This is a genomic window from Umezawaea sp. (assembly GCF_036375055.1).
Taxonomy (GTDB): Bacteria; Actinomycetota; Actinomycetes; order Mycobacteriales; family Pseudonocardiaceae; genus Umezawaea.
The window spans coordinates 55,995-97,092 of sequence record NZ_DASUSQ010000007.1; the positions used below are offsets into that span (position 1 = coordinate 55,995).

Annotated in this window: 44 protein-coding genes (1 of these 44 running past the window's edge); 26 read left to right on the plus strand and 18 right to left on the minus strand. The window is 72.3% G+C overall.

Translation table 11 applies throughout. The features are described from left to right. The 4 genes from VFZ92_RS02550 to VFZ92_RS02565 all read left to right on the plus strand — a co-directional run. A protein-coding gene (locus VFZ92_RS02550; protein ID WP_330874022.1) for a hypothetical protein crosses the window boundary here: on the plus strand, window positions 1-701 show its end. The gene continues 1,471 nt to the left of window position 1, outside the view; 701 of the gene's 2,172 nt are visible here — the last part of the coding sequence; the start codon falls outside the window, past its left edge; the stop codon is at window positions 699-701. Between the two features lies 1 nt (window position 702). Beyond that, window positions 703-1,737 carry a hypothetical protein gene (locus tag VFZ92_RS02555; protein ID WP_330874023.1) on the plus strand — a complete coding sequence of 345 codons (1,035 nt, stop codon included), beginning with the start codon at window positions 703-705 and terminating at the stop codon, window positions 1,735-1,737. Then, window positions 1,730-2,275, plus strand: coding sequence for a hypothetical protein (locus VFZ92_RS02560; protein WP_330874024.1), 546 nt, complete (start codon window positions 1,730-1,732; stop codon window positions 2,273-2,275). Before VFZ92_RS02555 ends, VFZ92_RS02560 begins: the two co-directional genes overlap by 8 nt. Before the next feature lie 64 nt (window positions 2,276-2,339). After that, complete coding sequence (locus VFZ92_RS02565; protein WP_330874025.1) at window positions 2,340-3,488, plus strand: serine hydrolase domain-containing protein; 1,149 nt, start codon at window positions 2,340-2,342, stop codon at window positions 3,486-3,488. 171 nt (window positions 3,489-3,659) lie between these two features. Here VFZ92_RS02565 and VFZ92_RS02570 read toward each other — a convergent pair whose 3' ends face one another. Next, complete coding sequence (locus VFZ92_RS02570; RefSeq protein WP_330874026.1) at window positions 3,660-4,475, minus strand: alpha/beta hydrolase; 816 nt, start codon at window positions 4,473-4,475, stop codon at window positions 3,660-3,662. A 46-nt stretch (window positions 4,476-4,521) separates the two neighbouring features. Here VFZ92_RS02570 and VFZ92_RS02575 point away from each other — a divergent pair, with 46 nt between their 5' ends. After that, entirely contained in the window at window positions 4,522-4,719 is a 198-nt protein-coding gene (locus VFZ92_RS02575; RefSeq protein ID WP_330874027.1) for a hypothetical protein, read from the plus strand. A gap of 28 nt (window positions 4,720-4,747) precedes the next feature. On the opposite strand, the gene VFZ92_RS02580 is transcribed toward VFZ92_RS02575, so the two are convergent. Next, window positions 4,748-5,257 (minus strand): GNAT family N-acetyltransferase, encoded by a 510-nt coding sequence (locus tag VFZ92_RS02580; protein WP_330874028.1) that lies wholly within the window; start codon window positions 5,255-5,257, stop codon window positions 4,748-4,750. Window positions 5,258-5,555: 298 nt separating this feature from the next. Between VFZ92_RS02580 and VFZ92_RS02585 the strand changes: the two genes are divergently transcribed. The 3 genes from VFZ92_RS02585 to VFZ92_RS02595 all read left to right on the plus strand — a co-directional run bounded on the left by VFZ92_RS02585 (window position 5,556) and on the right by VFZ92_RS02595 (window position 10,050). Further along, window positions 5,556-6,572 (plus strand): hypothetical protein, encoded by a 1,017-nt coding sequence (locus VFZ92_RS02585; RefSeq protein ID WP_330874029.1) that lies wholly within the window; start codon window positions 5,556-5,558, stop codon window positions 6,570-6,572. Between the two features lie 73 nt (window positions 6,573-6,645). Continuing rightward, window positions 6,646-7,425, plus strand: a complete 780-nt coding sequence (locus VFZ92_RS02590) for a metalloregulator ArsR/SmtB family transcription factor (protein ID WP_330874065.1) — start codon at window positions 6,646-6,648, stop codon at window positions 7,423-7,425. A gap of 645 nt (window positions 7,426-8,070) precedes the next feature. Continuing rightward, window positions 8,071-10,050, plus strand: coding sequence for a putative bifunctional diguanylate cyclase/phosphodiesterase (locus tag VFZ92_RS02595; protein ID WP_330874030.1), 1,980 nt, complete (start codon window positions 8,071-8,073; stop codon window positions 10,048-10,050). 27 nt (window positions 10,051-10,077) lie between these two features. Here the strand turns inward: VFZ92_RS02595 and VFZ92_RS02600 are convergent, their stop codons facing one another. After that, window positions 10,078-10,503: a nitroreductase family deazaflavin-dependent oxidoreductase gene (locus VFZ92_RS02600; RefSeq protein ID WP_330874031.1), complete on the minus strand. Its 426-nt coding sequence runs from the start codon at window positions 10,501-10,503 to the stop codon at window positions 10,078-10,080. A 55-nt stretch (window positions 10,504-10,558) separates the two neighbouring features. Continuing rightward, window positions 10,559-10,819 (minus strand): hypothetical protein, encoded by a 261-nt coding sequence (locus VFZ92_RS02605; protein ID WP_330874032.1) that lies wholly within the window; start codon window positions 10,817-10,819, stop codon window positions 10,559-10,561. A gap of 134 nt (window positions 10,820-10,953) precedes the next feature. Here VFZ92_RS02605 and VFZ92_RS02610 point away from each other — a divergent pair, with 134 nt between their 5' ends. Then, window positions 10,954-12,096 (plus strand): sensor histidine kinase, encoded by a 1,143-nt coding sequence (locus VFZ92_RS02610; protein WP_330874033.1) that lies wholly within the window; start codon window positions 10,954-10,956, stop codon window positions 12,094-12,096. Further along, window positions 12,084-12,761, plus strand: a complete 678-nt coding sequence (locus VFZ92_RS02615) for a response regulator transcription factor (RefSeq protein WP_330874034.1) — start codon at window positions 12,084-12,086, stop codon at window positions 12,759-12,761. The genes VFZ92_RS02610 and VFZ92_RS02615 overlap by 13 nt, the downstream gene beginning before the upstream one ends. Window positions 12,762-12,784: 23 nt before the next feature. On the opposite strand, the gene VFZ92_RS02620 is transcribed toward VFZ92_RS02615, so the two are convergent. Continuing rightward, window positions 12,785-13,762: an aldo/keto reductase gene (locus tag VFZ92_RS02620; protein WP_330874035.1), complete on the minus strand. Its 978-nt coding sequence runs from the start codon at window positions 13,760-13,762 to the stop codon at window positions 12,785-12,787. After that, entirely contained in the window at window positions 13,699-14,352 is a 654-nt protein-coding gene (locus tag VFZ92_RS02625) for an LLM class flavin-dependent oxidoreductase (RefSeq protein ID WP_330874036.1), read from the minus strand. Before VFZ92_RS02625 ends, VFZ92_RS02620 begins: the two co-directional genes overlap by 64 nt. Between VFZ92_RS02625 and VFZ92_RS02630 the strand changes: the two genes are divergently transcribed. After that, window positions 14,249-14,755: a MarR family winged helix-turn-helix transcriptional regulator gene (locus VFZ92_RS02630; RefSeq protein WP_330874037.1), complete on the plus strand. Its 507-nt coding sequence runs from the start codon at window positions 14,249-14,251 to the stop codon at window positions 14,753-14,755. The two genes, VFZ92_RS02625 and VFZ92_RS02630, sit on opposite strands and share 104 nt — an antisense overlap. A 75-nt stretch (window positions 14,756-14,830) precedes the next feature. Then, window positions 14,831-15,562 carry a phosphodiesterase gene (locus VFZ92_RS02635; protein WP_330874038.1) on the plus strand — a complete coding sequence of 244 codons (732 nt, stop codon included), beginning with the start codon at window positions 14,831-14,833 and terminating at the stop codon, window positions 15,560-15,562. A gap of 93 nt (window positions 15,563-15,655) precedes the next feature. Here VFZ92_RS02635 and VFZ92_RS02640 read toward each other — a convergent pair whose 3' ends face one another. Next, on the minus strand, window positions 15,656-17,116 hold the full coding sequence (locus VFZ92_RS02640) for an aldehyde dehydrogenase family protein (RefSeq protein ID WP_330874039.1): 1,461 nt from the start codon (window positions 17,114-17,116) through the stop codon (window positions 15,656-15,658). Between the two features lie 416 nt (window positions 17,117-17,532). Between VFZ92_RS02640 and VFZ92_RS02645 the strand changes: the two genes are divergently transcribed. Together VFZ92_RS02645 and VFZ92_RS02650 are read left to right on the plus strand one after the other, a co-directional pair. After that, window positions 17,533-19,176: an IclR family transcriptional regulator domain-containing protein gene (locus VFZ92_RS02645; RefSeq protein WP_330874040.1), complete on the plus strand. Its 1,644-nt coding sequence runs from the start codon at window positions 17,533-17,535 to the stop codon at window positions 19,174-19,176. Window positions 19,177-19,277: 101 nt separating this feature from the next. Continuing rightward, window positions 19,278-19,901, plus strand: a complete 624-nt coding sequence (locus VFZ92_RS02650; protein WP_330874041.1) for a GTP cyclohydrolase II — start codon at window positions 19,278-19,280, stop codon at window positions 19,899-19,901. A 24-nt stretch (window positions 19,902-19,925) separates the two neighbouring features. Here VFZ92_RS02650 and VFZ92_RS02655 read toward each other — a convergent pair whose 3' ends face one another. From VFZ92_RS02655 to VFZ92_RS02665, 3 genes are all read right to left on the minus strand, one after another. Continuing rightward, window positions 19,926-20,474, minus strand: coding sequence for a TetR family transcriptional regulator (locus VFZ92_RS02655; protein ID WP_330874042.1), 549 nt, complete (start codon window positions 20,472-20,474; stop codon window positions 19,926-19,928). A 139-nt stretch (window positions 20,475-20,613) separates the two neighbouring features. Then, window positions 20,614-21,582 (minus strand): helix-turn-helix domain-containing protein, encoded by a 969-nt coding sequence (locus tag VFZ92_RS02660; RefSeq protein WP_330874043.1) that lies wholly within the window; start codon window positions 21,580-21,582, stop codon window positions 20,614-20,616. Between the two features lie 20 nt (window positions 21,583-21,602). Next, window positions 21,603-22,592 (minus strand): alpha/beta hydrolase, encoded by a 990-nt coding sequence (locus tag VFZ92_RS02665; protein ID WP_330874044.1) that lies wholly within the window; start codon window positions 22,590-22,592, stop codon window positions 21,603-21,605. A gap of 126 nt (window positions 22,593-22,718) precedes the next feature. On the opposite strand from VFZ92_RS02665, the gene VFZ92_RS02670 reads away from it, so the two are divergent. Both VFZ92_RS02670 and VFZ92_RS02675 read left to right on the plus strand, forming a co-directional pair. After that, window positions 22,719-23,597: a LysR family transcriptional regulator gene (locus VFZ92_RS02670; RefSeq protein WP_330874045.1), complete on the plus strand. Its 879-nt coding sequence runs from the start codon at window positions 22,719-22,721 to the stop codon at window positions 23,595-23,597. Between the two features lie 69 nt (window positions 23,598-23,666). Further along, window positions 23,667-24,728 (plus strand): tartrate dehydrogenase, encoded by a 1,062-nt coding sequence (locus tag VFZ92_RS02675; RefSeq protein ID WP_330874046.1) that lies wholly within the window; start codon window positions 23,667-23,669, stop codon window positions 24,726-24,728. Window positions 24,729-24,914: 186 nt separating this feature from the next. Here VFZ92_RS02675 and VFZ92_RS02680 read toward each other — a convergent pair whose 3' ends face one another. Further along, entirely contained in the window at window positions 24,915-25,292 is a 378-nt protein-coding gene (locus VFZ92_RS02680) for a VOC family protein (RefSeq protein ID WP_330874047.1), read from the minus strand. Between the two features lie 57 nt (window positions 25,293-25,349). Between VFZ92_RS02680 and VFZ92_RS02685 the strand changes: the two genes are divergently transcribed. The 4 genes from VFZ92_RS02685 (at window position 25,350) to VFZ92_RS02700 (ending at window position 28,298) form a co-directional block, all read left to right on the plus strand. Further along, window positions 25,350-26,111 (plus strand): TetR/AcrR family transcriptional regulator, encoded by a 762-nt coding sequence (locus tag VFZ92_RS02685; RefSeq protein ID WP_330874048.1) that lies wholly within the window; start codon window positions 25,350-25,352, stop codon window positions 26,109-26,111. Window positions 26,112-26,177: 66 nt separating this feature from the next. Continuing rightward, complete coding sequence (locus VFZ92_RS02690; protein WP_330874049.1) at window positions 26,178-26,378, plus strand: antitoxin; 201 nt, start codon at window positions 26,178-26,180, stop codon at window positions 26,376-26,378. Between the two features lie 177 nt (window positions 26,379-26,555). Next, window positions 26,556-26,975, plus strand: coding sequence for a YciI family protein (locus tag VFZ92_RS02695; RefSeq protein ID WP_330874050.1), 420 nt, complete (start codon window positions 26,556-26,558; stop codon window positions 26,973-26,975). 69 nt (window positions 26,976-27,044) lie between these two features. Further along, entirely contained in the window at window positions 27,045-28,298 is a 1,254-nt protein-coding gene (locus tag VFZ92_RS02700; RefSeq protein ID WP_330874051.1) for an RNA polymerase sigma factor, read from the plus strand. Between the two features lie 164 nt (window positions 28,299-28,462). On the opposite strand, the gene VFZ92_RS02705 is transcribed toward VFZ92_RS02700, so the two are convergent. Next, window positions 28,463-29,221, minus strand: coding sequence for an aminotransferase class IV (locus VFZ92_RS02705; protein WP_330874052.1), 759 nt, complete (start codon window positions 29,219-29,221; stop codon window positions 28,463-28,465). Window positions 29,222-29,288: 67 nt separating this feature from the next. After that, window positions 29,289-31,109 carry a family 20 glycosylhydrolase gene (locus VFZ92_RS02710; RefSeq protein ID WP_414719792.1) on the minus strand — a complete coding sequence of 607 codons (1,821 nt, stop codon included), beginning with the start codon at window positions 31,107-31,109 and terminating at the stop codon, window positions 29,289-29,291. Between the two features lie 162 nt (window positions 31,110-31,271). Between VFZ92_RS02710 and VFZ92_RS02715 the strand changes: the two genes are divergently transcribed. The 5 genes from VFZ92_RS02715 (at window position 31,272) to VFZ92_RS02735 (ending at window position 35,186) form a co-directional block, all read left to right on the plus strand. After that, entirely contained in the window at window positions 31,272-31,877 is a 606-nt protein-coding gene (locus VFZ92_RS02715) for a bifunctional 4-hydroxy-2-oxoglutarate aldolase/2-dehydro-3-deoxy-phosphogluconate aldolase (RefSeq protein ID WP_330874053.1), read from the plus strand. 607 nt (window positions 31,878-32,484) lie between these two features. Next, window positions 32,485-32,676 carry a hypothetical protein gene (locus VFZ92_RS02720; RefSeq protein ID WP_330874054.1) on the plus strand — a complete coding sequence of 64 codons (192 nt, stop codon included), beginning with the start codon at window positions 32,485-32,487 and terminating at the stop codon, window positions 32,674-32,676. A 109-nt stretch (window positions 32,677-32,785) separates the two neighbouring features. Continuing rightward, window positions 32,786-33,457, plus strand: coding sequence for a TetR/AcrR family transcriptional regulator (locus VFZ92_RS02725; protein ID WP_330874055.1), 672 nt, complete (start codon window positions 32,786-32,788; stop codon window positions 33,455-33,457). An 81-nt stretch (window positions 33,458-33,538) separates the two neighbouring features. Then, entirely contained in the window at window positions 33,539-34,267 is a 729-nt protein-coding gene (locus tag VFZ92_RS02730) for an SDR family oxidoreductase (protein ID WP_330874056.1), read from the plus strand. Between the two features lie 28 nt (window positions 34,268-34,295). Beyond that, the gene (locus VFZ92_RS02735) at window positions 34,296-35,186 is read left to right on the plus strand and encodes an SDR family NAD(P)-dependent oxidoreductase (protein ID WP_330874057.1); all 891 of its coding nucleotides are present in this window, start codon (window positions 34,296-34,298) and stop codon (window positions 35,184-35,186) included. A 54-nt stretch (window positions 35,187-35,240) separates the two neighbouring features. On the opposite strand, the gene VFZ92_RS02740 is transcribed toward VFZ92_RS02735, so the two are convergent. The 3 genes from VFZ92_RS02740 to VFZ92_RS02750 all read right to left on the minus strand — a co-directional run bounded on the left by VFZ92_RS02740 (window position 35,241) and on the right by VFZ92_RS02750 (window position 38,379). Then, window positions 35,241-35,699 carry a hypothetical protein gene (locus VFZ92_RS02740; RefSeq protein ID WP_330874058.1) on the minus strand — a complete coding sequence of 153 codons (459 nt, stop codon included), beginning with the start codon at window positions 35,697-35,699 and terminating at the stop codon, window positions 35,241-35,243. Window positions 35,700-35,707: 8 nt separating this feature from the next. After that, window positions 35,708-37,396 carry a PHP domain-containing protein gene (locus tag VFZ92_RS02745; protein ID WP_330874059.1) on the minus strand — a complete coding sequence of 563 codons (1,689 nt, stop codon included), beginning with the start codon at window positions 37,394-37,396 and terminating at the stop codon, window positions 35,708-35,710. A gap of 110 nt (window positions 37,397-37,506) precedes the next feature. Next, entirely contained in the window at window positions 37,507-38,379 is an 873-nt protein-coding gene (locus VFZ92_RS02750; protein ID WP_330874060.1) for an alpha/beta hydrolase, read from the minus strand. A 164-nt stretch (window positions 38,380-38,543) separates the two neighbouring features. Between VFZ92_RS02750 and VFZ92_RS02755 the strand changes: the two genes are divergently transcribed. Continuing rightward, window positions 38,544-39,761 carry an alginate lyase family protein gene (locus VFZ92_RS02755; protein WP_330874061.1) on the plus strand — a complete coding sequence of 406 codons (1,218 nt, stop codon included), beginning with the start codon at window positions 38,544-38,546 and terminating at the stop codon, window positions 39,759-39,761. Here VFZ92_RS02755 and VFZ92_RS02760 read toward each other — a convergent pair. After that, the gene (locus VFZ92_RS02760; RefSeq protein WP_330874062.1) at window positions 39,718-40,503 is read right to left on the minus strand and encodes an isocitrate lyase/phosphoenolpyruvate mutase family protein; all 786 of its coding nucleotides are present in this window, start codon (window positions 40,501-40,503) and stop codon (window positions 39,718-39,720) included. The two genes, VFZ92_RS02755 and VFZ92_RS02760, sit on opposite strands and share 44 nt — an antisense overlap. Next, a partial coding sequence (locus VFZ92_RS02765) for a hypothetical protein (protein WP_330874063.1) occupies window positions 40,500-41,098 on the minus strand: 599 nt, incomplete at its 5' end. The genes VFZ92_RS02765 and VFZ92_RS02760, both read right to left, overlap by 4 nt.

Consider the following 41,098-nt stretch of genomic DNA (forward strand, 5'->3'; position numbering starts at 1 on the left):
CGGTGGCGGCGTTGCAGCTCCCCGCCGAGCACCCCGCCCTCGGGCGCGTCGTGCACCGGATGCTCGACAGGTGGCTCAAGGACAGGGGCAGCTGGTCGCGGAGGAAGACCGCGGCCCGCGCGATCGGCACCACGACCTCGGCCAGCCCCGGCACGGTCCTGCGGCTGCTCAAGCGGACCGCCAGGCACGCCGACTGGCCGACGGCGTTCGCGATCAGCGAGAGCGTCAGCGACGTGTTCTGCCGGGTCGACGACCCGGTGCAGGTCCTGACCGCGCTCGTGGCGTGGAGCGACGACGACGAGTTCCCGAACCGCCGGAACACCGCGCTGCTCGCCGTGCTCGTCGTGGGCAACTACCTGACGGTGACGGTGCCGGAGAGCTCGGTGAAGTGGCCCGCGCTGCTGTGGCTCGCCGAGGAGCACCCCGAGCACCGCGAGCGGATCGTGGTGCTGTTCGCCCGGATCATCGAGACCGCGGGTTTCCTGCGGCGCGGCTACGGGCTGCTGCGCGACTGGGTCCGCCTGGCCCAGCGCGACAACACCCTCCGCGCGCCCCTCGCCCGACTGCTGCGCGACATCGCCGTCGAGGCCGACGACGTGGACAGCGTCCGGTACGAGCTGGAGCACTGGGCGTCACGGCCCGGCGGTCCGGTCGACGCGGTGCGCGCGGTGGTGGACCACTTCGACCAGGAAGGGCCATGACGTGGACAGACCAACCGGCACGGGTGTCGTCCGGACCATCGAGGCGAGCAGGGCGAACCTGCGCAGGTCCAGTCCGGCGTCGTCCGGGCACTCGGCGATCGTGTACGTCACCAAGCGCGGTGAGTACGTGGTCGTCAAGGGACGGCTGACGATGGGCGAGCTGTGGCTCGCCACGCCGAGGGAGGTGTACGCGGTCGACGTGTCGACGCACCAGGACACGTTCGACGTCGAACTCCCGTCCAAGGAGGAGGCGTTCTCGTTCTCGGCGAAGGTGGACGTCACCTGGCGGGTCTCCGACCCCGTCGCCGCCGTGCGCGCCCAGCTGGACAACCCCGAGGCCTCGATCAAGCAGCACCTGGTCGTGCGGCTGCGGACGGTGTCGCGGCTGTTCGACCTGGAGAGCAGCGCCGCCGCCGAGAAGCGGATCAACGAGGACCACGAGGACTTCGAGGCGCACTCGATCCCGCTGGCCAACGGGGTGAAGATCCTCGGCTGCCGGGTGGTGGTGACGCTCGCCGCCGAGGCGAACGCCCACATCGCGGGCCGGACGCGGGCCAGGTGGGAGCGGGAGAACATCGAGAGCACCGGCATCACGGAGCAGCACTCCCACGTGCTGGAGCTGCAACGGGCCGAGTTCCAGCAGAAGTTGGACGCCCTCAAGCAGAAGCACGACCTCGACCTGAAGGTGGAGCGGATGACCGTCTACGCGGACGCGCTGCGGACGGACAACCACAACGTCCTGGCGCTGCGCCTCTCCGACCACGGGGAGGACGTCAACGACGTGATCCAGCTGATGATGAAGCAGAAGCAGATGGAGTTCGACGGCGCGAACGCGGTGCTGAACTCCCTGCTCGAGGCGAACCTGGTCAACCGCAAGGACATCGCCGCCATCATGGCCAACGCGAGCAGCACGGTGATCGAGCAGTTGCAGGGCAGCAGGTCGCTCGACGGGGAGAAGCCCGCCGGACCCCGGAGGCCCAAGCCGGTCGAGGCCGTTCGGACGGATCAGGAGGAGGACGAGGAAGACGATGGATGACGTCCTCAACCCGGTGGCGGGCGTCCCGCTGGTCGGTGACCTCCTCGTCCTGCTGGACGGGTTCGCGACCCAGCTCGGGATGCCGTTCTGGATGCGGGCCTTCGTCGAGTTCGTCCTGGTGGCGTACCTCGGCTTCGCCCTGCTGAGGCTGCTGGCGACCAGGGGCCTCCCGCTGCTGGGCGCGGCGCTGGTCACGCCGGTCGTCCTGCTCGCCGAAGCCGTGCGCGTGTGCCTGCTGGTTCCGGACCTGGCGGTCAGCCGGGTGTTCCGGCGGTTCGACCGCGTGCCGCCCGAGGTGGTCTACGGGTACGGCGCCGCCGTCGTGGCGGTGGTCGACGCCGTCCAGGGCTTCGCGCGGCAGGGCCTGCCGAAGCTCGCCATCACGCGCGCCGCGCCGCGGTGGGTGCTCGTCGTGGCCCTGACCGCCGGGTTCCTGGTGTGGAACGACCGGGAGTGCCTGCCCGTCGAGAACGCGGTGTGCACGAGTCCGGTGAACCACTGGACCACGTCGCTGACCACCTGGATGGACCAGCAGTAGTTCGCGATGACTTTCCCCGGTCCGGGAGGTCTGCACCTCGACGGAACGAGTGGAGGGTGGTCCGATGGCGGCGCTGCGCGAGTTGCTGGTGGCACGGGTGGAGGCCGGGGTGGTGCCGGGGGCGGTGGGGCTGGTCGCGCGTGGCGACCAGGTCGAGGTGGCGGCGGTGGGGGCCGTCGACGTCGACGGGTCGGCACCGATGGCGCGGGATGCGATCTTCCGGATCGCCTCGGTCACCAAGCCGGTCGTCACGACCGCCGTGATGGTGCTGGTGCAGGACGGGCTGGTGGGGCTGGAGGACCCCGTCTCCCGGTGGCTGCCGGAACTGGCCCCGGTCAAGGTGGTGCGGGAGCCGGGTGCCGCCGTCGACGACGTGGTGGACGCGGTGCGGCGGTTCACGGTGTTCGACCTGCTCACCTTCCGGTGCGGGTACGGGTTCCCGGACGACTTCTCCCTGCCCGCGGTGCGGTTGCTGTTCAGCCGGTCGATCCAGGGGCCGCCCGAACCGGGGAGGACGGTGGGGTCGGACGAGTGGCTGCGGCGGCTGGCCGCGGTGCCCATGCTGCGGCAGCCCGGTGAGGCCTGGCTCTACAACACCGGGTCGGACATCGCCGGGGTGCTGGTCGAGCGGGTGGCCGGGTGTTCGCTCGGGGAGTTCCTGCGGGAGCGGGTCTTCGCGCCGCTGGGGATGGTGGACACCGGGTTCTCCGTGCCGCCGTCCGACGTGGGGCGGCTGGTGACCTACTACCAGCCCGACGACAACGGCGGGTTGACGCTGGTGGACCGGCCCGACGGGCAGTGGAGCAGTCCGCCCGCGTTCGAGTCCGGAGCGGGTGGGCTCGTGTCCACCGCGGACGACTTCCTGGCGTTCGGGCGGATGCTGCTGGGCGGGGGGCCTCCGGTGCTGACCGAGGAGTCGCTGCGGTTGATGACCACCGACCACCTGACGCCGGAGCAGCGGGCGGACGCGGTGCTGTTCCTGGAGGGCCAGGGATGGGGGTTCGGCGGGTCCGTCGACGTCGCCGCCGTCGACCCGTGGAACGTGCCGGGGCGGTACGGCTGGGTCGGCGGCACGGGGACCTCGGCCCACGTCGTGCCCGCCACCGGCACGGTGTCGGTCCTGATGACCCAGGTGGCGATGACCAGTCCCACCCCGCCGCCGCTGATGCGGGACTTCTGGGCGTACGCGGCCGGGGCTGCTCGACTTCCTTGAGGACCCGCTCGACGGACGCGACCCTCGTGTCCACCGTGGACAGCTGGTCGGCCGGGCTCGCCGGGCGCCGGTCGACGTCCCGCTGGGCGCGCACGGCGGGACGCTGATCCCTCCTCGGAGTCCTGCTCGCTCAACGACCGCGCCGCGACCCCGACCGATTCGGGTGCGGGGTCACGCGGCGACGCGCTCCCGGACCAGGGCCAACGCCGCCTCGACGTGGGCGAGCACGGACACGTGGCCGTCGGCCGGGTACGGGAGCAGTTCGGCCGACGGGCAGCGGCGGGCGAGCCACTCGCCGTGCGCGCCGGGCACCATCCGGTCCTGCCCGCCGTGCAGGACGAGCACCGGAGCGGCCACGAGCGCCGGGTCGAAGCCCCACGGAGCGACGAGCGCCAGGTCGTCGTCGACCAGTCCGTCGAGGCCCGCGGCCATCGCGGCCCCGGCGTTGTCGCCCAACGAGGACCACGGGCCCGCGAGGGCCGCGAGGTCGGCCTCGGTGAACACCTCGGGGTCGAAGTCGGCCGACGCCAGGTAGGACTCCAGGGCGGTGCGGCCCGCGACGGCCGCGCGCAGTTCCGCCGCCCCCGCGGGCGCCATGCCCGCGAACCAGTCCAGGCCGTCGGCGGAGAACGGCGCGGGACCGGAGACGGACACCACCGCGAGGACGCGATCGGGCAGCAGCGCCCCGCACGCCAGCGCGTGCGGGCCGCCGCCGGAGTGGCCCGCCACGGCGAAGCGGTCGATGCCCAGCGCATCGGCGACGGCGGCCACGTCGGCGGCGGCCGATCCGGTGGACCGGCCGGCCCGGCGGGTCGAGCCGCCGTAGCCCGGCCGGTCGTAGCCCACCAGGCGGACGCCCGGCACGGCCGCCAGGGGTTCGAGGAGGTCACCGGTCTGCGGGGAACCGTGGTGCCAGAACACCGGCAGACCGGGGGAGCCGCTGTCGTGCACGCGCACCGTGCGCCCGTCGGGGAGGTCGAGATCCACCCGGCGAGCCTACGGCGGGGTCACGCGTCCCGCCCCGGATCACGGGGTGGCCGCCGAGGAGCGCGGCCACCGTCCACGCCGCCAGCACGGGCGGTCCGGCCCGCGGCCCGCGGGCCACCAGGGCGACGCGGACCGAGGTGGAGGTGGCCCCGGCGGCGAGCCCGCCGCCCACAACGCCCGCGGCGGTCGGCCGGTCGCGCTGGAGGAGCAGGCAGGGGTGCGGCTCCGGCTGGCGGGCGCGTGATCGGGTCCGCGCGGTGGCCCGTGCGCGCCTAGACCGGGCGCAGGTCCTTGGCGTACCAGACCTCCGCGTACCGGCCCCCCGAGAACGCGGGCACCTCCGCGTACCCGTGCCGGCCGTAGAGCGCTCTGGCCTCCACCAGGTCGAGCCGCGTGTCCAGCACGATCCTCTCGGCCCCGAGGTCGCGCGCCGCCGTCTCCACGGCCTCCATCAGGCGGGCGCCGCCGCCGGTGCCGCGCCGGTCGGGCCGGACGAACACCCTCGTCAGCGTGACCGTGGTCGCATCGAGCACGCTCAGGCCCGCGCACGCGGCCGCGACGCCGCCGTGGCGGCCGACCAGGAAGATCCCGGTCGGGGGCGCGAGGTGGTCGCTCGGCGCGTCGGCCAGGGCCTCCTCGATCTCCTCCGGCGTCGAGTCCCGCCCCTCGTGGAGCCGGTGGTAGCGGTCGGCGACGTCGACGAGGTAGGCCCGGAGCAGGTCCAGCGCCTCGGGGGAACCGACGGGGGCGGGGGCGATCGTCCAGGTGGAGCCGGTGGTCATGCCGCGGAGTGTGGCCGCACCGCTCCCGGCGGCGCACGCCATTTTCGTCCGCCGCCAATGGATTCCCATTCAAGTGGAAATCGCCAGAAATCATGGTAAACGAACTCAATCAGACCAACTCTGCGCAGGTCAATTGCACTCCGTAACGCAGGCGAAGACATCCACGACATAGCGCTCAGAGCACCGGTGGTATTTCAAGGACGAAAGCCTGCCAGACACAACGAAACGGCGCGGTATCGGATAAACGGCCCGCGCAGTCCCGCACGGAGGGCCGATGGCCACCTCACCAAGCAAGCTCATGACCGAACTGAAAGCGCTGCGCCGTGGCCGTGGAGTGCAGACGCCGGGCATCGACAGACAGGTCGGTCCCGCATTGCGCGCCGCTTGCGGAATAACCGAATTCGATGGTGCCGAAGTCGTCCGGGAAAAACTCGGTTCCTGGGTCAACGCTCTGGTCAGCACCTTTCCGCACGACCTCAGACTCGCCGTCACGACCCCGCTCGCGCTGCACGACGAGGCGCAGCACGCGTTCCTCGCGCACCGGATCCAGTGGCTCGCCGACCTGGCCGACCGCGACTCGCGCACGATCCGCCGCCGCATCGACGACGGCCTGACCAGGCTGGTCGAGGCCGCGGCCCGGCACACCTCCCGCGAGGCCGCCACCAGCCCGGACGGGTGGCACATCCAGCAGGTTCACGTGCTGCTGCGGCTCGACGGGCCCGTGCCCGCGTGCACCGAGCGGTGGACGGTCGCGGCCGAGCGCGACGGCGTCGAGGAGATCCCCTGGCCCGTCGCCGCGCGCCGCGACGGGGCCGAGCCCGCGGGCGACCACGACATCCGCGTGGTGCACGGCGTGCTGCTCACCGACGGCGGACTCCGCCTCCCCCGCCCGCTGTCGGCGGGGGAGGCGCTGGAATTCTCCCTGGATGTGCGCATTCCTCGAATTCAGCGGATGCGACCGGTATACCGGTTCCGCACGTCCCGGCGCTGCGACCGGTTCGACCTGGTCGTCCGCTTCCACCCGGATCGTTTGCCCGTCGAGGTGAAGGGGATCGGCGACGTCGGGGAACAACCCGTCGTCAACTCGGTCGGAGAAGTCGAGATGTCGTTCCGCGACGTGATTCCGGGCAGCGACAACGGAATCAGCTGGACACCCCGACCGGACGGAACGACCGCCCCGGAGAACCCGTCGGCAATCGGCACGCACACCGACCTCCCGACCACGCACGGTGATCGCGCGGAGAGCGCCTTCGACCACTCGCCCCCCGCCGGGCGGACCTCGTGGACGGCGCACCTGGGGCAGACCGGCACCTGATCCCCGAGCCCTTCCCCGTTGACATGCACCCTTCCGGCTGCCTATCGTCAGGCAGCCGGAAGGGTGCATGTCTGTGGACGAGGTGTTCAAGGCGTTGGCCGACCCGAGTCGGCGCAGGCTGCTGGACAGCCTCAACGCGCGCAACGGGCAGACGCTGCGCGAACTGTGCGCCGGGCTGGAGATGGCGCGGCAGTCGGTCAGCAAGCACCTCGCGGTGCTGGAGACCGCGAACGTCGTCACCACGGTGCGGCGCGGGCGGGAGAAGGTGCACTACCTGAACGCGGCGCCGATCAACGCCATCGCCGAGCGGTGGATCAGCCGGTACGACAGGGGGCGGGTGGAACTGCTCGCCGACCTCACCAGAGCATTGGAGTCCGAGCCGATGGACAAGCCCGAGTTCGTCTACACCACCTACGTCAACACGACCGCCGAGAAGCTCTGGCAGGCGCTGACCGACCCGGCCTTCACGAGCAGGTACTGGGGCGCGACGTTCGAGTCCGACTGGACGCCGGGCGCGACGATGAGCTGGACCGAGGGCGGCCTGAGGACCGAGGACCCCGCCCAGGTCGTGCTGGAGGCCGTCCCGCCGCACCGGCTGTCGTACACGTGGCACACGTTCACGCCGGAGTTCGCCGAGGTGCACGGGATGAACCCCGACCTGGTCGCGGCGATGGCGGAGGAGCCGAGGTCGAAGGTCACGTTCGACATCGCGCCGCACGGGAAGCTGGTCAAGCTGACCGTCACGCACGACGGGTTCGGGCCGGAGAGCACGGTGCAGGCGGGCGTCAGCGAGGGGTGGCCGGTGATCCTGTCGAGCCTGAAGTCGCTGCTGGAGACCGGCGAGGCGCTCTGACGGAGACCTCGATCACAGACCGAGACCGACGCTCCTGCCAACTGCACGAAAGGGGGATAGCACCAGCCGGACAGGCGACCGGAGCGGTTGCGGAGCGCACTCTTCTCCACCAGCGGGAATTCCACCGACCGAGTGCTGTCCGAGCGCCCTTTGCCCGATTTCGACAAACCCCTGGTCAGGAGTTCGCCCGTTCTCGACGACATCACCGCGAATCGGCGTCGTCGCTGGTGCGGCATTGATCCCGGGCAGTCGTGCACGGGAAGGCGCGCCTGTTCGTTGGAAGCACACCAGGGTCACGACCTGCGGCGACACCGAGAGTGCCGATCGAGCACTACCCGCAAAAATGGGTTAAACGGAAATAGTGTCACCCGCCTGTTGGCCAGGCACCACGCACACAGGTACCTTTTGCTCGGCACGGGCAGGAACACCGAGGTGCACTGTGGAATCAGCTTTACATTCTCCGTCTATACACTGGCACGACGCACGGTCCGGCACGCCCGCATGAGGGCGCTGGGTAGCGCGTCGACATTGACCATGGCTCCGTTCGTCACGCGATCGGGCCAACGGGTGGAACTCGCGCGCAAATGGGCGAATTCGCTCTGCGGGACCGCCTACGTGCCGCTGGAGTTCACCCGGTTCAGGGTCATGCTGGAGGATGTCGTCGACGAACTGGCCGACGCCGTGATGGCGGAGCGGTTCACGCCCGAGGCCGTGCAGGCCCACGGCGCCGCCCTGGTCGAGTGGGGCTGCACCGGGACGACCAGCCTCCAGGTGACCATGGAGGTGCTCGGCCGGGGCATCCTCGCCCTGCCGGAGCTGCCCGCGCCGGGGTGGTGCGCCGAGCGGGTCGTGCTGGTGCTGGGCTCGTTCGCCGCCGGGTACACCGAGGCGCTGCGGCTCTCCACCATGGCGCAGCAGGAGAGCATGAGCCAGGCGCTGCTCAAGACGCTCGCCGAGACGCGGCACCGGGCGCGGGCGATCGAGGCGGAGTTCGACGAGGTGGTCGCGAGCACGACGAACGGGGTCGTGCTGACCGACCGGAACGGCACGTTCCTGCGCACCAACGAGGTGCTGGGCGAGATCCTCGGCTACACGCGGCCCGAGATGGTGGGGCTCACGGTGTTCGACCTGGTCCACGAGGACGAGCGGGACGCGCTGCGCGACGGCTACGCCGAGCTGCTCGGCGGCGCCGCGCCGCGGGTCCAGAGCGAGCAGCGGCTCCAGCGCAAGGACGGCGACAGCGCGTGGGCCACGCTCACCGTGACCGCGCCGCTGCCCGACGACCCCGAGGGCCGGTTCGTCGTGGTGGTGGAGGACCGCACCGAGCTGAACCTGCTGCACGGACAGCTCAACCACCAGGCGCTGCACGACATGCTGACCAGGCTGCCCAACAGGCAGTACTTCACCACCAGCCTGGAACGGGTGCTGCGCCACGCCTCCCCGTCCACCGGGATCACCCTCTACCACCTCGACCTGGACGCGTTCTCGCTGATCACGCACGGCCTCGGCCGCCGGGCGGGCGACCTGCTGCTGGAGAGCGTCGCGCGCAGGCTGGAGGCGCTGTTCGAGGACGAGGCCGCGATGGTCGCCCGGTTCGGCGCCGACGAGTTCGCCGTGCTGGTGGAGAACTCGCCCACCACCCCGGACGCGGCGAGCACCGTGCGGCGGATCAACGAGGAGCTGTCCGAGCCCGTCTACGTCCACGGCCACGGCGTCGCCTCCCCCGCGAGCATCGGCGTGGTGGACCGGCCGAGTCCGGGGATGGGCGCGGCGGCGCTGCTGGAGGCCGCGGAGATGACGCTGGCCAGGGCCAAGCGCAACGGGCGCACCCAGTGGGAGCTCTACGACCCCTACCAGGACGACCGCGACCGGGAGGGGTTCGGCCTCGCCGTGTCCCTGCCCGGCGCGTGGGAGAACGGCGAGCTGTCCGTGGTGCACCAGCCGCTGGTGCGGCTGGACGGCGGTGAGGTCGTGGGGCTGGACGCGCTGCTGTCGTGGGAGCACCCGGTCCGCGGTCGGCTGCCGCACGAGCGGTGCGCGGAACTGGCCGAGGAGACCGGACTGGTCCTGCCGCTGGGCAGTTGGCTGCTCGGGTCGGCCTGCGGCGAGGCCGAGCAGCGGCGCAGGGGACGCGGCGTCGACCAGCCGCTGCACGTCGGGCTCACGCCGAACCAGTCGTCCGACCCCGATCTGCTCAGCCGGGTGCTGACCGTCCTGGACGAGACCGGTCTGCCCGCCGACCTGCTGTGGCTCGGGATCCCCGCCGCCGCGCTGTCGCACGGCGACGGCGAGGCGGCGGAGAACCTGCGGCTGCTGGCGAGCGCGGGCGTGGCGACGGAGATCCTCGACTTCAGCACCTCGCCCGGCGACCTCGCGCACGTGGAGGACCTGCCGGTGCGGGCCGTCCGGATCGCCCGCTGGATGGTGCGGCGCCAAGCCCGGTGCGACCGCGAGGACTCGCTGGTCACGTTGGCGCTGCGGGGGATCCTGTCCGTCGTGCACCGCACGGGCACGACGGTGATCGTGGACGGCGTCGACACCGAGCGGCAGGCGCGGTGGTGGCACCGCGTCGGCGCGGACATCGCGCAGGGGACGTTCACGACGGGCACGCGCGGTGACCGCTGACCCCTGCCGGGTTTCGCGGTCACCGCACTAGCCCGGTGCCGCTCCCGCGCGCTCCAGCACGACGACCGGCAGCGTCCTGGTCGTGGCGCGCTGGTAGTCGGCGTAGCCGGGCGCGGCGGCCACGACGAGGTCGAACAGCCGGTCGCGCTCCCGCCCGACGGCGGGCACGGCGCGCGCGGCGAACAGCTCCGAGCCGCGCTCGACCGTCACCCCCGGATGGGCGAGGACGTTGTGGTACCAGGCCGGGTGCCGGGGTGCGCCGCCCGCGGAGCCGACGACCAGCAGCCGGTCGCCGTCGCGGACGCAGCCCAGCGGAACGGTGTGCTCGCGGCCGGACCTGGCGCCGGTCGTGGTGAGGAGGACGAGGTCCGCGCCCTCGAACGGGCCGCCGACGCGGCCGCCGTTCGCGCGGAACTCCTCGATGATCTGACGGGTGAACTCGTGGTAGCTCAAGGGATTGCGACTCCCGAGACGGTGCCTCCATGAGTCGGCGTTCGCTTCACCGACGTCACGCGACCCCGTCATTCGACCCGTTCGCCCCGGCGGTTGTCAACCCGGTCGAGGCGAGCAGCACCAGGCCGCCCAGCGCGGCCACGGCGAGGTTCGCGACGATCTCGTACCCCGCCAGGAAGTCGATCCTCGGGATGACGACCCGGTTGACGAAGTTCAGCACCCAGCCGAAGATCGGCTGGTACCAGAGGTGGTCGATCACGCCGCTGATCCCCTCCGCGACGAGGAGGAGCCCCACCAGCTCGACAGGTTTGCGCATGGCTCGACGCTAGCGGCGGGCCCGCGGCCGGACATCGGTCGTCGGAACGGCGCGGCTCGTCCCCAAGTACCGCGGGGCTCCGACTTAGGTATCGATCCGGCGCGCTCCGCCGAACGGGTCGGTACGTTCGGGCCATGGACGGTTCACCGCGGCGGCGGAGCCCACGGGACTGGGTCGTGGACGTCGTGCTGTTCGCGCTCTCGGTGCTGTTCGGGCTGGCGCTCGGGCTGGACCGCCTGGCGTCGGGCGCGATGCCGGACCCGGTGTGGCTGTTCCACCTCGACGCCGCGTCCTGGGTGGTCGGCTGCGTCGGGCTGTGGTGGCGGCGGCGCTGGCCCGTGCAGTTCGCCGTGCTGATGATCGTCGTCGGCACGTTCGCCGAGATGTCCGCGCTGCCGCTGCTGCTGGCGCTGTTCACCGCGGCGATCCACCGTCCGCCGCGCACGACGATGGTCCTGTTCGCGCTGAGCGTGCCGTCGGCCGCGGTGGCGGTGGTCCTCCGGCCGGAGCCGTCGGTCCCGTGGCAGGTGCTGCTGGGGCTCGGCATCGCCTTGCAGGGCGCGGCGATCGGCTGGGGCCTGTTCCTCCACCACCGGCGCCGGTTGATCGTGTCGCTGCGGGACCGGGCGGCTCGGGCGGAGACCGAGGCCGCGCTGCGCGCCGAGCAGGTGCAGCACGAGGTGCGCGAGGCCATCGCCCGCGAGATCCACGACGTGCTGGGGCACCGGCTGTCGCTGCTGAGCGTGCACGCGGGGGCGCTGGAGTACCGGCCGGACGCCCCGGCCGAGGACGTCGCGCGGGCGGCCAGGGTGATCCGGGAGAACTCGCACCGGGCGTTGCAGGACCTGCGGGAGGTGATCGGGGTGCTGCGGGCCCCGGTCGGTGAGCTGCCGCAGCCCACGTTCGCGGACCTCGCGCAGCTCGTGGCGGAGTCGGCGGGCGCGAACATGCGGGTGTCGCTGAGGTCCGACGTGGTGGGTGACGTGCCCGACACCGCGGGGAGGACCCTGTACCGGATCGTGCAGGAGAGCCTGACCAACGCGAGGAAGCACGCCGCCGGGTCCGAAGTGGACGTACGGGTGTCCGGGTCGGCGGACGACGGGCTGACCGTCGAGGTCGTCAACAGCAGGCCCGTCGTCGCGTCGAGCAGGGCCGGGGGCGGTCGGGGACTGCTCGGGCTGGCCGAGCGGGTGGACCTGGCGCACGGGACGTTGGAGCACGGGCCGACCCCCACGGGTGGCTGGAGGATCTCGGCGTGGATACCGTGGCCGCTGTGACGGAGCCCGGTGCGATCGGTGTGCTCATCGTGGACGACGATCCGCTGGTGCGGGCCGGGTTGGTGATGATGCTGGGCGGGGCTCCGGACGTCCGGGTCGTCGGCGAGGCCGGGGACGGGTCGAAGGTGCCCGCCCTGGTGGCCGAGCACTCCCCCGACGTGGTGCTGATGGACATCCGGATGCCCGTGGTGGACGGTCTGGCCGCCACGGAGGCGCTGCGGAGCAGGCCGGGTGCGCCCGAGGTGATCGTGCTGACCACGTTCGACGCGGACCGGCACGTGCTGCGCGCCCTGCGGGCCGGGGCGGCCGGCTTCCTGCTGAAGGACACGCCGCCGTGGGAGATCGTGGACGCCGTGCGGCAGGTGGCGCGCGGGCTGCCCGTGCTGTCGCCCGCCGTGACCCGGCGGTTGATGGCACGGGTCGCGGAGAACGGGCAGGACGAGCGGCGGGCCTCGGCCGTGGTGCGGCTGGAGTCGTTGAACGCCCGCGAGCGCGGGGTGGCGCTGGAGGTCGGGCGCGGTCTGTCCAACGCCGAGATCGCCAAGGCGCTGCACATCAGCGTACCCACGGTGAAGACGCACGTGTCCAGCGTGCTGACGAAGCTGAACCTGAACAACCGGGTGCAGATCGCGCTGCTGGTGCACGACGCAGGCCTGCTGGGCTAGCGCCGCCGGTCCACCCAGGACGGTCAGAACGCCTCGGCCGCGTGCGGCACGTAGTGCTCCTCCAGGCGGGCGACCTCCTCGTCCGACAGCACCAGGTCGACGGCGGCGACCGCGTCGGTCAGGTGGTGCTCCTTGGTCACGCCGATGACCGGGGCCGTCACCGCGGGCTTGTGGAGCGTCCACGCCAGGGCGACCTGGGCGCGGGTGGTGCCGCGCTCGGCCGCGACCGCCGCGACGGCGTCGACGACCTCGCGATCGGTGTCCTCGGTCTGCCGGTACAGCTTCTGCCCGAACGCGTCGGTCTCGCCGCGGTTCGTGGTGGCGTCCCAGTCCCTGGTGAGCCTGCCCCGCGCCAGCGGGCTCCACGGGAGGACGCCCACGCCCTCGTCCAGGCAGTACGGGTGCATCTCGCGCTCCTCCTCGCGCATGATCAGGTTGTACTGGTCCTGCATGGAGACGAACCTGGTCCAGCCGTTGAGGTCCGCCGCGTGCTGCATCCGGGCGAACTGCCACGTCCACATCGAGGACGCGCCCAGGTAGCGGACCTTGCCCGCGCGCACGAGGTCGTGCAGGGCCTCCATGGTCTCGGTGATCGGCGTCTTCGGGTCGTAGCGGTGGATCTGGTAGAGGTCGATGTAGTCCGTGCCCAGCCTGCGCAGGCTGTTGTCGACCTGGGTCATGATCGCGCCGCGGGACAGGCCGGACCCGTTCGGGCCGTCGGCCATGTGCCCGTGGACCTTCGTGGCCACCACGACGTCGGAGCGGTCGGCCAGTTCGCCCAGCAGTTCGCCGACGATCTCCTCGCTGGAGCCGAGCGAGTACGAGTTGGCGGTGTCGAACGTCGTGATGCCCGCCTCCAGGGCCTGGCGGATGAACGGCCTGGCCTCGTCGACGCCCATCGACCACGGGTGCGCGCCCCTGGTCGGGTCGCCGAAGCTCATGCAGCCCAGCACGATCCTGGAGATCTCCAGGCCGGAGTCGCCCACACGCGGGTAGTCCATTCCCATGCCCTCCACCGTGCCTCAGCCGAGTGCGGCGCGCACGGCGGGCAGCACCTCCGAACCCAGCAGCTCGATCCCGCGCACCGCGTCGGCGTGCGGGACGCTGCCCGGGCTGATCTGCGCCAGGAACCGCTGGTGCCCGAACAGCTCGTGCTGAAGACCGAGACCGGGTCGGCGGAGCTGAGGACCGTGACGGCGCTGGTCGGCCGGATGCGCTCGGTGCGGGCTGCGACGGCGGACAGCAGCACCGCCGGGGAGGTGGCCGCGAAGTCCGCGCGGTGGTGCTCGCCGATGCCGAACACCGACAGCCCTGCCTGGTCGGCCGGCTCGACCAGCTCGATGACGTCGCGCACCCGCTGCCTGGCGCTGACCACCTGACCGGTGTGCGGGTCGTCGGTCGGCTCCGCGAACGTGAACACGCCGATTTCCACGGATCCGACGACAGCCGAAAAGCTTGATGCTTCAACTTTGATGTATCGTGGGGCGGTGACCGGAGAAGCGCCGCGCTGGCTGACACCAGCCCAGAAGAGGGCCTGGATCGCCTTCAGCGGCGTGCTGATCAAGTTGCCGTACGCGCTGGACGCGGACATGCGCGGCCGCACGGGGTTCAGCCACTTCGAGTACCTGGTCCTGAGCGTGCTGTCCGAGCAGCCCGACCGGACGCTGTCCATGAGCCAGCTCGCCGCGCTGAACAACGCCTCGCTGTCGCGGATGTCACACGTGGTGACCAGGCTGGAGAAGCGCGGCTGGGTCAGCCGCTGCCCCAGCACGGAGAACGGGCGGGTCACCAGGGCACGGCTCACCGACGCGGGGTACGAGGTGCTGGTCGACGCGGCGCCGGGGCACGTGAAGGCCGTGCAGGAGCTGGTGTTCGACGCGCTGACGCCGCAGGAGCAGGAGCAGTTGGCCGCCATCTCCCTGAGCGTCCTCGGCAGGCTCGACCCCGGCGGCGACTGGCCGCCGCACGAGATCCGCGTGGTCACGGACTCCTGAGCCCTACGCTGGAGCCGTGGTGAACGCCGTCCTGTCGGACGCGGGGGGCGCGCCACCGAGCGGAGGAGTCCGACCGTGATCACGCTGGCGCACGTGAGCGACGTCCACATCGACGGGAGCGAGCGCAACGCCGCCAGGACCAGGCAGGTGGTCGAGTACCTGGCCGCGCTGCCGGGCCAGATCGACGCGGTGCTGGTCAGCGGCGACCTCACCCAGATCGGCAGACCCGTCGACTACGCGGAGCTGCGGGAGATCCTGGCGCCGCTGGAGGTCCCGGTGCTCTGCTGCCCCGGCAACCACGACGAGCGCGGGGCGTTCCGCGCCGGGATGCTCGGGATCGAGGGATCCGGCCCGATCAACCAGGCGCACGAGATCGCGGACGCGTCGATCCTGCTGTGCGACTCGCTCATCCCCGGCAGCGACGCGGGCAGGCTCGGACCGGAGACGCTGTCCTGGCTGGACGCCGCGCTGACGGGGTCGGACGAGCCCGCGTTCGTGGTGCTGCACCACCCACCGGTGGCCGTGGGGATCCCGGAGCTGGACGCGATCCGGCTCCAGGACGCGGACGACCTGGCCGCCGTGCTGACCCGGCACCCGAGGGTGGCCGGGATCCTGTGCGGGCACGTGCACGCGTCCGTCGCGTCGACGTTCGCCGGGATCCCCGTGCGGGTCGCGCCGGGCGTCAAGTCGACGACGACGCTGCCGTGGGAGCACACGGGCGACCCGACGAACCTCGACCTGCCCGTGGGGCTGGCGTTCCACCACCACGAGAACGACGTGCTGACCACGCACTTCCGCTCGCTGTGAGCGCGCGGGCAGTCTGGTGGAGGCCGTTCCGCTCCCCGACGAGCGGGTTCGCGCGGGCACCGCGGAAGTGCCCGCGCGAACCGGGTGGAGCGGTCAGAACGGGAAGTGGTTGTGCTCCCCCGCCACGGTGATCCAGCGGGTGTTGGTGAACGCCTCCACGGCCCACCGGCCGCCGAACCGCCCGTAGCCGGTGGCCCCCACCCCGCCGAACGGCGCCTGCGGCTCGTCGTCGACGGTCTGGTTGTTGACGTGGACGATGCCGGTGCGCAGCCTGCGGGCGACGGCGAGGCCGCGCCGGACGTCCTCGGTCAGCACCCCCGCGGTGAGGCCGTACTCGGTGTCGTTGGCGATCGCGATCGCCTCCTCGTCGCCGTCCACCGCGATGACCGTGACGACGGGTCCGAAGATCTCCTCGTGGTAGAGCCTCATCTCCGGTCGCACCCGGTCCAGCACCGTCGCGGTGCAGAGGGAGCCGTCGGGGTCACCGCCGCCCGCCCGCACCCGCGCGCCGTGCGCGACCGCGTCCTGCACGAGTTCGGCGACCCGCTTCGCGGACCGGTCGTCGATCATCGGGCCCACGACGGTGTCCGGGTCGGTCGGGTCGCCGTGGGGCAGCAGCGCGACCTTCGCCGCGAGCTTGGCGGTGAACTCCTCGGCGATCGAGCTGTGCACCAGGACCCGGTCGGCGGACATGCAGATCTGGCCCGCGTTGTGGAAGCCGCCGAACGCCACCGCGTTCACGGCGTAGTCGACGTCGGCGTCGTCCAGCACCAGCACGGCGTTCTTGCCGCCCAGTTCCAGCACGGCGGGCGTGAGGTGCCGCGCCGCGGTCGTGCCGATGATCCGGCCGGTGCCGGTGGAGCCGGTGAAGTTGACGACCCTGACCCGCCTGTCCGAGATGAGCGCCTCGGCGACGGCGGCGGCGTCCTCGCGGGCGTTGGTCACGACGTTGAGCACGCCCGGCGGGAGGCCGGCCTCGCGCAGCACGTCCGCGAGGAACAGCCCGCACGCGATCGGGGCGTCCTCGCTGGGCTTGAGGACGACGGTGTTGCCGACGGCCAGCGGCACCGCGACGGCGCGGACGCCCAGGATCAGGGGCGCGTTCCACGGCGAGAACGCGCCGACGACGCCGACCGGCTGGCGCACCGCCATGGACAACTGGCCGCCGGTGTCGCTGGTCAGGACCTCGCCGAGCGGCTGGGAGATCGCGGCGGCGGCCTCGCGCAGCATGCCGGTGGCCAGGGCGGCGTTGAAGCCCGCCCAGCCCGCGACGCCGCCCACCTCGCCCGCCATGACCTCGATCGCCTCCGGCACACGGGATTCGAGGACGTCGGCGGCCTTCAGGAAGATCGTCCGCCGGGCCGACGGGGACAGCGCGGCCCACGCGGGGAACGCGGCCTCGGCCGCGTCCACGGCGCGGACGACGTCGGCCGGACCGCCCGCCGCGACGGTCGCGTAGACGTCGCCGGTGTAGGGGTTGAGGTCCTGGGTGGTGCGCCCGTCCAGGGCGGGAACGTCCTCGCCGCCGATGAACAGTTCGCGGGTGATGGTCACGGAACCCACTCCTTGGTTGTCGCACTGCGAAACGGGATGGTGAGAACAGGATCTACCCGTCCGACGCCGGGGTGCGCCCGCGCGACGGCGACCGGGGCCGGGACGGGTGCCACCGGCCGTCGAACCGCCCGGTGAGCGGCGCGGGCCCGGACCAGGCCGATCACGACGAGCAGCGGTACGGCGCCAGCACGGACTCGAGGGCCGCGTGGCGGGGGTCGTCGCCCCGGGTGGGCGCGGGACCGCTCATGGGGGGACTCCTTCGGCCCGGCCTGCACAGTGTTCGCCCAGCGAACTTTAGTTCGCTAAAGTTTCATGGGAGTGTGATCCCGGCGACCCGGAGGCGTCAAGAGGCCCACAACTACGATGTCGTGAGCACCGAGACCACCCGGTCCGGTCCTCACGAGACGGGGCGTGACGTGCGGGAAGCGGCAGAGGACACCGCGGGCCCGTTCGAACGGGGCCTCGCGGTGCTGCACGCCGTCGCCGCGGACCCCGAACCCCGCATGCGCCGCGTGGACCTCACCAAGGCCACCGGACTCGCCCGGTCCACTGTGGACAGGATCACCGCGACCCTGCTGCACCTGGGCTTCCTGCGCGCCGAGGGCCAGGACCTGCTGCTCGCCCCGCGCGCGATGGAGCTGGGCAACGCCTACCTCGCGTCGTGCGGGCTCGTGACCCCGCTGGCACCGCTGGTGACGCGGCTCGCGGACGAGCTGGACGAGTCGGTCTCGCTGGCCGTCCCGGACGTCGACGGGGCGCGGCTGATCGCCCAGTCGACCCGGCGGCGGGCCGTGTACCTGGCCTTCCACGTCGGCGGCCTGCTGCCCGACGACCGCAGTGCCGCCGGGGTCGTGCTGGCCACCACGTGGGACGAGAGCCGCCACGAGACGTGGCGCGACCGCCGGACGGCCGACCCGCTGGACGCCGGGTTCCCCGCCGTGCCGACGCTGGTGACGCCCGTGCCGAACCGCGAGGCCGTGTTCCGCGCACGGATCGCCGACGCCGCCGAGGAGGGCTGGTCGCTGGACGACCAGTGGGTCGAGCCCGGCCTGCTCGCCCTCGCCACGCCGGTGTTCGGCCCGGCGGGCCGACCGGTCGCCGCGGTGAGCGTGCTCAGCCACACCAGCAGGCACAGCGCGCGGACGTTCCCGGACGCCGTGCTGCCCGCGCTGCGGAAAGCCGTGTGGGACATGGAGGCCGCGCTCCGGCGACCGACCGGGTCGGCCGAGCGGTCGGTGCCGACGGCGCGGGAGCTGCGCTCCACCAAGGACGAGCTGGGCATGGAGTTCCTGGAGACGCTGGCGCGCGGGATCGCCGTGCTGAAGGCGTTCCGGTTCGCCCCCGGCGGCCTGACGATCTCGACGGCCGCCGCGGCGAGCGGGCTCCCCCGCGCCACCGCGCGGCGGGCCCTGCTCGTGCTGCGGGAGGCGGGGTACGCCGAGAGCGACGGCAGGGTGTTCACGCTGCGCCCCACCGTGCTGGACCTCGGGTACTCGCGGCTGTCGTCGCTCACGCTGGCGGACATCGCCCAGCCGCACCTGAAGGCGCTGGCGGGCACCGTGGGCGAGTCGGTGTCGATGGCCGTGCTCGACGACGACCGGGTGCGGTACGTGGCGCGGGTCGCGACGACCCGGATCATGCGGATCGACATCGCGGTCGGCACCCGCTTCCCGGCGCACGCCACGTCGATGGGCCGGGTGCTGCTGGCCGGCCTGCCCGCCGAAGAGCGGGCGGCGCTGCTCGACCGGTCGGACCGGGAGCCGCTGACGAGCCGCACGCTGGTGTCGGCGGAGGACCTCGCCTCGGCCGTGGACGCCGTGGCGCGGCAGGGCTGGGCGGTGGTCGACCAGGAGTTGCAGGACGGCCTGAGGTCGCTCGCGGTCGGGGTGCGCGACCGGTCCGGCGCGGTCGTCGCGGCGGTCAACACGGCGCTGCACGTCGGCCGGGACACCGTCGAGGAGACCGTGGATCGCCTGCTCCCGGCGTTGCGCGACACGGCGGCCCGGATCGAGGCGGACCTGGCCGTGGCCTTCGACCAGGCACAACTGGTCGTCGTCTGATCGTCGCCCCCTGTGGCCGCGACCACACTCGTCGTTCAAATTCAAACTACCGGCGTAGTGTTCGCGACGGCAGTCGAACCAGCCGTCGATCGGAGCCAGCCGTGACCTCCTCCCCCACCCGCGCCTCGGTCCGCACCAGCGTCCGGGTGCCCCTGCGGTTCGGCGACGGCTTCAGCACCGCGGCCGAGACGATCACCTTCCACGGCCTCGCCGACCAGGCCGAGCACCTCGCACTGGTCTTCGGCGAACCCACCGCGAACCCCGCGCCGCTCGTGCGGATGCACTCCGAGTGCCTCACCGGGGACGTCTTCGGCTCGGCGCGCTGCGACTGCGGCCCCCAGCTCCGCGAAGCCGTCGAACGGCTGTCGAACGAGGGCGGCGTGCTGCTCTACCTGCGCCAGGAGGGCCGGGGCATCGGGCTGTACAACAAGCTCGACGCCTACGCGTTGCAGGACCACGGCCTGGACACCTACGAGGCCAACAGCGCGCTCGGCCTGCCGGAGGACGGCCGCGACTACACCGCGGCGGCGCAGATGCTGACGGCGCTGGGCATCGGCACGATCTCCCTGCTGTCCAACAACCCCGACAAGGGCGCGCAGCTCAGCGCGCACGGCATCACCGTGCGCCACCACGTGCCGACCGGCGTCTTCGCCACGCCGACCAACGTCGGGTACCTGAGGGCCAAGGTCGAGCGCACCGGGCACACCATCGCGCTCGCGGGCTGACAGTCCACTGAGGACCGTTCCGCGCTAGTCGCGCCGGGCGGCCACGACCTCGAAGGCGCGGTCGATGAAGTCGGACATGTCGGCGGCGCCGTCGGTGGCAGTCCACGCCTGGAACGCGGCGTCGAGGCAGCCGAGCCCGGCCGCGACCAGCGCCCTCGGCCGCGGGTCGCGGGGATCGTCGGAGATGCCCAGCCTGGCGGCGATCTCGGGGATGAACAGGTCCTGCCAGCGCGACTGCTTCTCCTGCTGGCGGGCCTTGAGCGACGGCGTGTCCAGCAGCATCCGGCCCAACGGCCGCCCCGGCGCGTTCTTGTCGCTCGCGTAGGCGGCGCGGAACCCGAAGTGCAAGGTGTCCCACGGGTCTTCCCCGGCGGGCCGGTCGGCGAGGGCGCGGGCGACCAGGTGGCCGAGTTCGTCGAGATGCCCCAGTACGACGTCCTCCTTCGTGGGGAAGTAACGGAAGAAGCTCGTGCGCGACATGCCCGCGGCACGCGCGATGTCGTCGACCGTCGTGCCGTCGAACCCCCGCTCCGCGAACAGGTCCAACGCCACCACGGCGACTTCGGCGCGCATGGCGCGCCTTGCCCTGTCCCGAAGTCCAGTCGTCTCGCCCACGGAATTCATGCTAGAGCCTGCAAACGCTTGCTGTACCTATTGGTCACCGCTGTTCAGGCCAGGGGCGCCCGCCGCCGATCGTCCACTCGGGTCGTCGTCAGTGGTGGTTGTGCAAGCGGCGCAAGGCAATGGCCAGTTGCAGGCGCAAGCGTCCCGCCGGATCGCGGACGGACCACCCGAGCAGCTCCTCCACGTGGGTGAGCCGGTCCTGGAGCGTGGAGTGGTGCACGACCAGGGTGGCGGCGGCCGTGCGCAGGCTGGAGGAGGTGGCCACGGCGACGAGCGTGGCCAGCGCCCACGGCGCGGTGGACCGGGCGCGTTCGAGGTCGCGGACGTCCGGAACCGGTTCCGCGCCGGGGCCCACGGCGGCGGCGAGCACGGCCAGCCCGCCGAGCTGGTCGGCGTGCACCACACCGGGACCGGGGTCCTGCTCGGTCCCGGCGGCGGCGAAGCGCAGCGCGGTGCGCGCTGCCGCCCACGACGACGGCAGGTCCTCCACGGGCACGAGCGGGCCGACGCCGGCCCTGGTCGCCGCGACGGTCTGGTCGGCGGCCAGGACCCCGGCCCGGCCGCCGTCCAGCGCGACCGCCCTGGCCGCGGGACCGAGGCCGAGCCTGCGGGCGGCGCGCCGCCTCGCCGGTTCGGCGACCGCCGCGTCCAGCACGGCGGCCACGTCGTCCGCGGGCGCCGGGCCCCTGGTGCGGGACAGGGCACCGCGGGCCGCGGACAGGGCCCGTTCGAGGACCATCGCCTCGACCGGACCCGCGGGCCCCGCGCGTTCGAGCCACAGCGCGGGCGGGCCGCCGGGGTGCAGCGGGGCGTTGAGCCAGCTCGGGTCCGGTGGGCCGTCGGACGGCCGGACGGCTCCGGTCCCGTCCACCCGGAGGTCGACGCCGCGATCGGAGTCGACCAGCCGGGCGGCGCAGCCGGTGAGGACGGCCGCTCCCCGGACGACGGGTTCGAGTCCGGCCCGGCCCTCGACCAGCCGGTCGAAGTAGGCGATCACCTTGACCGCGGCGCCCGCGTCGGGATCGAGCGCGCTCAGCCTGCCGACGAGGTCTTCCACCTCTTCATCGTGCCACCGGGTCAGAGCCCGAGCACGCGTCGCAGCCAGGGGCCCCGAGGTCCGCCCGCGGCCCTGGAGAGCTGCGACTCAGGGGCGAGCAGCTCGAACCCGTGGAAGCCGCCGGGCCACACGTGCAGCTCGGCGTCGCCGCCCGCCGCCCAGATCGCGGACGCGTACGCGACGACCTCGTCGCGGAAGGTCTCCGCGGAGCCGACGTCGAGGTAGGTCGGGGGCAGGCCGGAGAGGTCGGTGGCCCGCGCGGGCGCGGCGTACGGCGACACGTCCGGGCCGCCGCGCTCGTCCCCGAGCAGGGCCGTCCAACCGGTGTCGTTCGAGGTGCGGTCCCAGATGCCGAGGCCGACCATCTGCCTGCCCGACGCCGACTCGTTGCGGTCGTCCAGCATCGGGCAGAACAGGAGCTGCGCGGCCAGGGCGGGACCGCCGAGGTCGCGGGCCATCAGCGTCGTCGCCGCGGCGAGACCGCCACCCGCGCTGGCGCCGCCGATCACGATCCGCTCGGGGTCGACGCCCAGCTCCTCGGCGTGCTCGACCGTCCACACCAGACCGGCGTAGCACTCCTCCACCGGCACCGGGTGCGGGTGCTCGGGCGCGAGCCGGTAGTCCACCGACACGACGGCCAGCCCCAGCTCGTGCGCCAGGTCGAACGCCTTGGTCGAGTCGGCGCCGCGGTTGGAGCCCATGACCATGCCGCCGCCGTGGATCCAGTAGACCGCTCCGACCAGGCCGGTCGTGCCCGCCGGCCGGAGGACCAGCAGGGGGATGTCGCCGTGCGGCCCCGGCACGGGCCGCTCGGACACCTCGAACGCGCCGCCGCGCCGCAGCTCCTCGGTGGTCGCGTCGCGCCCGATCATCCCCGCGCGCATGACGGGGATGAGGTCGGCGGTGATCGAGCTGGGCAGCTCCGTCATCGTTTCGAGCGCGGCGGCCAGTTCGGGGTCGAACGGCGGCGGCGGGCCGACGCGGGTCGAGTCGGACCCAGTGGTCGTCATCGGTGTCTCCTCCGGTGCTCGGGGCCACCCCGGCGTGACCACCGCCACCATCGTCGGGCCGACGGCGGCGCCGCCGACAGTGCCACGCGGCGGAGATCACCCGCCAACTGGCGGTTAGGGTCGGGCATGGACGCACGGCAGCTGGAGCACTTCCTCGCCGTCGTGGACCACGGCGGGGTGCGCAGGGCCGCGCAGGCGCTGTTCGTCGCGCAACCCTCGCTCTCCCAGTCGATCCGCGCGCTGGAGCGGGACCTCGGCCACGCCCTGTTCCACCGCGTCGGGCGGCGGCTCGTGCTGACGCAGGCCGGGCACGCGCTGGTCGAACCCGCCCGCCAGGTGGTGCGCCTGCTCGCGGTGGCCCGCTCGACCGTGGACGCGGCGGCGGACCTGGAGAGCGGGTGGGTGGAGGTCGCCGCGATGCCGTCGCAGGCCGTGGAACCGCTGAGCTCGATGGTCGGGGCGTTCACCGCGCGCCACCCCGGCCTGTCCGTCGTGATCAGGGCGGCGGCGACGGCGGACGCGGTGGTGGAGATGGTGCGGACCGGCGTGACCGAGGTGGGGCTGCTGGCGCGCAGCGAGCCGGTGAGGTCGGCGGGCGTCGTGCTGGAGGACGTCGGGACGCAGCGGTTCGTGCTGGTCGCGCCGCCGGACTGGCCCGTGCCCGACGGCGGGGTCGTGCGGCGGGAGGACCTGGCCGGGCAGCGGCTGGTCGTCGGCCAGGTCGGCACGGGCATGCGCGGGCTGGTCGAGGACATCCGCGCGGACGGCGTGGAGCTGACGGCGGTCGTCGAGTCGGAGCACCGGGAGGCGATCCTGCCGCTGGTGCTCGGCGGGGTGGGCGTCGCCGTGCTCGCCGACTCGTGGGCTCCGCTCGCCCGGCAGGCGGGCGCGCTCGTGCTCGACCTGGAACCGCCCGCCCACCTGCACCTCGCGCTGGTCTGGCGCCGCCAGGAGCTGTCACCCGCCGCCGAGGCGTTCCTGGCCGCGGCCCGCGGCGTCCGATAGGCACCGCCTATCTCGACGACCGGGTTCACGTCTTGGACGGGAGCCCCGTCGAGGTGGTGCCATCGGGGCATGACCACCCACCGGATCGCCCTCGTCCCCGGCGACGGCATCGGCCGCGAGGTCGTCCCCGCCGCGTGCGCGGTGCTGGACGCGGTCGGCGCGCGCCACGGCGTCTCGTTCGACTACGACGAGTTCGACTGGTCCTGCGAGCGGTACCTGCGCGAGGGCGCGATGATGCCCGCCGACGGGCTCGACCTGGTCCGCGGCCACGACGCGATCTTCCTCGGCGCGGTCGGGCAGCCCGGCGTGCCGGACCACGTCTCGCTGTGGGGCCTGCTGATCCCGATCCGCCGCCGGTTCCGCCAGTACGTGAACCTCCGGCCGATCCGGGTGTTCGAGGGCCTGGAGAGCCCGGTCCGCGGCGCTCGGCCCGGCGAGGTCGACTTCGTGGTGGTGCGGGAGAACGTCGAGGGCGAGTACAGCGAGATCGGCGGGCGGCTCAACCGCGGCTTCCCCGAGGAGATGGCCGTGCAGGAGTCGGTGTTCACCCGCGCGGGCGTGACCCGCGTGCTCGACCACGCGTTCGAGCTGGCCGGGACCCGCCGCGGGTACGTGACGTCGGCGACGAAGTCGAACGGGATCGTGCACACCCTGCCGTTCTGGGACGAGCTGGTGGCCGAACGGGGAGCCCTGCACCCGGACGTCCGCTGGGACCAGGAGCACATCGACGCGCTGTGCGCGAAGTTCGTGCTGGACCCGGCGCGGTTCGACGTGGTGGTCGGGTCGAACCTGTTCGGCGACATCCTGAGCGACCTGGCGGCGGCGGTCGCGGGCGGCATCGGGATCGCGCCCGCCGCGAACGTCAACCCGGAGCGGGAGTTCCCGTCGATGTTCGAGCCGGTGCACGGGTCGGCGCCGGACATCGCCGGGCGCGGGATCGCGAACCCGATCGGAGCGGTGTGGACGGCCGCGATGATGCTCGACCACCTCGGGCACGCCGAGGCCGCGGCCGAGGTGGAGGCGGCGGTCGCGGCCGTGCTGGCGAAGACCGACGTGCGCACGCCCGACCTCGGGGGGACCGCGACCACCGCGTCGTTCACGCGGGCGCTGCTGGGGTTCGTGGGGCCGTGAGCGTGCCGCTGCCCGCCGCGTTCGCGCACCGCAGGCTACCGCTGGTACTTCCTCACCGCGGGCGGCGGCACCCCGGAGCGGTTGATCGGCGGCGACCCGTGGTTCTGGCTCCGCGCGGACGACCGCCCGGCACCGGGGCGGCGGGTCGGCTGCCCCGGTGCCGGCGCTGTGGGACGGGCTGGGGGGTCAGGCCTTCCAGTCCACGAGCTGCACGATCACGCCGTTGGGGTCGCGCACCTGGAAGGCGCGCTCGCCCCACTCCTCGGAGGTGAGGGGCATGGTGATCGTGACACCCTCCTCCTGGAGGCGGGCGAGTTCGCCCTCCAGGTCGGTCACTTCGAACGCGAGGATGAGGCCCGTGGCGTGCACGTCCCGCTGGTCCTCGGGGAGGGTCGGCAGCCCCCGGCGCAGGAAGACGACGTTGAGGTGCGCGTCGTCCCTGGTGAGGGAGGCGAAGCCGTCGGCCGCCATGACCTCGTGGAAGCCGAAGTGGTCGGTGAGGAAGCTGGCGGAGGCGGGGACGTCGTCGACGTTCAGGGACACGGCGGACGCGGTGATCTGCACTGGCGCTCCTTTTCTCTATACGTTGTACATTGTACGCTGTAAAAAGTAAGGATGCACGTGGCCGACGAACGAACCAGCGCGGGCGACCCCGCGCGGACCCTCCAGCTGCTCTGGCGCGAACCGGCGGCCGTTCCCCGGCGCGGACCCCGCCAGGGGCTGACCGTCGACGCCGTCGTCGAGGCGGCCACCTCGCTGGCCGACACCTCGGGGCTGGAGGCGCTCACCATGCGGAAGGTCGCCTCGGCGCTGGGGGTCGTGGCGATGACGCTCTACACGTACGTGCCGGGGAAGGCGGAGCTGCTCGACCTGATGCTCGACGCCGCCTACGGGCGGATGTCGCGGACCTCCACCGAGGGGCGGCCGTGGCGCGAGCGGGTCACGGCCGTCGCGGCGGAGAACCGGCGGCTGTTCGAGACCCACCCCTGGGCCGCCTCCGTGTCGACCGTCCGCCCGCTGCTCGGGCCGGGGCAGATGGGGAAGTACGAGCACGAGCTGGCCGCGCTGGACGGGCTGGGGCTGTCCGACGTGGAGGTGGACGCGGCCCTCACCCACCTGCTGAGCTTCGTGCAGGCCTGGGCCCGGTCGGCCGCCGACTCGGTCGCCGCCGCGGCCGAGAGTTCGCTCAGCGAGGCGGAGTGGTGGGCGGTCAACGCGCCGCTGCTGGACCGGGTGCTCGACCCGGCGGTCTACCCGCTGGCCACGCGGGTGGGATCGGCGGCCGGGGCCGAGCACGGGGCCGCCTACTCGCCCGAGTTCGCCTACGGGTTCGGGCTGGCGCGGGTGCTGGACGGGCTGGCCGCGCTGGTCGAGCGGGCGTGACGCGGACCGCTCGGGGAACCTTCGCGGCACCCCCGGACGTTGGAGGGACGTCGAAGGGATGAGCGGATGGCCATGATGCGCAAGCTCGCGGTACTCGCCACGGCGGCTGCCGCGGCCAAGAAGTACGCCCAGAAGAACCCCGAGAAGGTGAGCAGACTCGCCGACCAGGCGGGGACGTTCCTCGACCGGCAGACCAAGGGGAAGTACCACCACCAGATCGACAGCGCCGTGCGCAAGGCGAAGAACGCCTCCAGGCCCGGCTACTGACAGCCGCCAACGGCCGGATCGCCTCACCGCGATCCGGCCGTTGGCGTTTTCGCAGGTCAGCGGTGTGCGAAAAGTTCTTGAAGAAAATCCGGCGGACGTGTCGATCCGGGTCGCTCCCGTTCGACGCAGTGGTGTGGGCAGGGAGAAGGCCCGGCCACCGACAACCTGGGAGCAGTCGTGCGTTTCATGGTGATCATCAAGGCCGACGAGAAGACCGAGGCGGGCGTCATGCCGACCGAGGAGCAGCTCACGGCCATGGGCAAGTTCAACGAGGAGCTGGTCAAGGCCGGTGTGATGCTGGCCGGTGAGGGTCTGCACCCCAGCTCCAGGGGTGCTCGCGTGCACCTCAAGGGCGACCAGAAGACCGTGGTCGACGGGCCGTTCACCGAGACCAAGGAGCTGATCGCGGGCTTCTGGCTGCTCGACGTGAAGTCGCGCGACGAGGCCGTCGAGTGGGTCAAGCGGATGCCCGTGTTCGAGGGTGAGGACTCGGTGGTCGAGATCCGGCAGGTGTTCGAGGCGTCCGACTTCGGCGACGAGTTCACGCCGGAGCTGCGGGCGGCCGAGGACGCGCTGCGGGAGCAGCTGGGGCAGTAGGGCGGCCGGGGCGGCTTCCGGCCCCGAGGTCGTTTGCGTGGTCGTCGCGGGTGCTGGTAGTCAGTGGCTGTGACGGCTTCGGAGGCTCACCGCGCGGTCGACGCGGTCTGGAGGATCGAATCTGCTCGCGTCATCGCCGGGCTCGCGAGGCTCGTGCGGGACGTCGGGCTCGCCGAGGAGCTTGCGCAGGACGCCCTGCTGGCCGCTCTGGAGCAGTGGCCGGTCGAGGGTGTCCCGCGCAACCCCGGCGCCTGGTTGATGACCGCCGGGAAGAGGCGGGCCATCGACCTCATCCGGCGGGAGCAGAACCTCCGCAAGAAGGTCGAGGTCCTGGGGCACGAGCTGGACCCGCTCGGGGCCGCGCCGGAGGTCGAGGACGCGCCCGAGATCGACGACGACCTGCTGCGGCTGGTGTTCGTGTCGTGCCACCCCGTGCTGTCGACGGAGGCGCGGGTCGCCCTCACGCTGCGGCTGCTGGGCGGGCTGTCGACCGACGAGATCGCCCGCGCGTTCCTGACCTCCGAGGCGACCGTCGCGCAGCGGATCGTGCGGGCCAAGAAGACGCTCGCGAAGGCCGAGGTGCCGTTCGAGGTGCCCACCCGGTCGGAGTGGGCCTCCCGGCTGTCGTCGGTGTTGGAGGTCGTGTACCTGGTGTTCAACGAGGGGTACTCGGCCACCGCGGGGGACGACTGGCTGCGGCCGTCGCTGTGCAACGAGGCGTTGCGGCTGGGGCGGGTGCTGGCCGGGCTGGTGCCGGATGCCGCCGAGGTGCACGGGCTGGTGGCGCTGATGGAGATCCAGGCGTCCCGGTCGGCCGCGCGGGTGGACGCGGACGGGCGGCCGGTGCTGCTGCTCGACCAGGACCGAGGGCGGTGGGACCACGTGCTGATCCGGCGGGGGTTGGCGGCTCTGGCGCGGGCCGAGGAGCTGGGCGGGGGTGGGCCCTACGCGGTGCAGGCGGCCATCGCCGCCTGTCATGCGCGGGCCCGTACCGCCGAGGAGACGGAATGGGGGCGGATAGCTGATCTGTATGACGTGTTGGGGGAGATCATGCCCTCACCCGTGGTGGAGTTGAACCGGGCCGTGGCCGTGTCCATGGCTTTCGGGCCTGCCGCCGGGCTGGAGTTGGTGGATGAGCTGGTGGCGGTGGGGGCGTTGGAGAAGTACCACCTGCTGCCCAGCGTGCGGGGGGATTTCCTGATGAAGTTGGGGCGGTTGGGGGAGGCTCGGGGGGAGTTCGAGCGGGCTGCCGGGCTCACCCGGAACGGGCGGGAGAAGGCCCTGCTGTTGGAGCGGGCCGCGGCTTGTGGGGATGCTCGGTAGCTGTCGGTTCCAGCGGATCGGCCGATGTGACTCGGGGGCTTCTAGATTTGCCGCTTGATCGGGCTTGCGGGCAGAGGCGTTGGCCTAACCGATCAACAAGGTGGGGGGCGGGTCCCCGCGTGAAATGGCCGTGGTTCGAGAAGGCCCTCGCTGCCTGTTTGTGGTTATGGGCTGGTCCACGGGGTGGTGTTGTAGGCGTCTGCCAGTTTTTTGTGGCGATGTTGGTCCACGGGGAACTCCAGGTCGTCCACCGCGCTCACCGGGACGATTCCCCTGGCGTTGGTGAGGAACGCGGCGTCGAACTGCGGTAGGTCTTCCAGGTGGATCTCGGCCAGGCGTGGTGGGGTTGGTAGTGCGGCGTTGATCAGTTGCATGGTGACGCCCAGCAGGAGTGGGGCGTCTGGCCAGACGACCGTGTCGCCCTGGAAGAAACCGATGTTGGTGGTGGTGCCCTCGGTGACCAGTCCCTCCGGGGTTACCAGCAGTGCGTCGTCGTAGCCGTCTCGGCGGGCCAGGGTGGCGTGGTGGGCCTGCGCGAAGCCGCCCAGGTGCTTGAGGTGCGGGAACGGCCGGGTGTACGGGACCGAGCGCAGGCGTTGTGGGGTGCTGGGGGGCTCGCCGGGCGGGTTGACGGTGACCATGATGGACAGCTCGTCCTCTGGCTGGAACACGTAGACGCGCAGGGAGGCGTCGACCACGTCGTCCGAGAGGGCGTGGCGGACGTGGGCCAGGACCAGGTCCGTGTCCAGGTCTCGGTCGAACATCTCGCGCGATGCCGCTCGCAGTCTGACCAGGTGGAGGTCGAGACCGCGGACCTTGCGGTCCCGGACCTGCACGGCGGTGAAGTTGCCCGTGGTGGACGTCGCCGGGTGCGCGAGGGTGTCGGTGGTGGCCGGGCGGCCGTCGATCTCGATGCGCGTCATGCGTCCCATCTCACCACCGGGGGGAAGCGGCCGTGAGCGGTTCGGGGGGCCGCTCACGGCCGCGGGCTCAGCAGGCGCCGCTGTCGCGCCACACCCCCCACTCGCCGGTGGTGCCGGGCTCCTCGCCCTGCGTCCACCACTGGGCCGTCCACCTGCGGGTGTTGTGGGAGACGACGTTGGTCGCGGTGTAGACCTTCGCGCGGTCCCAGGCCGCCGGGCAGGTGCCCGGTGGGGTGGTCGTGGTGGTCGTGGTGGTGGTCGTCGTCGTGGTGGTTTCCCAGGGGACCTGGGTGGAGCGGTAGAAGTTGATGCCCTGGGCCGACCACCTCGGGCCCTGGGCGGCCAGGCGGAGCTTGAACTGGTCCCAGTTGTGCGTGGACCACGGCGACCAGCCGAGTTCGGCGATGGCCGCCAGCCTCGGGAAGGCCATGAACTCGATGTCCGCCGAGGTGACGATCGTTTCGGTCCACAGTGGAGCTTCGACGCCGCGGACGGCGGATTCGCCCACGCCGTTCAGGTAGGCGCCGGGGTTCCAGCCGTAGGCGTCCTGGACCTCGATGCGGCCCGCCCACTCCAGACCGAGCGGGGTGCTCGCGTTGTACTTCATGTCCAGGTAGGCCTTGTTGGCCGGGGACATCAGGACCTTGTTGCCGCGGGCCACCGCGGCGGCCACCGAGGCGTTGGACGTGGTGGTGCCCCAGAACTGCGGGACGGCACCGGTGTCGGTGGTGGTGCGGACGAACTCGTGCCAGCCCATGGCCTGCTTGCCGTACTTCTTCACCAGGGGCAGGGTCTTGTCCATGAACGTCTGGTAGTCGGCCTCGCTGGTGGCCTGGGCCTCGTCGCCGCCGATGTGGAAGTACGGGCCGGGCGTGATGGCGGCGATCTCGCGGATCACGTCCTCGACGAACTGGTAGGTCACGGCCTTCGAGACGCAGAGCGAGCTGTAGCCGACGGCCGTGTCCGTGCGCAGCGCGGGCGCGACGCCGTTGCAGTTCAGCTCCGCGTACGACGCCAGCGCGGCGTTGGTGTGGCCGGGGAGGTCGACCTCGGGGATCACGGTGATGAACCGGGAGGCCGCGTGGGCGACGATCTCCTGGTACTGGGCCTTGGTGTAGAAGCCGCCCGCGCCGCCGCCGACCTGGGTGCTGCCGCCGACCGCGGTGAGCCTGGGCCAGCTGTCGATCGCGATGCGCCAGCCCTGGTCGTCGGTCAGGTGCAGGTGGAAGTAGTTGACCTTGTACAGGGCGAGCTGGTCGAGGTACTTCTTCACCGACGCGACGGGGTGGAAGTGGCGGGCGACGTCGAGCATCGCGCCGCGGTGCTCGAAGCGCGGGTGGTCGAGGATGGCGGTGCCGGGCAGGGTCCACGGTCCGGTTTGGACGGTGGAGGCCTCGACCTTCGCGGGGAGCAGTTGGCGCAGGGTCTGGACGCCGCCGAAGAGCCCCGCCGCCCTGGTGGCCCTCAGCACGACGGTGGAGGCGGTGACGTCGAGCTGGTAGCCCTGCTCGCCGACGCTCGCGCTGGCGCCGGTGAGCAGCAGCGAGATGCCGTCGGCCGGGGTGCCGGAGGCGTCGGAGACGGGGAGGGCGAAACCGGTCGACCGGCGCAGGACACCGGCGAGGTAGTCGCCGACCGCGCGCGCCTGCGCGTCACCCGCCTGCGTGTAGATCTTCGACGTGCTGGTCAGCGTGTGCGTGACACCCGCCGCGGCCTGCACCGACACGGGTGCGGGCACGATGCTCTTCAGGGGTTCGGCGGCCTGGGCGACGTTCGGGGTCTGGGCACCGACCGTCCACACGACCGTCCCGCTGACGACGAGCGCCGCCGCCGCGAGGGCTCGGCCCACCCGACGCCATCGGCTTCCCCGGAACGCTTGGGTTTCCACGTCGTCCTCCTCGGTCGGGCCGATCCCCCGTTCGCAGCCTGCTGAACCACCACCCTCCTTGTCAATGGTCTGTACCACTTGATGGCCTCGGGCCAGCCGGTTGCGCAGTATCGGTGGAGACCAGCCGCCGCCGTGGCGGCACGACGAGGGGAGCGTGGCGGAATGGTGAGCTTCACGACGGCCCTGACGACCCACCGGTTGGTGGCCATCGTCCGGGGCGACGAGGCGCGCGCGGTCGTGCGCGTGCTGTTCGAGTCCGGCGTGAGGCTGGTGGAGGTGTCCTTGACCAGCCCGGACGCCCTGGAGGTGATCGCGGACCTGGCGTCGGAGGTCCCGGAGGGCGGCTGGCTGGGGGTCGGCACGATCCGAACGCCCGGCGATGTCGACGACGCCGTGGCGGCCGGTGCGACGTTCGCCGTCAGCCCGGCCACGACGGTCGCCGTGCGGGCGTCGGTGGCGGCCGGCTTGCCGGTCCTGGCGGGGGCGTTGACGCCTACCGAGGTGGAGACGGCGTTGGGGTTCGGGGCTGATGCGGTGAAGCTGTTCCCGGCGTCGCTGGGTGGGGTTGGGTACCTGGCGGCCCTGCGGGCGCCGTTCCCGGACGTGCCGTTCGTGCCCGTGGGTGGGGTGGGGGTCGCCGAAGCCGCGGCCTACCTGGAGGCCGGGGCGGTGGCCGTGGGGGTCGGGTCGCCGCTGGTGGGCGGCGGTGTGGCCGGGTTGCCCGCCAGGGTCGCCCGGTTCCTGGACGCGACCGGGTCCCCGGTATGAGCGTGGACGTGGTGACGTTCGCGGAGATGATGGCGGTGCTGCGGGTCGGGGCGCCGGGGTTGGCCCGGTCGTTGGAGCTGGGGTGGTCGGAGCGGAGAGCACCGTCGCGATAGGACTGACGCGGGTGGGGCACCAGGTGGGGTGAGGGTGGGGTGAGGCGGTGCGGTGAACTCCCCCCCCCGCTCGGTTCAGTGTCTCCATGCCCCGTTTCCCTTGTCAAGGCTGGAAAGATGCCTTGACAAGGGAAACGGGACATGAGGATTGGGAAAGCGGGGGGGTGGTTGGGGAGGGTGAGCCTTCCAAAACCCCTGGAACGGTGCGGTGGCGTCGCTGGTCCCGATTTCGGGAAGTAGTTGGCAGCGGGTGGACCGGCGCGGTGGGATTGCTGGTCCCGATTTCGGGAAGTGTTGGCAGTGGGCAGGTAGGTGGTGCTTTGCGTTCGGCCCTCGCCGGCTGGCGGGTCGCCAGCCCGCCGCTCTGCGGTTCCGCGGTCATCTCCTGCCCGCCTCACAACGGACGCCTCCTGGAAGGGCCTGACTCCGTCTCCGCAGGGCGCGCCCGCCCGTTCGGTGGCCAAGAGGGTTCGTGCGGCGATGACATCCCGATCATGACTCTCGTCGCAACCGGTACAGGTTCGCCGCTGCTGGCCTACTCCCAGTCGTCCGATTCGACGTCTCCGCACTTCAGCGACCAGACGACGCCGTACTCGCGGAAGCAGTGGGCGACCGAGCGCTTCTGCGAGCGGGACGTCCTCGCCTCACCGGAGCTGAGGGTCGTGCGGGTCCGCCAGGGCCGCTGACCCGGCGCACGAGGGCCGTCCCCGCACGTCGGGGACGACCCTCGCGGTGTTATCGACGCTTCCACAGTTACGGTAGCGTCGATACGATTCCCGTGTTAGCGTTGCTTCCATGAGCACGAGAGCACGGATTCTCGAAGCAGCGGCCGAGCTGCTCGCCGAATCGCCGATCGCGGACGTGTCGACCAGGGCGGTCTGCGAAGCCGCCGGTGTCGGCGCCCCCGCGCTGTACCGGCAGTTCGGCGACAAGGAGGGCCTGCTCTCAGCGGTCGTGGACCACGGCTTCGAGAAGTACCTGGCGGGCAAGCGGGCCGCGGTCCCCTCGTCCGACCCGGTGCGGGACCTGCGGGACGGCTGGGACTCCCACGTGGCGTTCGCGCTGGAGAACCCGAGCTACTACCGGCTGATGTACTCCCCCACCGTCAGCGGCACGCCCGCCGCGGCCGTCGAGGCCCACCGGCTGCTGCTGGAGGTGCTGGAGCGCTGCGCCGCCGCGGGCAGGCTGAGCGTCTCGCCCGAGGTGGCCGCGCAGATGGTCATGTCGGCCAACACCGGCGTCGCGCTCGTGCTCATCACCCGGCGCGACCTGTACGGCCGGGACGTCTCCACCCGCGTCCGGGACGCGATCCACGCGGCCATCCTCGTGCCCACCGGCGAGGCGGCGAGCCACGACGGCGGTTCGGCCTCGGCCCTCGGTGTCCGGCTGCGCCGGACACCGCCGGAGGAGCTGACGGCGGCCGAGACGGGCGTGCTGCGGGAGTGGCTGACCCGCCTCACCGACTGACCCACCGAGAACCCAGCAGCACCAGCGGTCGTCGCACGCGGCGACGACCGGCGCTACCCCACACCCAGGAGGAGAAGGACCATGAGCAAGCGCGTCGCGATCATCACCGGTGGCTCCCGCGGCATCGGCCGGGACACCGCCGAGCGACTCGGCCGGGAGGGCTTCGCGGTCGTCGTCAACTACGCCGGGAACGAGACCGAGGCGAGGGCCGCCGTGGACGCCATCACCGGCGCGGGCGGCGACGCCATCGCGGTCAGGGCGGACGTGGCCGAGGTCGACCAGGTGAGCGCGCTGTTCGACGCGGCCGAGTCCGCGTTCGGCGGGGTCGACGTGGTCGTCCACGCGGCGGGCACCATGTACCTGTCGGCCGTGGCGGACATCGACTTCGACGCACTGGACCGCATGCACCGCACCAACGTCCGCGGCACGTTCGTGGTCGGCCAGCAGGCCGCCCGCCGGGTGCGCGGGGGTGGCGCGATCATCACGTTCTCCACGTCGGTGCTCGGGCTCCGGGCGCCCACCTACGCCCCGTACGCCGCGACCAAGGGCGCCGTCGAGGCCATCACGATGATCCTCGCCAAGGAGCTGCGCGGCCGGGACATCACGGTCAACACCGTCGCCCCCGGCCCGACCGCCACCGCCCTGTTCCTGGACGGCAAGGACGAGGAGACCATCGCGAACCTCGCGAAGGCCGCCCCGCTGGAGCGCCTCGGCCAGCCGTCCGACCACGCCGACCTCGTGGCGTTCCTCGCAGGTCCCGCCCGCTGGATCAACGGCCAGACCATCCGCTCCAACGGCGGCATCGTCTGACCCCCACCGTCTCGAAAGGACACACGTCGTGAGCGAGGTAGTCCTGATCACCGGCGCGTCCAGCGGCATCGGCGAGCTGACCGCCAAGGCGCTCGCCCGCGCGGGCCACACCGTGCACGCCGGGATGCGGAGCACCAACGACCGCAACGCCCCCAAGGTCGAGGAGTACGCGAGGTTCTCGGCTGAGCACGGCGTCGACCTGCGGTCGGTCGAGCTGGACGTCTCCAGCCAGGCGTCGGCCGACGCCGCCGTCGCCGCCGTGCACGCCGCCCACGGGCGGATCGACGTGCTGATGCACAACGCGGGCCACATGGTCACCGGCCCGACCGAGGCGTTCACGCCCGAGGAGATGGCGCGGGTGTACGACACCAACGTGCTCGGCGCGCAGCGGGTGAACCGCGCGGCGCTGCCGCTGCTCCGCGCCCAGGGCCGCGGCCTGCTCCTGTGGACCGGCAGCACCAGCACCCGTGGCGGCACGCCGCCCTACCTGGGGCCGTACTTCGCCGCCAAGGCCGCGGTGGACGCCGTCGCCGTGAGCTGCGCGGCCGAGGTCGCCCGCTTCGGGATCGAGACCGCGATCATCGTGCCGGGCGCGTTCACCACGGGCACCAACCACTTCCCGAACAGCGGCCGTCCTGCCGACCGGGCCACGGTCGCCGCGTACGAGACGCGCTACGCCGGGCTCGCGGAGCAGGTGTCGGAGCGGCTCGCCGCCCTCGCGCCGGACTCCGACGTGTCAGCCGTCGCGGACGCCGTCGTCGAGGTGGTGGGGAAGCCCTTCGGCACCAGGCCGTTCCGCACGCACGTCGACCCGGCGAACGACGGGTCGGAGGAGGTCTCCGCCGTGGCGGACCGGATCAGGGTGGAGTTCCTGGAGCGCATCGGCCTCGGCGACCTGCTCACCCCCGCGCGGACCTAGCCGTTGCGAGCGCCTCGTGGCCGGTCAGGACGCTGACCGGCCACGAGGCGCTCGTCAGTGCGCTCCCCCGCAGCACTCGTGCGGCTGCTCGACCTCCGCGGGCTGGAACACCCCGCCCGCGGCGGGTTCGACCAGCAGCACCAGCAGCCCGTCGCGGTACCGCGGCCGGACGAACCCGGCGGTGTCCACGCGCGTGTCGGGCGTGACCGAGGCCCCGATGCCGACCACCTGGTCGATCGCCGTGGCCTCGACGATCTCCGCGACGTGGTGCACACCGACCAGGCTCGACTGGCCGGGGAACCGCGCGCAGCGCCCCTCTGCGGGCGGGTCGACCTCGGTGCCGGGCGCGAGCCCGCCGGTGATCCTGGCGAACACCACCGTCGCGGCCACCGGGTCGCCGCGCTCGACGTGCGTCAGCACGAGGTCGGCCGCCACACCGGCCCTGTCCAGCGCGGACAGCACCTCGCGGTCGAAGTGCGCGCCCACCGAGGTGAACTCCGGAACCAGTCGCACCCAGCGCACTAGACCACGTCCACGAACACCGGGTTGGCGTAGAACCAGAGGTCGTTCCACGGTTCCGCGTCGCCGACGACGTCCATGACGGGTCCGCCGTCCGCGGTGAGCCGCTTGCCGTCGGACCCGCGCACGCGCAGGTAGAACGAGCCGGGGACGTCGCGGAACACGTGGGTGAACCTCGACCGGTTCTTGCTGACCTCGAACGACTTCACCACGGTCGTGCCCGGCGCGGACAGCGCGTCCCGGTCGCTGACCGGGCCGGTGACCGGACCCGCGACGAGGTCGAGCTTCGCCAGCTTCGGCACCGCGCCGGCGAAGTTCGGGCCTCCGGCACCGGTCACCTCGATGGTGACCTCGACCGAGCCACCGCGCTTCACGAAGGTGCGACCGCCCAGCGTGACGCCCTGCTCGTCGCCCTCGCCGAGCGCTCGCACGCGCAGGTCGAGACCGTCGATCAGCCTGCCGTGCACCGCGATCACCCTGCCCGCCTGGAGGCCGCGCATCACGTCCGCGTAGGACCGGGAGCGCGACCCGACGACGGTCTGGCTGTAGAAGCCGGGGAAGAAGTCGCCGAACCCGGACTGCTTCACGCCGGAGTCGACCGGCGCGCCCCTGCTGCCGGTCTTGTCGTGGTCCTGCGGGCCGGGCGTGAGCGTGTCGTTGAAGACCTGGTGCACGTCGGAGGTCGACGTGATCCACCACGGCCTGCCCTCGGCCAGCATCGAGTCCCAGAGACCGCCGACCTTCGCGGTCATCCAGTCGAACCCGCCGTAGGTGCGGTACGGGTTCTCGGTCGCGGTGGGCGCGTAGCCGGGGTGGCTGTCGACGCCGGGCGACGAGTCGTAGTAGCCGCGAGCGCCGCCGCGACCGCCCGAGGCCTTCGAGATGCCCGCGGCCTGGTGGCCGGGCGCTCCCTCCATGCCCACGGCCACGCCGGGTGCCGCGTCGCGCCAGCCGCGCAGCTCGTGCGGGCTGTCGACGCCGCGCCGCGACGGGTGGTTGGCGAACATCAGGGCGATCTCGGTCCGTCCACTGAGGACCTGCGCTTCCAGGTACCGCAGCGCGGCGAGCGCGTACGGCTCGCCGTCGGCGGACGTGGAGCGGGTGATCAGGCCCCTGCCGCCGTTGGCGACCGAGGTGGACAGGATGCCGCCGTCGTACCCGGCCTCGAACGCGCGCAGGATGTCGACGGTGCCGCGGCCCGGCGGGAGGAACACCGTCGCGTGCTCGGCGCCGGGGATGTTCCACTCCAGGCCCTGGTAGACCAGGATGTCGCGGTTCGACCGGCGGGCCTTCTCGATGTCCGGCGCGACCTGGTCGATGGAGAGCTTCTGGTGCGCCACCCCGCCGTGGTCGGTGATGACCATCCAGTCCAGCCCGTGCTTGCGGGCCTCGGCGACCTGCTGGGAGACCGTGTACTGGCCGTCGCCGGAGTACTGGGTGTGGATGTGGTGGTCGCCCGCGTACCAGCGCTGGGGCGCGCCCCACCGGTTCGTCGGCCGGGGCGTCGCCGCGGCGGTGCCCGCGCCCGTGCTCGCCAGCGCGGCGCCGCCGACGGCGACGCCGAGTCCGGCGAGGAACCTCCGGCGGGCGACCGCGATGGGGCGGTCGTCCGCCGGGTCCTGCCAGCTGCCCTCGACGGGTTCTACCTCGTGGTGGTGGTGCTCGTGGCCATCGTGGTGGTGGTGCGACATGTCCTGGGCTCACCGTTCGCGGGTCGGCAGCTACGTCGTCGCGGAGTATGTCCAGGCAGGGACCCTGACAACGTGGGACAACCGGTGAACAGCCGATGAACCCTCACGTCCTACCGCGCGCGCTTCGCGTTGGCGGTCACCGCCTCCACGACGGTCGGCCACACGTCGAGCGGGAGGTCGTGCGCCATGCCGTCGACGATGATCAGCTCGGCGTCCGGGATCGCCGCCGCCGTGGCCTCACCGCCGGACCGGTGCACCAGCGGGTCGTGCGAACCGTGGATCACGAGGGCGGGCGCGGTCACCCCGCGCAGACCCTCGGTCCGGTCGGGCGACGCCACGATCGCGGCCAGCTGCCGCAGCGTGCTCATCGGCCGGTTCGACCGGTCGTAGCTCGCCGCGATCCGCTCGCGCACCGCGTCCTCGTCCGCCTCGAAGCCCGGCGATCGGGTCATCCGCGACGCGGCCAGGCGCTGTTCGACGACCTCCTCGCGGGTCGCGGCGGCGGGCTGGCCGAACGTCGCCACGATCTCCGGCCTGCCCTGGCCGACGCTCTTGTCGCCGGTGGTCGACATGATCGAGCACAGGCTGAGCACGCGCTCCGGGTGGTCGATGACGGCCTGCTGGACGATCATGCCGCCCATCGACGCGCCGACCAGGTGCGCCCGCTCGATCCCGAGGGCGTCGAGCAGCCCGACGAGGTCGGCCGCCATGTCGGACATCAGGTAGGGCGCGGTCGAGGTGTCACCGGCGGCGAGGGCGGCGAAGTCCGGCACCGGCAGGTGCGCCAGCTCGGTCGAGAGGCCGATGTCCCGGTTGTCGAACCGGACGACGTGGAACCCCTGGTCGACGAACAGCCCGCACAGCCGGACGTCCCAGTTGATCATCTGGGCGCCCAGCCCCATCACCAGGACCAGCGCCGGGTCGGCCGGGTCGCCGAAGGTGTCGTACTCGAGTTCGAGGTCCTGGAACTTCACTCTTGGCATGCGTGGCGGCCTTTCCCCAATTCAAATGTTCACATGGATGAATAATCTTAGTCTGACCGGTCGTGCATATAGCGGGTAAAAAATTTCCGGTACTGGAAAACATTGACCTAACTGGTCTGGACCATCGACACTGGCGGTCTCCCCAACCCCTGCGAGGAGACCCGATGACCCCTTCACCCTTGCGCGCGAAACTCGTCGTAGCAGCCCTTTCCGCCCTGCTCACGGTAGCTGGGACACAGGTGGCGACAGCAGCCGCTCCCGCTCCGGCCGGTGACGTGACGATCGCGGCCCCCGCGACCTTCACCCACCCCGGAGTGCTCGTCAGCAGGCCGCAACTGGAGTTCATGCGCACCAAGGTGCTCGCGAACGCGCAGCCGTGGAAAGCCGCTTACGACCAGATGATGGGGAGCAAGTACGCGTCCCTGACCCGCACTCCGAAGCCGCGAGCGGTCGTCGAATGCGGTTCCTACTCGAACCCGAACCACGGCTGCACCGACGAGCGCGAGGACGCCATCGCGGCGTACACCCTGTCGCTCGCCTGGTACGTCACGAAGGACGCCCGCTACGCCGACAAGGCGATCCAGATCATGGACGCGTGGTCCCCGGTCATCAAGGACCACACCAACAGCAACGCCCGGCTCCAGACGGCGTGGTCCGGGTCGTCGTGGCCCAAGGCCGCCGAGATCATCCGCTACACCTACACCGGCTGGCCCGCGGCGAACGCGACCCGGTTCGCGACGATGCTGCGCACCGTCTACCTGCCGGAGATCCAGGCGGGCCTGGCGAACACCAACGGCAACTGGGAACTCAGCATGATGGAGGCCTCGATCGGCATCGCGGTCTTCCTGGAGGACAAGGCGGCCTACGACAAGGCCGTCTCGATCTTCCGCACCAGGCTGCCCGCGTACGTCTACCTGACCAGCGACGGCGCCCTGCCCAAGACCCCGCCGGGCAGCGGCATCGACACCCGCGCCGAGATCGTGAGCTACTGGCACGACCAGTCCACGTTCCAGGACGGCGTCAGCCAGGAGACGTGCCGCGACTTCACCCACACCGGCTACGGCCTCGCCGCCGCCGCGCACATCGCGGAGACGGCCCACCACCAGGGCCAGGACCTGTGGGGCGAGAACCAGGACCGGATGCGCCACGCGTACGGCCTGCACGCCCGCTACCAGCTGGAGGCGATGCCGTCCTGGCTGTGCGGCGGCACCCGCAAGCAGAACCTCGGCCCGACGACCGAGGTGGCGTTCAACGCGCTGAACACCCGGCTGGGCATCGGGATGGCCAACACCCAGCGCTACACCGAGCAGCAGCGCCCGCAGGGCACCGACAACCTGTTCATCGCCTGGGAAACCCTGACGCACGCCCAGAACCCGGCGTAGTCAGCGCGACCACGTCGGCGTAGGTCGGCACGCCGTCCGCGACAGCCCCACCGTCGCGGACGGCGTTCGCCGCCTCGACCGCGGCGTGCAGCGCGGCCCGGAAGAGCAGCGAGCCCGTGCTGATCCGCCGAACCCCCAGTTCCGCCAACCGCTGAACGCCCAGCGCGGGCACGTGCAGCACGTTCAGCGGCACGTCGACGGCGGCCACCACCGCCGCGATGTCCTCCTCCAGCACCAGTCCCGGCACGAACACCCCGTCGGCCCCCGCGTCGCGGTACCGCAGCGCCCGGTCCACAGTGGACTCTTGCCGCACCCCGAGCCAGTGGGTGTCCACGCGGGCGTTGACGAACAGCCCCGGCCCGCCCTCCCGGACCGCGCGCACCACCCCGGCGTGCTCCTCGGGGTCGGCCAGCACCCCTCCCGGCCGCCCGTCCTCCACGTTCACGCCCGCGACGCCCAGCTCGGCCAGTTCCGCCGCCAGTTCCCGGACGTCGCCCCCGAAACCGGACTCGACGTCCACCGTCACCGGGACCGGCAGCCCGACGATCCGCCGGGCCAGGGCCACCGTCTCGTCCCGCGTGGCGCCCTCGCCGTCCGGCAGCCCGGCGGCGGCGGCCACGCCGAGGCTGGTCGTCCCGATCGCCGCGAACCCGGCGGCGCACAGCGCGGCGGCGGACGCGAAGTCCCAGGCGTTGGGCAGCACCAGCGGCCGGTCGGCGTGGTGCAGGTCGTGGAACGTCACCGGGTCAGTCCTTCCGCGATGGCGAGCGCGTGCCGCTCGCCGGGACAGGCGTGCGCGCCGAGCCCGAAGGGGTGGTCGGTCAGGTCGACCTCGACCACCGCGCCGTCGGGCGTGACGCGGCGGGTCGTGGGCACGGGCGGGTGGACCCCGGCGACCAGGGCGGCCGTGGCCGCGCACGCCTGCACCAGCAGGCCGATCCGGTTGGCGGTGACCTCGTCGTACCCGCCGCACGCGGCGACCAGCCGGGCCAGCGCCTCGTCGGCCTCGTCGGTGATCACCTCGTGGGGCTGGTAGCAGCGGGCCACCACCTCGACGTCCGCCGCGTCCACCGGCAGCCCGAGGGCCTCGGCCAGCACGTCCACGGCGGTGCCGCGCCCGCGCGAGGCCGACTCCCGCAACGCCTCCGGGTCGATTCCCGCCAGCTCGGCCTCGACCAGCGCCCGGCGCCGCGCGTGCGCGGCCCCCTCGCTGAACCGGACGACGGAGGCCCGCAGCCACGCCACGCCGTCGGCGGCGTCGGGCACGGACGGGACGGTGCGGCTCAGGTCGGTCACCATGCCCGAGACGGTAGGCCGTCCACGGTTCGGTGCGCGCC

What these genes read in the sequence shown, in the direction of transcription:
- VFZ92_RS02560 (WP_330874024.1), top strand. Translation starts at nt 1,730, where the DNA reads ATGGATGACGTCCTCAACCCGGTGGCGGGCGTCCCGCTGGTCGGTGAC.
- VFZ92_RS02565 (WP_330874025.1), top strand. Translation starts at nt 2,340, where the DNA reads ATGGCGGCGCTGCGCGAGTTGCTGGTGGCACGGGTGGAGGCCGGGGTG.
- VFZ92_RS02580 (WP_330874028.1), bottom strand. Translation starts at nt 5,257, where the DNA reads ATGACCACCGGCTCCACCTGGACGATCGCCCCCGCCCCCGTCGGTTCC.
- VFZ92_RS02585 (WP_330874029.1), top strand. Translation starts at nt 5,556, where the DNA reads ATGACCGAACTGAAAGCGCTGCGCCGTGGCCGTGGAGTGCAGACGCCG.
- VFZ92_RS02595 (WP_330874030.1), top strand. Translation starts at nt 8,071, where the DNA reads ATGCTGGAGGATGTCGTCGACGAACTGGCCGACGCCGTGATGGCGGAG.
- VFZ92_RS02605 (WP_330874032.1), bottom strand. Translation starts at nt 10,819, where the DNA reads ATGCGCAAACCTGTCGAGCTGGTGGGGCTCCTCCTCGTCGCGGAGGGG.
- VFZ92_RS02610 (WP_330874033.1), top strand. Translation starts at nt 10,954, where the DNA reads ATGGACGGTTCACCGCGGCGGCGGAGCCCACGGGACTGGGTCGTGGAC.
- VFZ92_RS02620 (WP_330874035.1), bottom strand. Translation starts at nt 13,762, where the DNA reads ATGGACTACCCGCGTGTGGGCGACTCCGGCCTGGAGATCTCCAGGATC.
- VFZ92_RS02625 (WP_330874036.1), bottom strand. Translation starts at nt 14,352, where the DNA reads ATGTCCGCGTCCAGCGCGTACGGCAACTTGATCAGCACGCCGCTGAAG.
- VFZ92_RS02655 (WP_330874042.1), bottom strand. Translation starts at nt 20,474, where the DNA reads ATGCGCGCCGAAGTCGCCGTGGTGGCGTTGGACCTGTTCGCGGAGCGG.
- VFZ92_RS02665 (WP_330874044.1), bottom strand. Translation starts at nt 22,592, where the DNA reads ATGACGACCACTGGGTCCGACTCGACCCGCGTCGGCCCGCCGCCGCCG.
- VFZ92_RS02670 (WP_330874045.1), top strand. Translation starts at nt 22,719, where the DNA reads ATGGACGCACGGCAGCTGGAGCACTTCCTCGCCGTCGTGGACCACGGC.
- VFZ92_RS02675 (WP_330874046.1), top strand. Translation starts at nt 23,667, where the DNA reads ATGACCACCCACCGGATCGCCCTCGTCCCCGGCGACGGCATCGGCCGC.
- VFZ92_RS02690 (WP_330874049.1), top strand. Translation starts at nt 26,178, where the DNA reads ATGGCCATGATGCGCAAGCTCGCGGTACTCGCCACGGCGGCTGCCGCG.
- VFZ92_RS02705 (WP_330874052.1), bottom strand. Translation starts at nt 29,221, where the DNA reads ATGACGCGCATCGAGATCGACGGCCGCCCGGCCACCACCGACACCCTC.
- VFZ92_RS02715 (WP_330874053.1), top strand. Translation starts at nt 31,272, where the DNA reads ATGGTGAGCTTCACGACGGCCCTGACGACCCACCGGTTGGTGGCCATC.
- VFZ92_RS02720 (WP_330874054.1), top strand. Translation starts at nt 32,485, where the DNA reads ATGACTCTCGTCGCAACCGGTACAGGTTCGCCGCTGCTGGCCTACTCC.
- VFZ92_RS02725 (WP_330874055.1), top strand. Translation starts at nt 32,786, where the DNA reads ATGAGCACGAGAGCACGGATTCTCGAAGCAGCGGCCGAGCTGCTCGCC.
- VFZ92_RS02730 (WP_330874056.1), top strand. Translation starts at nt 33,539, where the DNA reads ATGAGCAAGCGCGTCGCGATCATCACCGGTGGCTCCCGCGGCATCGGC.
- VFZ92_RS02745 (WP_330874059.1), bottom strand. Translation starts at nt 37,396, where the DNA reads ATGTCGCACCACCACCACGATGGCCACGAGCACCACCACCACGAGGTA.
- VFZ92_RS02750 (WP_330874060.1), bottom strand. Translation starts at nt 38,379, where the DNA reads ATGCCAAGAGTGAAGTTCCAGGACCTCGAACTCGAGTACGACACCTTC.
- VFZ92_RS02755 (WP_330874061.1), top strand. Translation starts at nt 38,544, where the DNA reads ATGACCCCTTCACCCTTGCGCGCGAAACTCGTCGTAGCAGCCCTTTCC.